The following is a 55952-nucleotide window of genomic DNA, read 5'->3' on the forward strand; positions in this document are numbered from 1 at the left end:
CCTGACACGGAATTGGAAGCCACCCTGGCAGGCATGTGCTTTGGCCAAATTCCTGCCTATCTGGCTGAGCCCCATCTGCGGTCAGGCAAGCTGGTTTCTGTTTTGGCTGATCTCGCTCCAGCGCCATGGGATCTGTTCATATACCGCCCGCAGCTGGGCCCTGTATCGAAGCGGGTGCGATTGGTGTACGACCATCTTAAGCAGGCTTTCTCAAACCCCGAGCTATTTCCCCAAGGCCTGGGGACATAGCGATGCATACCTGCCAGCCAATCGTCCGCTATTGGCCAATTCTGTTGAAAAAGTAGCGACCTCCCCATGCCGTTGGCAAAATTGCTCTGTCAGCGAGCGTGGGGGCGAACAGCATGATGGGGCAGCTGGCCAAGGTCGAGTTCATCGACGAAAACATCGACCACCCGTACCGGGTTGGTGTCCGCCACATAGTCAGGCTCTCGGGAAGCAGTGCGCTTTGGCCTCGATGCTCTCCCTGGATAAAACGCTTCATTGGCATCCTCCAGCTGATTTGAATCCATCAAATCACAGCAAGGTCGATGCCAACGTTTTTACCCAGCCTGGGCCGGAAGTGGTCGATCCAAGGCTGGACACTGGTTCATCTTGACCGAACGCACCAATGTCCATAACACCGTCACTTGAGTTCTAGGATCCGTTCCTCGCCTAGGCGTGGCACAGTTCGAAGAAAACTGCGCCACATACGCAGCCAGAACTGGCGCAGTTCATGAAACTGCGCCAAGTCATCAACCCCCCGCAAACGTTGCGATACTGCTGGCTCGAAATCAAAAGACCATAGCTACTCAAACAGTCGATTCCACTCTCGGTTCACCAGTGATCGACAGATAACTGGTGAACCTCCGAAGCACCGATGCGAGACCGTCTTCATTTGTGTCTCTGCCACGTATGAAATCTCTTCTCCGTCCTGATTGAGAAGTACGCCCCCAGCACCTTTTAGCAATGCATGCCCTGCTACCACGTCATGCGCGGAAACCTGGACAAGTGACACGCCCGCAACCCCATCACCTGCAGCTACACGAGCTAACTGGTAGGCAATGCTTGGCATCGCGACAAATCTACCCGGAGCACACAATTCAGAATTTAGCTCTGGCTTCATCCTGGCAGCAGTACTGACCATTACTCGACTGCCTGAACTCCACTCCTGTTTTGACAGATTCGCGTCAACCGGCTCGCCATTACGCAACACTGATGGCATACCCTTAGCCCAAGCGATGCAGTCAGCAGGGCGCCCCTCCAGTACAGGCGCATACACAACACCGAGAACAGGCTGAGCATTTTCAAGAAGTCCTACCGAAATGGCAGAGCCCTTGAATCCCTTCAGAAAGTCAGCAGTCCCGTCGTTAGGATCCACCACCCAGCAGAGCGGGGCACCGGTCAACGAATGCCCTGTTTCCTCGCCCCAGAAATCTCCATCCAACAGATCCAGCAGGCAAGGCCGCAATAGAGCCTCGATTTCTACATCAACATCCGCTTTATCACCCGCTCCGCGAGGCCCCTCAGGACGCTGCCACTCTGCGACTAGAAGCTCGCCTGCCCTAGTGACCACCTGGGTGACCCTAGAGAGCAGCGATGAATAATCCATGTGTTTTCTCCAGCGCTCATCCAGCCTTAAGAACCAGCATGCAGCCGCAGCTCAACGCGGAGTCTTCGGCACAATGCCGACCTGCATGCCAAAGGGATTAAACACGCTGTTCAGAGTCTGAACCGTCGGGTTGCTCTCATCCAGTTCCAGCTGTCGCAAGGCGCGCAATGACAACTTGCACATCTGTGCAAATCTGGCCTGCTGCAAGCCAGTCACCTCCTTACGCAGACGCCGCACTGCTTCTCCAATCGTGATCTCGCCGCTAGCCAACTGCTGCTGCAGCTCATTCAAAATGCGATTTCGCTCAAGAATGTCCATTTAGACCAACCCCCACTGAAGCATCCGCTGCTGGAGATTTCTAAGGGCTATACGAGGGTGACTCATGGTTGAATCAGGAAGTCCTTGTGCACTCAGCAGGTCAGGTAGCGCGAGAAGGTCCTGAGCTGCCAACCGCAATCGCTGGTACAGCTCATCGGCATTAACCCACCCCGCGACCTCATTACAGGCCCTTCTCCAGTTAACCTCTCCAGCAAGCTCGATGTGCTTTGGCCACTTCGTCGTACGCGTAACCCCCTCTTCGTCCATGACCATCGGCGCTAGGTCGTAGATTGGCGCCAACCGAACCCCCTGCTCGCAGCGGAGAATCGCGGTGTTGCGTCCGTGATTATCTGAATTACCGAGAATCTGGTTCAGCAGATCACGCCGCATGTATTCAAACACCAGATCTCCGACCTGCTGCTCCTGTCCAACAGCTCGCCATAGTTCGACCAGATTCCCCAGCACGTGCGTGTGCAGCATGTAGCTACCCGCCTCGGTTACACCACATAGCGAGTACATGGACTCAACGGCAGTTCGGCTAACACCTGCGGGGCTAATCTCCCGATCAAAGCGATGCATCCAGAGACTGGGCTTATTGCCCTCCTCCAATGCCAGCCCTTCAGCTGCAACCGTATCCATTCCGAGCTGTTGGACAGCACGATAGAAGCAGTACTCGCTGCGCAGGATGTCCTGATCGGTCTGACCGGCTTTGTTACGCGCGAACTTCACAAACCAGTGCTGGGCTGCGTCTGCATCTGGCAACACGGCATCTGGATGCAGGGCGCCCTGTCGATCTTCAGTCAGCAACAGCTTGGGGGCCTCACCGCCAGCACCTGTCGCCCCGCCAATCGCTGCGCCCTGTTCATACGCGTACTCCAGGAATCGTGAGTCCCGACTAATAACCTCATCGCGCGTAAAACCGAGCACAGGGCTGCCCGCAATCGCCTCGACGGACTCCTTGATACGCAGATTTCCAATTGGTGCTGGTGTGCAACGCCCAAGGAGGTAGAGATCTAGATTGAGACCTTCGGGCCGCTCTCCCCCCAAACGTTTCAGTAGAAAGCGCCTCGCTGCACCTGATGGCAGGATGTCGAAGATAAACGCTGGAGCCTTCTTATCTCGCCAGGAGTCCCAGCCGAGAGGGTAAGCTGCACTGACAGCCACATTCAGCCGACTGCCGACAGACTCCAGGGAGTCAACCAGATAGCCCTGCTGATAGCCATAAGCGCAAGCCCCCTCCAGCCCTTCTTCGGGCTGCTCGAAGCGGAGCTCCATGGCATTGCGCCACTGGCCATCCGTATAAATCTGCAGAGTAAGATTATGCATACCAGTCACCGGTATTTTAATGCCCAAACATTAGACCTACACGCAAAAAAAGGCAATTTAATGCCTAAAATCTTTCCTTAACTATAAAATAAGGCATTAAAGTGCCTAAATTTACGAAATCAGCTCCAGCTTCGAAGTACGCTGCTGTATTCAACTCCCCAGCAAGGATTTGAACCCGCACCCAGCCATATTGCTCAACCGGCAATGCTTGCACTGAGTCTATTTGGATGCACTCTTGACGGAAGGCTCAAGGCTTCTATACTGCTGAGCACTGAGTGAAATCCTACAAATCAGTTTTCTTGGGCCAAGCACCCGAAATGCTGATTTGAGCTGGGTGTTTGTGTCTTTGGACTCAAATCCCCCCGACTCCACCAAATAAACCCCTGATTTTCCTAGATAAAGTCAGGGGTTTTTCTTTGGGTGTCGAAAAGGTGTCGAGTTTAAGCCTGCTGGAGAAGATCGGTTTCGAGGTCTGAAAAATTGCTGATTTTCACTGAGCCATCAGGGAAACGAGCAATGACCTCCAACTGACCGCCCATGGCTTCGATGTGGCTGCGCAGGGTGGAAATGTACATATCAGTACGCCTTTCCATTTTGGCAATGGATGGCTGCTGTACATGCAGCACCTCGGCCAGCACCTTCTGAGAAAGGCCACGCGCTTGGCGCAGTTCATTCAGCGGCATTTCAGCAAGCAGCTCCTGGGCCTTGGCCTCTACCCTGGCTTGGGACTCGGGCGCCATCTTTGCGCGTAGCTCTGCAAATTTCTTAGCCATCTATCAAGCCCTCCTTCCGAAGCTGTTCCAGATGTTCGTCATACAGACGATCAGACAGCGGAACGTTGATTTCATACCAACGACCATCACCAGTCTTGTCGCCACCGATCAGCAAAATGGCCGATCGCCTGGGATCAAAAGCGTATAGGGTTCTGTATGGCCGACCTTCGTGCTGAGTCCTCAGCTCCCGCATATGGCCATGACGTGAACCATTGATTCCGCTGCTATGCGGAAACCCAAGTGCTGGGCCTCGCTCTTCTAGGAGTCAGACTGAGACAGCAACAGACTCTTGCTCATCAGCAGATAAGCTTTCCCACCAGTCACCGAACTCGTCGGTATATTCGACATCCCAAGTCATGAATAAAATATAGCCTCAAAGGAATATTCTATCAACGGAATATTTTAGTCATAGCGACGAAAGCGGTCCGAAGCGTAATGCATCCTGCAGGTGATCCGGAGTCAAATGCGCATAGCGCATGGTCATAGCCAAACTGGAGTGACCCAGGATCTTTTGCAGGGTCAGGATGTTGCCGCCGTTCTGGATGAAGTGGCTTGCGAAGGTGTGTCGCAGCGAGTGAGCCGCCTGCCCTTTCGGTAGCTGGATCGACGCCTTGGCCAGTGCACGGCGGAACGAGGTAATAGCCACGTTTGGCTGGCCATGCTGTTTCCAGTGCTGGCGGATCTTGGCTTCCAGCTCGGCAGTAACCGGCACAGAACGCACCTTTCCGCTCTTGGTTCCGCTGAACGTGATCACGCCATTACGAAGCCCGGTCGGCTTGAGCTTTTCGGCTTCTGACCATCGAGCGCCGGTAGCCAGACAAATAAGCGTGATGATCTCAACGTGTGGGTTGTCGCAGCGATTGAGGGTGACCTTTATCCGTCGTCAGCACCACACGGAAACAGGTGCCGCCCGCCGGCAGGTTGCTCACGGTGATACCCCAGCCTTGCCGAGTGCAGATTCGTTTGACCAGCGACAGCCCCAAGCCCAAGCCCTCGCCACGGGTCTGGGTGCCGCGGACAAAGGGCTGGAAGATGCTTTCATGCTGCTCAAGCGGAATCCCCGAGCCGCTGTCCTCCACACGCAACCCCGCTGGTTCGAGCACCAGGCGCACGAAGCCCTGCTCGGTGTAGTGCAAGGCATTGCGCAGCAGGTTGCTAACCACCGTGCTGAGCAGGGTCGGGTTGTACAGCTCAGCATCCGCGCCTTCGTTGATGAACTGGAAATCCAGCCCCTTGTCCCTGAGCAGCGGCCCCCAGCGGTTGGCTTGCTCGCTGGCGATACTCACCAGGCTACTGCTGGGGGGCGGTGCACCGGCGTTGGCTTTATCACGCGCCAGTTGCAGGAAGGTCTGCACCAGCTCACGCATTTCTTCGCTGGCGCGGCTAATGCGTTGCAATTGATCGCGCTCACGTGGCCCCAGCGAGCTTTCGGCCAGCAGCTCGCAGGAACTGGCGATCACCATTAGCGGGGTGCGCAGTTCATGGCTGACATCGCTGGTAAACAACCGCTCGCGCTCCAGGGACTGGCGCAGCTGGCCCAGGGTGCTGTCGAAGGCATCTGCCAGTTGCCCCACTTCATCATCTGGATACTCCGGAGCCAGGGCCGGCGCCAAAGGGTTTAGCTGGTCACGATGGCGCACCTGACGGGCCAGGCGGGTGATCGGTTCCATGACCTTGCGCGCCATGATCACACCCAGCGCCCAAGCGGCGATCACCGTCAGCAGAAAGCCCGCCAGCACCACATCGAACAGGGCCTGTTCACGCGCCTCGAACTCTTCCTGCTGTTGCACCAGCATATAGGTACGGCCGTTGAGCTCATGGGTGTAGACATACAGCGCCTGGTCGCCTTCCATGACCTCGTTGAAGCCCAACGACAGCCCGGCAAACTGCTCGGGAATGGCATAGTCGGCCAGGTCGGAGGCGAAGAAGCGCGTCGCCGAGTCCAGTCTGGGCGGGCGGCCCTGGCTGATGTCGGCATGCAGCACTTCGTTCAGCTCACGGCTCAGCTCCTGCGACACCAGGTGCTCTTCAATAAAGTGCACCACCGCCACGATGCTCAGGGAGAACAACCCGCTGACCAGGGTAGTCATCAGCACGAAGGCGATCAGAATGCGCCGCGCAAAGGGTTGTTTAGAGGCCATTGTCTGGCTCCGCCAGGCGGTAACCGACGCCATGCTGGGTACGCAGCAACGCCGTGGCGAATGGTTTGTCGAGCACCTGGCGCAGTTGGTGGATATGGCTACGCAGGCTATCGCTGTCCGGGCAGTCATCGCCCCACAGCGCCTCTTCAAGCACTTCACGACGCACCACGGCCGGGCTTCTCTGCATCAGCACCGCCAATAGCTTGAGCGCCAGCGGATTGAGTTTGAGCGCCTGACCGGCGCGACTGACATGCAGGGTGTCGAGGTCATAGAGCAGGTCGGCGACCTTCAACTGACGTTTGCGGCTGCCCTGACTGCGCCGCAGGATGGCCTCGATGCGCGCCACCAGCTCGGACAGGGCAAAGGGCTTGATCAGGTAATCATCGGCGCCCACCTGCAGCCCCTGGAGACGGTCGTCCAGCGCATCGCGGGCAGTCAGCATAAGGATCGGCACTTCGTTGTGGCCGTCTTCACGCAGGCGTTGGCAGACCTGATAGCCGTCCATGCCGGGCAGCATGATATCGAGCACGATCAGGTCGTAGTGGCCGGTGGTCGCCAGGTGCAAGCCGCTCAGTCCGTCCTGCGCGCAGTCGACGGTAAAACCCTTGAGTTGCAGGTAGTCCAGCACATTGGCGAGGATGTCACGGTTGTCTTCGATGACCAGAATTCGCATCGTTGGCTCTCTATTTCGAGGTTTAACGCTTTTTTCACAACGCGTTGACGCGCGCCTCACAGGCCCGCTCACAGACTGCGGCACGTTCATCCAACAAGGATCATACGATGCCTCAGCTCTATTTCGCCCAGTTGCGTTACCTGTCCATCATTGTGCTCGCGTGGCTGCTGGTGTTCTTCCTGACCCGCAGCGTATTGCTGGCCAGCCACCTGGCCGATGCCCACGGCAACCTGCTGCAACTGAGCGCGGTGTATACCATCGGCCTGGTCTACGACCTGTGCTTTCTACTCTATGCCACTTTGCCCCTGGCGCTGTACCTGTTCCTCTGCCCGCACAGGCTCTGGCGGCAACGCTGGCACCAGCGCCTGCTGCTGGCCCTGGTGGCGTTCAGCCTGTTTGTCATGCTGTTCACGGCTGTGGCCGAATGGCTGTTCTGGGACGAATTCGGCGTGCGTTTCAACTTCATTGCCGTGGATTACCTGGTGTACTCGGAGGAAGTGCTCAACAACATCCTTGAGTCTTATCCGATCTACCCGCTACTGGCCCTGCTCGCCCTACTGGCAACCGCCGCCAGCATTGCCCTGCGCAAACCGGTGCAGGCCGCACTGGATGCCCCCCTGCTGGCCCCATCGCGGGCCTTTGCCAGCCTGGCACTGATAGTGCTGCTGGCAGGGCTGAGCAGCCTGACCATCGGCCAGGATGCGCCACGCGGCATGGGCGGCAACACTTACCAGCGCGAGCTGGCCAGCAATGGCCCGTTCCAGTTCTTCGCCGCCTTTCGCAACAATGAACTGGACTACCAGCAGTTCTACAGCACCCTGCCCGCTGACCGCGTCGCCAGCCTGCTGCGCGATGAAGTGCGCGAGCCTAACGCGCGCTTTATCGGCAACGACCCGCAGGATATTCGCCGACTGATCGACAACCCAGGCCCGGCCCGAAAGATGAACGTGGTACTGGTGGCCATCGAGAGCCTGAGCGCCAAATACCTTGGCAGCTTCGGCGACACCCGCGGGCTGACCCCCAACCTCGATGCGTTGCGCCAACACAGCCTGGCCTTCAGCAACTTCTACGCCACCGGTACGCGAACTGACCGAGGCCTGGAGGCCATCACCCTGTCGATCCCACCCACACCGGGGCGCTCCATCGTCAAACGGATTGGCCGCGAAAGCGGCTACGCCAGCCTCGGCCAGCAGTTCAGTGCGCTCGGTTATGACAGCGTGTTTCTCTACGGTGGGCGCGGGTACTTCGACAACATGAACGCCTTCTTCGGCGGCAACGGCTACCGGATTGTCGACCAGAGCAGCGTGGCCGAAGCGGACATGACCTTCCAGAACGCCTGGGGCATGTCCGACGAAGACCTCTACAAGCAAACGCTCAAGGTAGCCGACAGCGACCATGCCGCCGGCAAACCGTTCTTCCTGCAACTGATGACCACCTCCAACCACCGCCCCTACACCTACCCGAATGGGCGCATCGACATCCCCTCAGGCGAGGGCCGCGAGGGCGCGGTGAAATACACCGACTACGCCATTGGCCAGTTTCTCAAACAGGCCCAGGACAGGCCCTGGTTCAAACAGACTGTGTTCGTCTTCGTTGCCGACCACACCGCAGGCAGTGCCGGCCAGGAAGACCTACCCGTGGCCAACTACCACATTCCGCTGTTCATCTACGCCCCGGCCCTGCTCGAAGCGCAAACCTTCAGCGCCGTGGCCAGCCAGATTGATCTGGCCCCCACCCTGCTGGGCTTGCTCAACATTGATTACAGCTCGACCTTTTTCGGCCGCAACCTGCTGCGCAGCGACCGCGCGCCTGGCCGCGCCCTGATCGGCAACTACCAGCACCTAGGCCTGTTCGATGGGCAGAACCTGGCCATCCTCAGCCCCCGCCAGGGCATGCGTCGCCACGACGATGCTCTGGGCATCAGCCGCGAGTCCACGAGCAACCGCGCAGACCCGCTGCTACAACGCGACATTGCCTATTACCAGGGCGCCAGCCATGCCTTTGAGCAACACCTGATCACCTGGCAACCGACCATCTCCCCTGCCGAACAGTTCAGCAAACGTTAAGCCTGGCCGCGCACAGTAGCGACCAACAGAGGAGTGCCGTCATGGCTCACAGCCACACCCGCTATTTTGATTTTCGCCTCGCCCTGGGAATTCCCCTGGCCCTGATGGCGCTGCTTTTACTGATCGACCCCAGCGGCCTGGACTTCGCCCTGGCGCAGCTGTTCTACGAACCCGGCCAGGGGTTTGTCGGCCGTCACAGTTTCTGGCTGGAAGACATCCTGCATGACCGCGCCAAACAGGCGGTAATCGCTCTTGGAGTTCTGGCCATCGGCGGCTTTCTACTCAGCCTGCTGCCCAGGTGGCAGGCTTGGCGGCGACCGCTGGGCTACCTGGTGCTGGCCCTGGCATTGTCGACCGGCATCGTCACACCACTAAAGAAACTCACCGGCATGCATTGCCCATGGAGCCTGAGCGAGTTCGGCGGCACGCAAACCTTTAGCCCGCTGCTCGGTGAGCGAGCACCTACCGACAAGCCGGGGCGCTGCTGGCCAGGTGGCCATGCCGCGTCCGGCTTTTCCCTGTTCGCGCTGTTCTTCGTGCTGCGCGACCGCCGCCCACGGCTGGCACGCTTTGCCCTGGGGTTCGCATTGGGGCTGGGCACGCTGCTTTCCGCAGGACGGATGATGCAGGGCGCGCATTTTCTCTCGCACAACCTGTGGACACTGCTGCTCGACTGGCTGATCTGCACCCTCTGCTACCGCTGGCTGCTCTATCGCCCACAGCCCGCGACTGCGGCGCTGACCATCAACCACCGCCTGCACGAGGGCCAAACCTGATGCGTACCCTGCTGAGCAGCCTGCTCCTGTTGCTGTTGCTGGCCACGCCACCGGCCTGGAGCAACAGTGTCCCCCATACGCGGCCAGTTGCCTGGGCAACACCACTGGACGCACGCCTGAACCTCTATCGCATGGATCAGGGGCTTTACCGCAGCGCCCTGCCACAGGCCGGCGATCAGCCGCTGTTGCAGCAGCTGGGCGTGAAGACCGTGATCAACTTCTACCAACGCAGCGATGCGCAGTGGCTGAACGCTCCCGGTATCCGCCAGGTGCATCTGCCGCTGCGCACCGACCGCATTGATGATGCCGACGTGCTCGCCGTCCTGCGCAGCATCCGTCAGGCCCAGGCCTACGGCCCGGTGCTGATTCACTGCAAGCACGGACAGCACCGCACCGGCCTGATTGCCGCGCTGTACCGCGTGGTCTACCAGGGCTGGAGCAAACCTCAGGCCCTGGCGGAAATGCGCGGCGGCGGTTTTGGCGGCGAGGAGCGCCTGGCCGATGCCGAAGCCTACCTACAGGACGTCGACATCAACGCCCTGCACAGCGCCCTGGCCAGCGGGGCCTGCAGCACCAGCCCCTGGGCACTGTGCAGCATCAGCAGCTGGCTGAATCATCAACTGGCCTGGAGGTGAACCATGCCACACGTGCCCACTCGCAGCCGTAAAGGCCTGTATTGGCTGCTGGCCGGGCTGGTTGCCAGCCAACTGCTGGGCTGCCAGAGCACCCGCGAACAACTCACGGCAGCAGGCTACCCGGCACCGTTTATCGACGGTTTCGAAGCCGGATGCAGCAGCGGTCGGCAAGCGGCCGGTGCCCTGCAACCCTTTCGCAAGGATGTACCGCGCTATCTGCAGCAGCCCGACTACGCCACCGGTTGGGACGATGGTTTCCGCCAGTGCCAGGCCAGCCTGGAAAGCGACCTGCAACGCCGCTGGCATGAACAGGACGCAGACGATGACGCCTGGCGCAACTCGGTCGATCAGGCCATGGCCAAGGCACTGCGTGCCAAATGAACACGCTGGTTCTGTGATAGATGCAGGCCGTGCGCAACGTCACCCGCCAGGTACTCAAAGAGCAGGGGTAAATCAGGGGCCGATACGGCGGGAAAAGACGGTGGCCGATGTGGCACAGAGCAGGCCACTCAATTCCGCACCCGCCGGGTAGGCAGGTGCAGTGCATCGAAATGCCAGAGAGGAAGAAACCCATGTACCGGGCGGATAACCCACCGTTGCCGGCTGTACAAGGGCGCTGCAGAGCAGAATCAGAGACCTGGAACGGTCTCCGAGGGTGGCGGTAAGCCGGTGTTGCCAACTGCCCCAACGGGCGAACCAGTCAGGGCAGGATGCTCGTAAAACCTGTTAACCGATGGTCATCAGGCTGGCGTTGCCGCCCGCTGCGGCGGTGTTGATGCTCAGGGCGTGTTCGATCAGCAGGCGCTCCAGCGGAATGTCCGTCTCACCTTTATGCAGACCATGCACACCGATGATTGCGCCAGGACGCTGAGCCGCCAATTGACAGACTTCGCGCAGCTGATCGGAGTCACCGTGATGCAGGATGGCGTCGAACACCGTTTCGCTCTCGCTCCACTGACTGAGCACGCTGATGCGTTGCTGCACGGCTTTAGGCAGTGCGGCAAACAGCTCGCGGGTCAGTTCGCTTTCCTGCCACAGCACCTGGCAACCTACGGCCAGAGCCGCTGCCAGTTGCACCAGCAGGTCGCTGCGCTCATCCGCCAGGCACAGCACGTGCTCACGTGGCAGCAAGCTGTAGCTGTTGCGCTCGCCAGTCGGGCCATTGAGCATCTGCACGGTGCCGCTCTGTGCCAGTTCAACATACTGAGCGCTCAGCGCAGACAGGCTCGGCTCATGCTTGGCCGCCCACTCTTTCAGCGCCTGAATCACCTTGGCCTGCTCGGCCGGGCGCTGGATTTCGCCATCTTCCTGCCGCAGCTGCTTGGCCACTGCGTCCTGCGGACGGGTTGCCAGCAGGCGGTACATATACAGCGGGCCACCGGCTTTCGGGCCAGTACCCGAGAGGCCTTCGCCGCCAAACGGCTGCACGCCGACCACCGCGCCCACCATGTTGCGGTTCACATACAGGTTGCCGACCTTGGCGGTATTGACCACCTGGGCGATGGTTTCATCGATGCGCGTGTGCACACCGAGGGTCAGGCCATAGCCGCTGTCGTTGATCTGCTGCAGCAACTTGCCGAGGTCGGCACGCTGATAACGCACCACGTGCAGCACTGGGCCGAAGATTTCGCGCTGCAGCTCGTCGAAGCTGTCCAGCTCAATCAGCGTCGGCAGCACAAAGGTACCGCGTTTGATGTCGTCACCCACAGCACGGGCGCTCTGGAACACCTTGCGACCTTTCTCGCGCATCTTCTCGATGTGCTGGTCGATATTGTCCTTGGCCTCACTGTCGATCACCGGGCCGATATCGGTGCTCAGGCGTTCCGGGTTGCCCAGGCTGTATTCCGCCATGGCGCCCTTGAGCATATTGATTACCCGATCGGCCACATCTTCCTGCACACACAGCACGCGCAGAGCCGAGCAGCGCTGACCGGCGCTGTCGAAGGCCGAAGCCACCACATCAATTACCACCTGCTCGGTGAGCGCCGAAGAGTCGACGATCATGCTGTTGAGGCCGCCGGTTTCGGCGATCAACGGGATAGTCCGGCCCTGAGCATCCAGGCGACCAGCCAGGTTACGCTGGATGATCCCAGCCACTTCAGTGGAGCCGGTAAACATCACCCCACGCACTCGCTCGTTGCCGATCAGGCCGGCACCGACCGTTTCGCCACCACCCGGCAACAGTTGCACGGCACCGCCCGGCACGCCGGCGTCGAGGAGGATGCGTACAGCCTGGGCGGCGATCAGCGGCGTCTGCTCGGCCGGCTTGGCCAGCACGGTGTTACCGGCAGCCAGGGCAGCAGCCACCTGACCGCTGAAGATCGCCAGTGGGAAGTTCCACGGGCTGATGCATACCACCGGGCCCAGTGGGCGGTGGCTGTCATTGCTGAAGTGATTGCGCGCCTGGGCCGCGTAGTAGCGCAGGAAGTCCACGGCCTCACGCACTTCGGCGATGGCGTTGGCAAAGGTCTTGCCGGATTCGCGCACCAGCAGGCCCATCAGTTGCTGGGTTTCCGCTTCCATCTGGTCGGCGGCGCGGTCCAGCACAGCGGCGCGTTCAGCCGGCAGAGTCGACTGCCAGATCTGCCCGCTGGACACGGCGCAGAGCACAGCATTGCGCACATCCTGCTCGTTGGCCTCGTACACATGACCAACGATGTCGCGGTGATCGGCCGGGTTGCGCACCGGCTGTGCTTCGCCCAGCTCAGGGGCGTCGCAACCGAGCAGCGGCATGGCTTTGTAAACCGTATTGGTGCTGCTCAGCAGCGCCGAGGACAGCGAACCCAGACGGTGTTCGTTGGCCAGGTCGATGCCTTCTGAATTCAGACGCGCATCGCCATAAAGAGCACGCGGCAGAGCGATACGCGGGTGTGGCAGGCCAAGGCCGCCTTCCTGCGTGGCCATCTGCTCGACCTGCTGTACCGGGTCGAGCACCAGCTCCTTGATCGAAATGCTGTGGTCGGCGATGCGGTTGACGAACGAGGTGTTCGCGCCGTTTTCCAGCAGGCGACGTACCAGGTAAGCCAGCAGGGTTTCATGGCTGCCCACCGGTGCGTAGATACGGCACGGGCGGTTCAGCTTGCCATCGGCGACCTTGCCCACCACCTGCTCGTACAGCGGCTCACCCATGCCATGCAGGCACTGGAACTCGTACTGACCGGGGTAGTAATTCTGCCCGGCCAGTTGATAGATGGCCGACAGCGAGTGGGCGTTGTGGGTGGCGAACTGCGGGTAGATGGCTTCCGGCACGGCCAGCAGCTTGCGCGCACAGGCGATGTAGGAAATGTCGGTGTACGGCTTGCGGGTATAGACCGGGTAGCCTTCCAGACCTTCGACCTGGGCGCGCTTGATCTCGCTGTCCCAGTACGCGCCTTTTACCAGGCGGATCATCAGGCGGTGACGGCTGCGCTTGGCCAGGTCGATAACGTAGTCGATCACGTACGGGCAGCGCTTCTGGTAGGCCTGAATCACAAAGCCGATACCGTTCCAGCCGGTCAGCGCCGGGTCGAAGCACAGACGCTCGAGCAGATCGAGGGAGATTTCCAGACGGTCGGCTTCTTCGGCGTCGATGTTCAGGCCGATGTCGTACTGCTTGGCCAGCTTGGTCAAGCCCAGCAGGATCGGGTACAGCTCGTCCATCACCCGGTCGTACTGGGCGCGGCTGTAACGTGGGTGCAGGGCGGAGAGCTTAATTGAAATGCCCGGACCTTCGTAGATGCCACGGCCGTGCGAGGCCTTGCCGATGGCATGGATGGCCTGCTCGTAGGACGCCAGGTAGCGCTTGGCGTCTTCATCGGTCAGCGCGGCTTCACCGAGCATGTCGTAGGAATAGCGGAAGCCTTTGCTTTCCATGTTGGTGGCGTTGGCCAGGGCTTCGGCGATGGTTTCGCCGGTGACGAACTGTTCACCCATCAGGCGCATGGACATATCCACGCCCTTGCGGATCAGCGGCTCGCCGCCCTTGCCGATAATGCGGTTGAGCGAAGTCACCAGGCCGGCTTCGTTGTGCGTGGCCACCAGCTTGCCGGTGATCAGCAGGCCCCAGGAGGCGGCGTTGACGAACATCGACGGGCTGTTACCGAGGTGCTGGCTCCAGTTGCCGTTGCTGATCTTGTCGCGGATCAGCGCATCACGGGTGGCTTTGTCCGGAATGCGCAGCAGCGCTTCGGCCAGACACATCAGCGCCACGCCTTCCTGCGAGGACAGCGAGAATTCCTGCAACAGGCCCTGCACCAGGCCCTGACGGCCACCGGCGTTTTTCTGGTTGCGCAGCTTCTCGGCGATGCTCATGGCCAGCCTGTTGCTCGCCTCGGCCATGTCCTTGGGCAGACGCGCCTGCTCCAGCAGCATCGGCACCGCTTCGGTTTCCGGACGGCGATAAGCGCCGGTAATCGCCGCACGCAGCACCGATTGCGGGAGGATGCTTTCAGCAAAATCGAGAAACACCTGCAGGCCTTGCTCAGTCAGGTTTTCCAGCACTTCTTCGCCGGCCACCGCAGCCAGGCCGGAGTGCTCGGCCGGGGTCAGACCACCCTCGATCTGCTCCAGGTAATTGAAGATCGCCTGTTTGATCAACCAGTGCGGCGTGCGGTCAATCGACTGCGCAGCCTGCTTGAGGCGATCACGGGTTGCATCATCGAGCTTAACGCCAAGGGTAGTGGTGGCCATTGGTTTGTCCTGTTATGAGCTGGAGCACGGCAAAAATCGCCGGGAGCAATGTTGACCTCACCCGCCATGGCCCTAAAAGGTGGCGATGACCGCGAGCGGGGCACAAAAAACTGGCGAGAGATTAAACCCCCAGAGGCGAAAGGTGCAACTAGGTGCAACCAAACAAAAGCCCACCTTGAGCACCCCACCAGCCACCCCATAACTCCATCTCTCTGCGGCAACCCTCAAGCCTGGCGCTGCCCGCAGGGAAAACCCGAACTACCGAGGTAAAACGGCTGTTTTAAAAAAGCCCGCACCTTCCGACGATAGGTACAACTCACATACACAATATGGTTGCACCCGATTACTCAACCCGCCTATTTGAGCAAAGCACAACCACCCGCATTGCGCACAACAGCCGACGGAGTGCGCGCCAGCCACCGGCGCGCCTGGCGGTACAACCCAGGCGATGGAGTGAATAGCCGAGCAGGCCTGTCTCAGGCTAAGCTCAATGCGGGAATCATCAGGAGATGGCCATGACCGCCAAGGAAGCGCAATTGACTGAATTGCTCAGTCTGTCGACCCGCACCCTTACGCATTTGAGCGCGGCCATCACGGCCATGTCGTTCGAGTTGCTGAATACCCAGGACAGCGCCGTACACGCCACCGCCCACAAGATGATCGAGCGCATGCTGGCCATCAACACCGAACTGGATCGGCAGTGGCAGCTGGTCGGCGAATTGGTCGGCACTCCGACCGAACCCGGCAACAGCCTGGAGCAAGTGGTTCTGCAGAGCCTGGAGCCGGTCAGCGACGAACACTGACCCGCCGCCAGGCCAGCCCCATGTTGCGCACCACTGCCATTATCCTCGGCACTGACCAGCTCAACATCTTCCGGCCCCCAGCTAACCCAGTTCTTCGAAACAGCGAAAAGCCTTATATAATATGTGGCATTTACTCATCGACCCACCAAGGATACGCCGTGAGCACTCTTCCACCCTGCCCTGAATGCAACTCCGAATACACCTACGAAGACGGCGAGCAGTTAGTCTGCCCGGAGTGCGCCCACGAGTGGTCCGCCACGAGCCCTGGCGACGAAACTAACAATGATGCGCGGGTGATCAAGGACTCGGTAGGCAATGTTCTACAGGATGGTGACACCATCACCGTAATCAAGGATCTGAAAGTCAAAGGCTCGTCCCTAGTGGTCAAGGTTGGCACGAAGGTCAAGGGCATCCGCCTATGCGATGGCGACCATGACATCGATTGCAAGATCGATGGTATCGGCGCAATGAAGCTAAAGTCAGAGTTCGTGCGCAAGGTCTGAACCAGTCTGCGCAAAGGCTAGCCCCCAGCCTGTACCGGGGCGTTGATTGGAATAAAAACGCCCCGGAGCAGCCTGCTCCGGGGGCACAAAAAATCAGTACGACTAGGCAGAGCACGGCAAGGTCTGCCGATACTGCTTGCTTCCAGGCTTGTTACCACCACAGAAACGAGACTACTGCTGCGCAGCGGAACATTGCTGCTCCTGCACTGGACAGAAGCCTCAGCAGCCGCCAGCGAAATCGCTTTATTACCGCCCTCAGATTAAACACCATGCGGCTGAACCTGCCTGCCAGTTCAACGCACCGCCAGCGGAAAACTGCGCCGCCAACGTCGCACGTGCCGCACAATTGGCTAGCATCAATAGCGAGCACTGCGCTCGCTGAAGCCCCTGGAGGACGCCATGCGTATTGTTGCGCTGTGTCTGTTGCTGCTGCCCTGGGCGCTACAGGCCGAGGACTGGAAGGTGGTGGGCGATGAGCAGTTTGCTCCCTACAGCTTTGTCACCGTCGAAGATGATCAGCCGCGCGGACTGGATGTCGAGCTGGTGGAAGCGGTGCTGCAGGAAGCCAAAATCCCCTACAACCTGCGGCTGTACCCCTGGGAGCGGGTCAAGCGCATGCTCGACCGCAATGAAGTGGCGATGGCCTTCCAGTTTGCCGGTACCCCCGAGCGCATGCAGCAATACGAACTGGTCGGACCGATCCGCACCGGTTCCACGGTATTTATGACCACCGGCAAAACGGCCATCCGCGACTGGCAGCACCTGGATGACCTGCTGCCCTACGTGCTTGGTCAGGTACGTGGCTACGCCTACCAATCGGACTTCGACAAGGCCGAGCTGCGCCGTGATACCAGCGCGCAGAACCCACGCCAGCTGGTGTCGATGCTGCTGGCCGGACGGATCGATATCATCGTCGGTGATCGCGCACAGCTGATGTATTTCGTCCGCGAACAGCGTGCCGAACAGGACGTACGCATCCTGCAACGGCCGCTAGTGGAAATGCCACGCTATGTGGCCTTTGCCAAAGGTGATCGCGCCCGTGCCGAGCAGTTCGCAGCAGCCCTTGAGCGTTTGCGCCAGGCTGGTAGCCTGGATGCCATCTATAAACGCTGGCACTGACCCTGACTCCGGAGCCTCCATGCCCATACCCTGCCTCTGCTCGCCACCACCTTGCTGCTCAGCGCCTGCGGCCTGGGTGAAACCGCCGCCACCGCCAGCCTGCAAGCCGAACAGGCGGCGCAACTGCAACAGCAGACCGAGCAACTCAAGCAGCAGATCGAAGCAGCCAACGCGCAGAACAACAAACGCCTGGAAGAAGGATACTGACGCGCGCAACGGGTGAGTGGCGAACGCCGTTTCGGCGCAGGTTCTGGTGCTATTGCACCGGCAGGAAGTTCATAAACAGCAGGCTCTGGGCATAACTCACCCCCATACGCCGGTAACGCTCGTCGAGCACATCGGTGAGCAGGTCCAGACGCGCGACGATCTTGCCGAACTCCACGGCATAGCTGAGGTTGTGTCCATCCGCGGAAATCTCATTGGACAGCAGCCACGGCTTGCCCTCGGCATCAGTGCGCCGGGCCAGCATCCAACTGGCCTTCTCCATATTGCGCGCGGCGTTATGTACGAACTGTGGGTCCAGCGTGTCACTCAGGTAGTACTCGGTGCGGCCGCCATGGGCAGTGATCAGCATGCTGGCCAGTGAATAGATAAACGCGCCAACCCGATCCCCCTGGTACTCGGCGCTCAGGGCATAACTCAGCGCGGCAATATCGGTGCGCCCACCCAGCTGCGGCAGCGGCTGATCCAGCTCAATGGCGCGGTGCACTGCACGCTTGGCTGCCTCGGCGTCAGGCAAGCCGGTCTTGCGCCATTCACGCGGGTTACGCAGGTACAGTTTGTCCATCAAACGATAGAGGCTGTTGAGGTTATTGCGCATGCCCAGGGTGGCCATGCGGTCGGCGTGGCTCTGGAAGAATTCGGTGGGTTTGATCGGGCTGCTGTTGCTGATGATGCTCTGATGATCCTGCCGCGAAGCACAGCCGCCCAGCGCCAGCAGCGTGACCATGGCCAGCCCGACCACAGCGCCGTAGCGCCGCGACAGGGCCATGCTCGGCATGCCGTGGGCGCATTGTTCCAGCCTGGGTAAACGCTGCACAGTACTCATCAGTGGAGGTCATCCGCTGCGGTGTGATGGGGGTAACGCTAGCAACAAAATCCAGATTGGCCAGTTTTTCTGCCCAAAGGCATGACTTGCAGCACAATCAAGCACCTAGCGATACAAGCTCAGGTTGTGTCCGAACAGACCACCGTCACCGCAAAAAGTTGAGCAACACCCCCCGAACACCCGACGAACACCCCGTTGCAGAGCGGTTTTAACGGTATGATCCGCAGCTTTTTGCCGCCGAGAAGCCCATGCCGCACCTGCTTGTCCTGTTTTGTCTGCTGTTCGCCCTGCCCGCCTTCGCCGAAGCCCCAAAAACCTTCAACGCCGCCAAGAAAATCGCCTGGCAGATCTATGCCGCGCGCCCCACCACCTTCTATTGCCAGTGCCACTACAGCGGCAACCGCGTCGACCTCGACAGCTGCGGCTACCACCCGCGCAAACAGCTGCGCCGCGCCCAGCGCGTGGAATGGGAACACGTGGTGCCGGCCTGGGTCATCGGCCACCAGCGTCAGTGCTGGCAACAAGGCGGCCGCAAAAACTGCGCGCGCAACGATGCACGCTTCAAGGCCGCCGAAGCCGACCTGCACAACCTGGTGCCGAGCATCGGCGAAGTGAATGGCGACCGTTCCAACTACGCCCTCGGCATGCTCAGCAACACACCCACGCAATACGGAAGCTGCCCGATGGTGGTCAACTTCAAAGCCAAGACCGCCATGCCGCCGCAACAGGCCCGTGGCGCAGCGGCGCGTATCTACCTGTACATGGCCGAACGCTACCAACTACGCCTGTCCACACTCGACCGCCGCACTTACGAAGCCTGGCACCGCCAATACCCGGTCAGCGAATGGGAGCGCTGGCGCAACCAGCAGGTTGGCTGCGTGATGGGCCACAGCAACCCCTATGTCGGCCCTATCGACCTGGGCCAGTGCCGCTCGCTGCAACGCGCTTCTGGCGAACACAGCAAGCGCGGCTGAATACCGTTCGGCGCTTTTACACAGCCTTTACATTGGCCGCTGCAATGCCGAGCCCCGCGCAGTGTCGAAACAGGCAGCCGGGAAAGACCGGTTTGCAGAGGAGTTTCCATCATGCTGTCGCGTATCCCCCTTATCACAGGCCTGGTGACCAGCCTTGCGCTGCTTGGCCAGGCTCCGGCACAGGCCTCCAACCGCGACGCGGCCATTGCCGGCGCGGTGGTGGGGGCGGTGATTGGCGGTGTCATCATGAGCCAGAGCCGCCCGGTGCAGGTGTATGAACCGCCACCACCGGCGTACTACCCACCACCGCCAGTCGCCTACTACCCGCCACCCGCGGTGTACTACGAGCCGCGCCCGGTCTACTACACCCCCGGCCCGGTGTATTACGTCCCCGAACCACCCCGCCGCCACCGCTGGCACGGCCACCAACACCGCCGCCACCACGACGGCTATGGTCGCCGCTGGTAATAAAAAAGCCCCGCCAGAGCCAAGGCGTTGGCTTAATCTGTTGATGCAGATCTCCAACACCTTGATCTGAAAGCCAAAAAACAGAAATCCCCAGCAGAAAATGTTTTCTCTGGGGATTTTTGTTTCTAGCCCTGATGCAACCTGGCCCTCGGTGAATCCTTCAACAGATTTCCCCAACGGCTAGCGCCAGAGCGGGGCTTTTTTATGGGCGCAGGGTAAAGGTCAAAGCACATTGCCATCACTGCACATTGTCATTAGCCTGTGCGCCGCCCAGGGACGGGCGATAGCAGATGGTCGTTCCTTGCGTATTAACCCGCTGTATCGACAAGGATTCGCCATGAAAAAGATTGCCTACCTGCTGGCCCTGACCCTGCTCGCCACCCTGACCGGTTGCACCATCAAGCACCCGATTGCCGAGGACTACCCCGCCTACCTGAGCAACAACACCGGGGATAGCCAACTGCCCAGCGCTAACGGCCCTGCCGCCTATGCCCTGAGCCCGGCCACCAGCAGCCACCATTACGAATTCCGCTCCGCCGTGGTGGGCCATGCCAACCTGTGGATCGTCAACTTCGGCCAGATGCTCGACAACACCCTGCAATCGGCGGACGTACAACAAGCCTTCGGCCGCCTCGAAGCGCGCCAAAGTGGTGATCTGCCGCTGCTGAGCTTCGAGCTGCAGGAATACCGCTTCGCCGACTTCCGCGCCTATATCACCTTGAAGGTGAACGTCAGCGCGAACGAACAGCAGCTGTTCTCCAAAACCTACAAGGTCGAGGGCAAAAGCCAGGGAGGCAAAATGTTCTGGGGCGGCTCCTTCGCCATGAAAAACGCCATCCAGCAATCCACCAAACTGGCCCTGGACGACATCCTGCGCGAGTTTATTCAGGACTATAACCAGCTGAATCTGGCCCAGAAGTAAGCCAGTCGCTCGGGAAACGACCGCAGTGGTGGATGGATACAGCGTCATCCACCCTACTCGCTGACGGCATGGGCTGTAGTGGCTTGGCGTTCAATGACATCCGCCGCAGGTGTATTGCCGCTACTTACTGGTTTCGGCTTTACGCCGAGTCACTTTCTCTTTGCGCGCGCAAAGAGAAAGTATTAACCCGGCAATCAAATACACCAAATCATGCCGCGTAGGCGATACGTGGATGCCGGAAATAAGAACGGATTCTTTGGGGGTGTAATTGCAATCGTCTCATGACCGAGCGAACACGCCCTTCCAGTTCGTCCTGATTACGCGCTGGCAAGCCCGTACGGACCTGATGTTTCAAATCACAATTCAAATACTCGTCAGGATTCAACTCCGGGGCGTATGCCGGCAAGAAGAACAGTTCGATTTGCTCTTTGCGGTCGGCGACCCAGGCGCTCACCTTTTTGCTGTGGTGTACGCGCAGGTTGTCGAGAATCAAGAACACTTTGCGGCCCTGCGCATCGCGAATCAGGCGACCCAGGAAGCGAATCAGCACTGGGGCTGTCAGCGTTTCCCGATACAGCATGAAGCGCAGTTTGCCCCGATTGGTCACAGTGGAAATCATGTTGGTGGAAAAGCGACTGCCGCTGACCTGGCGCACTGGCGTTTCGCCAATAGGGGCGTAGCTGCGGCCAGCCTGGCTGTCACTGCGCATACCGGTTTCGTCGCCCCACTGAATCTCACCATTCTCGGCCTTGGCCCGCTGTGCGATGCGTGGATATTCATTATCCAGCCAGCGCTGAACCACTTCAGGTTTCTGCTGATAAGCCCGATGCAGTGGTCGCTGCGGGGTGTAGCCCCAACGCTTGAGGTATTCACCAACCGTTCGAACCGGCATGAGAAAACCACAGCGCTGGCGGATCAGTTCTCGCACGGCATCACGCGTCCAGAGTGCAAAGCCGAGCTTGAGTTGGTCGGGCATCTTATCGGTCATCAAGGTGCGCACCAGCACTTCCTGGCTGGGGCTCAAACTGCGGCGATCACCCTGGCGCACACCGCGCTGGCCGCCGGCAATGGCAGCCTTTTCGCCTTTGTGTTCTGCGACCTGCGCCCAGTGAGCGATGGTGCGGGGGTGAACACCAACCGCTTCGCCAATAGCCTTGTAGGTGTAACCCTGCTCACGCATGCGCAGGGCCGTGGCGCGCTTTTCACGCTGTTCTTGGGGGCTGAGTTTGCGGGCATCTGTTTTCATGGAGACAGATTATCCGATATGCCCTATTTATTTGCCAGGTTAATAACCAAAGAGAAAGCGCGCCCGGCATCCGGGTTTCGCTGCGCTCAACTCCCCTCGCTCCGGTGCTGTTCCGAGGGTCGTCACAGTGGGCCATCCCTGGCCCATCGTTCCTCGTTTGGCATCCATGCCAAACGCCCCTCTCCACAACACCTCCACTCGGCCTCCTGACGGGATTCGGGGACCGCGTTGTTTGGACGATTTGTGGACGACAGAGCCTAAAAGCCAAAGCAAAAGCATCGCGGCCATGGGCCGCTCCTACGGGTTCGTAGCCTGTAGAGCGGGTGAAACCCGCCATGCTTTTTGCTTTTCAACCAGCGATTTCACAGACGACGCCAAAACGCCCCATCAGAAGGCCGAGTGGAATCGTTGTGGAAGGGGTTGAGCGGCATGGATGCCGCGAGAGCCGCAATGGGCCAGGGATGGCCCTTCGCGGCGGGCCCCTGGAGCAATGATGGAACGAGGGAAGTCAAGCGCAGCGAGACCCGGATGCAAGGGGCAAGACCTTTTGCTTACTTTTGGGGCGTTTGCCAAAAGTAAGCCGCCGTAAGGGCGGAACCGGTAGACCGGACAACACGTATGCAGCGCCTGGTCAATTGGCCGTGGTCGTCGTTTCATCGTTATGTAGGGGCGGGCTTATTGCCGTGGGGATTGGGCGGGTGGTGAGCAGTGAATGGGGATAGCCATTATTGATTGGTATCGCTACGCTCAACCCATCCTACGGGCTCAACGAGGAATGAAATTGGACGCAGACAAATGAGAACAGCGTTAATAGTCTCGATCATAGGTATAGCCGGCGGCTCATACTTACTTGCAGGAGTCCCCCTAACTGAATTCCAAAACAAGTACATTTCAATATTCGGCACACTTGGAACTATTACGGGCTTAGTATATGCAATCGCACAAATAGCTTTAATGAGAAAAGAATCAGAGGTTATTTCTGAAACAGCCAAGGAGACAAAGTCGCAAGTTCTTCTCATTACGTGCATAGCAGATTGGGCGAGAGGAGTTAAAGTCGCACAAGAAGTGCAAATATACTGCCGCAGCGGAAAAAGAGAGATTGCAATTCCGCGAATCCAGGAATTAAAGCAGATATTGCAGGATATTGTTAACGCCGCAAATAGTGAAATCAAAAACACTCACGGCACCAACGCAGCAAATCAAATTATCAGTCTAAATATTATAATTAACGGCTTTGAAAAAGACACTAGAGCAAAAATGAGCGGAGAAGAGGTAGCCCGCGTAAATAACACGCTGGAGGCAACCATCGATCTACTTAACGAAATTCAAAGCATCACAAAGAACAAAGGATAAGATTGTGGACGAAAAAATCAGAAACCTAATTAGTACATTAACTGATAAGACTAGCACTTCAAAAATAAAATGGGAAAGGACTTCAAGAGACAATGAATTCATTTGCAAAACAGGAAGCGGCGCAATAACTGTAGATAGCTATATGGCAGGACATGAATTCAGCGACGAAGAAGAGCATGTAGTAGACATTTGCATCTTGAACGATCAAGGAATTCAGATTGAGCGCATATACTACGACGAAAACAGTCCAAGTGAGTTCAGACTACTCTTATCTCTCCATCAATCCATTTATAGGAAGTATCACAAAATTGATGAAGTCATAGACAACATCATCAGTGAAATCTCCGAACTTTAAGTTTATCTGTGCTCGTCGCTGACAGACCGCGAACCTGAAGGGTGGGGTTGAGCAACGCGATACCCATCAACTCTCAAAAAAAGGCCCATCAATCGATGGGCCTTTTGTTTAAATCACCATTCGGCTCAGACCAACGCCGCCTCGCTGCGACGCTCAAGTTTCTTCACCTGATATTCCCTCGCCGCCTGATGAAACGCCCCCAACAGCGCGTTGTAATCCGCCTTCTCCCAATAGCGATACTCGGGATGCCACTGCACCCCAACAGCAAACGCCTTGGCCCCAATCACACTGACCGCCTCGATCTGCCCATCCTCGGCCACAGCCTCAACCTGCAAGCCCTCGCCCAGGCGATCAACCCCCTGACCATGCAATGAGTTGACCTTGATCTGCCGCTCGCCGAACAGCGAATGCAACACGCCGCCCTCGGTCAGGGCGACGTTGTGCATCGGGCCGTAGGCCACGTCATCCGGTACATCCTTCACTTCACGGTGATCAAGACGACCTTCCACCTCATGCACCTCGCGGTGCAGGGTGCCGCCAAACAGCACGTTCATTTCCTGCATGCCCCGGCAGATGCCGAGGAAGGGAATGCCGCGATCAATACAGGCGCGCAGCAGGCGCAGCACGGTTTCATCACGGGGTTTGTCGGCCAGGCCGAGGCCGGGGTGGTCGTCGCCGTAGAAGCTGGGGTGCACGTTGGAGAGTGAGCCGCCGAACATGATGCCGCTGACGTTATCCAGTACGGTGTCCATGTCCAGATCATTGCCAAAGGCCGGGATCATCAGCGGGAAGGCACCGAAGCCGGTGACGGCGTGAATGTACTTCTCACCGACCAGGTGAAACCAGCCGATATCACGGCTGGTCAGCTGCCAACGGCACAGGGGAAGGCCAATCATGGGTTTATTCATTGCAAGGAGTCCTCTTCATTAGTCATTGAAGTGGGCTGCCCTTGGGAGAGCGGGCTTGCGGGCCAGGAAACCCTGAACCCGCTCACCCAAGGGGTGCCGTAACCTGCGGTCACTGCACCAACGCCGCGCCCGCGCGGCTGGTTTGTTGCGTAAAGCGGTACTGCTCCCCTCGCCCATTTATGGGAGAGGGGCTGGGGGAGAGGGTTGAAAACACCGCAAAGCGGGCAACTGCCCCCTCTCCCTAACCCTCTCCCCAAAGGGGCGAGGGGACTGATCGCATGTACGCGGATGGTCGCGAAAGATCGCCAGCAAGCTGGCTCCTACAGGTCGTCATCCACATCAAAAAAAGGGGGCTGATCCTGCGATCAGCCCCCTGGGTGTTACTTAGCCATTACTCGGGAAGGCGAACTGCGCCGCCTCGTGGCTGGCGCGCTGCGGCCAGCGCTGGGTGATGGCTTTTTTGCGGGTGTAGAAGCGCACACCGTCCGGGCCGTAAGCGTGCAGGTCGCCGAACAGCGAGCGCTTCCAGCCGCCGAAGCTGTGGTAGGCCACCGGCACCGGCAGCGGTACGTTGACGCCGACCATGCCGACTTCGATTTCGTCGCAGAACAGCCGTGCCGCTTCACCGTCGCGGGTGAAGATGCAGGTGCCGTTGCCGTATTCGTGGTCGTTGATCAGCTGCATGGCCGCTTCCAGGCTGCCGACACGAACGATGCACAGCACGGGGCCGAAGATTTCGTCGGTGTAGATGGTCATCTCCGGGGTCACCTTGTCAAACAGGGTGCCGCCGACGAAGAAGCCGTTTTCGTTGCCTGCCACCACCAGGTCGCGACCGTCGACCACCAGGCTTGCGCCCTGGGCCACGCCGGCGTCGATATAGCCTTTGACCTTGTCACGCGCCGCGCCAGTTACCAGCGGGCCCATGTCCAGGCCGCAGGAGGTACCGGCACCGATTTTCAGCGCTTTGATCTGCGGCACGATCTTCTCGACCAGGGCATCGGCGATCTGGTCGCCCACGCACACGGCCACCGAGATGGCCATGCAGCGCTCGCCGCAGGAACCGTAGGCCGCGCCCATCAGTGCGCTGACGGCGTTGTCCAGGTCGGCATCGGGCATCAGCACGGCGTGGTTCTTCGCGCCGCCCAGGGCCTGGACGCGCTTACCGCGCTTGGTGCCTTCGCTGTAGATGTATTCGGCAATTGGCGTGGAGCCGACAAAGCTCAGGGCTTTGACTTCCGGCGCTTCGATCAGCGCATCCACCGCTTCCTTGTCGCCGTGCACCACGTTGAGCACGCCTTTCGGCAGACCAGCCTCGATCAGCAGTTGGGCGATATACAGGGTGGAGCTTGGATCGCGCTCGGACGGCTTGAGGATGAAGCAGTTGCCGCAGACGATGGCCAGCGGGTACATCCACAGCGGCACCATGGCCGGGAAGTTGAACGGGGTGATGCCGGCGACGACGCCGATTGGCTGCAGGTCGCTCCAGGCGTCGATATTCGGGCCGACGTTGCGGCTGTACTCGCCCTTGAGGATTTCCGGGGCAGCGCAGGCGAATTCGACGTTTTCGATACCGCGCTTGAGTTCGCCCACGGCGTCTTCGATGGTCTTGCCGTGCTCTTCGCTGATCAGCTTGGCGATGGTCGCTTCATGTTGCTCCAGCAGTTGCTTGAAACGGAACATCACCTGGGCGCGCTTGGCCGGCGGGGTGTTGCGCCAGGCCGGGAAGGCGCTCTTGGCCGAGTCGATGGCCAGTTGCATGGTGGCGCGGTCGGCCAGGGCAACTTTCTTGGTGGCGGCGCCGGTGGACGGGTTGAACACATCAGCGCTGCGGCCGGTGCCGGCAGTCAGTTCGCCGTGGATCAGGTGGTTAACGATGGTCATGGCAGTTCCTTAATAACGGATCTTGTTTTTGTAGGAGCCAGCTTGCTGGCGATCAGCCTTAAAAGCATCGCCAGCAAGCTGGCTCCTACAGGGAATAGTGTTTGGATTAATCCAGGCTGTTCAGCACATCGCCAACGGCGTTGAACACGGAGTCCAGCTGCTCGGGCGTGGTGTTGAAGGTTGGCCCGAACTGCAGGGTGTCGCCACCGAAGCGCACGTAGAAGCCGGCGTTCCACAGTTTGATGCCGGCCTCGAAGGGGCGAATCACCGGGTCGCCGTCACGCGGGCTGATCTGGATCGCGCCGGCCAGGCCACAGTTGCGGATGTCGATCACGTTCTTGCTGCCTTTGAGGCTGTGCAGCTTGTCTTCAAAGATCGGCGCCAGGGCAGCCGATTGCTCGATCAGGTTGTCGCGCTTGAGCAGTTCCAGGGTCGCCAGGCCGGCGGCGCAGGCAACCGGGTGGCCCGAGTAGGTGTAGCCGTGGCCGAACTCGACCATATGCTCGGGGATCGCCTGGTTCATAAAGGTGTTGTAGATCTCGCTGGAGGCGATCACTGCGCCCAGGGGAATCGCGCCGTTGGTGATCTGCTTGGCGGTGTTCATCAGGTCCGGCACCACGCCGAAGAACTCGGCACCGGTCCACTTGCCCATACGGCCGTAAGCGGTGATCACTTCGTCGAAGATCAGCAGGATGTTGTGCTGGGTGCAGATCTCACGCAGGCGTTGCAGGTAACCGACTGGCGGCACGATCACGCCGGCGGAACCGGACATCGGCTCGACAATCACCGCGGCAATGTTCGAAGCGTCGTGCAGTTCGATCAGTTTCAGTAGTTCGTTGGCCAGCTCCACACCGCCGGTGGCCGCCATGCCCTTGGTGAAGGCCAGGTGCGACTGCAAGGTGTGCGGCAGGTGGTCGGCGTCCATCATCTGGCCGAACATCTTGCGGTTACCGCCAATGCCGCCCAGCGAGGTGCCGGCGATGTTCACGCCGTGGTAGCCACGGGCACGGCCGATAAATTTGGTTTTGCTCGGTTGGCCTTTCAGACGCCAGTAGGCACGGGCCATCTTCACCGAGGTGTCGGCGCACTCGGAGCCGGAGTCGGTGTAGAACACGTGGTCGAGGCCGGCGGGGGTCAGCTCGGTGATTTTCTCGGCCAACTGATAGGACAGCGGGTGGCCGTATTGGAAGCCCGGCGCGTAATCCAGGGTGCCCAGTTGCTTGGCCACGGCTTCCTGAATTTCTTTGCGGTTGTGCCCGGCGCCACAGGTCCACAGGCCGGACAGGCTGTCGAACACGCGGCGGCCCTTGTCGTCGATAAAGTAGTTGCCGTCGGCGCCGACGATCAGACGCGGGTCGCGCTTGAAGTTGCGGTTGGCGGAAAACGGCATCCAGTGCGCATCCAGCTTGAGCTGGCTGGCGAGGGACGGGACTTCGGTCTGCGGCATGTTCATGGTGCGGCCTCGCGGATGGGCGACTGAGCGATGTGAGTACCGTGGGAGGGGCTTTAGCCGCGAGGCTCAACAGCTGTCGCGGCTGAAGCCCCTCCCACAGAGAAAGCGAATCTGTTGCCAGCAAAGGTGCCACGGGCTTAGAGTCAGGAAAACATGACTCTTCATATCTTTAGTTAACCGGTTACTAAACAATGAGCACCCGCCGCCCCGACCCGCTGGCCCAGGTCAGTGACTTTGATATTCGCCTGCTCAAGCTGTTTCGCAGCGTGGTGGAATGCGGTGGTTTCTCCGCCGCCGAAAGCGCCTTAGGGGTTGGCCGCTCGGCAATCAGCCAACAGATGAGCGACCTGGAACAACGCCTCGGCCTGCGTCTGTGCCAGCGCGGCCGCGCCGGCTTTGCCCTGACTGAAGAAGGCCGCGAGGTGTACCAGAGCACCCAGCAGTTGCTGGCGGCGCTGGAGAGTTTTCGCACCGAGGTCAACGGCCTGCACCAGCACCTGCGCGGCGAGCTGAATATCGGCCTGACCGACAACCTGGTGACGGTGCCGCATATGCGCATCACCAACGCCCTGGCACGCCTGAAGGAACGCGGCCCGGACGTGCATATCAACATCCGCATGACGCCGCCCAGCGAGGTCGAGCAAGGCGTGCTCGACGGCCGCCTGCATATCGGCGTGGTGCCGCAGACCGTGGCGTTGTCCGGGCTGGACTACCAGGCGCTGTACGACGAGCGCTCGCTGCTCTACTGCGCAGTCGGCCACCCGTTGTTCTATGTCGATGATCAGCAGCTGGAGGACGCGCGGCTGAACGCTCAGGAGGCCATCGCCCCGACCTTCCGCCTGCCGCCCGAGGTGCAGAGCCACTACCAGGCACTCAACTGCACGGCCAGCGCCTCGGACCGCGAAGGCATGGCTTTCCTGATTCTCACCGGGCGCTATATCGGTTACCTGCCCGACCACTACGCCCAGGCCTGGTTGCAGCAAGGCCGCCTGCGCGTACTCAAACCGGCCAGCCGCTTCTACGACATCAGCCTGGCCTCGGTGACGCGCAAAGGCCGCCGCCCGCACCTGGTGCTGGAGAGCTTTCTGCAAGCCCTGGCTGAAGGTTGAAACGTCGCCCGTAGCCCGGATGCAATCCGCGAGCGGATGTGTGGCAGTTCAGCGCCCCAGATTAGCTCCGGGCTACGCAACCGGCCTGCGGGTTATCACGCGCCGTTTTTCGCACAAAGACAGTGCATTACGCCCGTAAAATGGCGCTTGTAACGCTTTTTCCGCCCCTTACGCTTGTCACCTCGGCGGCGCTGGGGTATCAGTGCAGGCGTCCGAAAACCTGACCCCTGCGGAACCGCCCATGACTGTTGAAGTACTTGCGCACCGAGCCGATCCGAACAACAAACCTGCCGGCCGGATTCGGCAGAAAAACGAAGAGGCGATCATCAAGGCCGCCGAGGAAGAGTTCGCCCGCCACGGCTTCAAAGGCACCAGCATGAACACCATCGCGCAGAACGTTGGCCTGCCCAAGGCCAACCTGCACTACTACTTCAGCAACAAGCTGGGGCTGTATCAGGCGGTGCTGGTGAACATCCTTGAGCTGTGGGACAACACCTTCAACAACCTGACCGTGGACGACGACCCAGCCGAGGCGCTGGCTGCGTATATCCGCGCCAAGATGGAATTCTCCCGCCGTCACCCGAAAGCTTCGCGCATCTATGCCATGGAAGTGATCAGCGGTGGCGAGCACCTTTCACAGATGCTCAATCAGGATTACCAAGCCTGGTTCCGTGGCCGCGCTGCGGTGTTCGCCGCCTGGAGCGCGGCCGGCAAGATGGACCCTGTGGACCCGGTGCACCTGATCTTCCTGCTGTGGAGCAGCACCCAGCATTACGCCGACTTTGCTTCGCAGATCTGCCGCGTCACCGGCCGCTCGCGCCTGGTAAAAGCCGATTACGAAGAAGCCGCCGAACAACTGATCGCCATCATCCTCAAAGGCTGCGGCCTGACTCCGCCTGCCAAAGACGTCTGATGCCCTTCACCCTGCTCGGCCCTTGCGAGTACCGCGAGGAGATTCGCAAAAGCCGCTTTATCACCCTCGCCGCGCCGGTTGCCAGCGCGGCCGAGGCGCTGGCGTTTATCACCGCGCACAGCGATGCCAGCGCCAGCCATAACTGCTGGGCCTGGAAGGTAGGGGCGCAATACCGTTTCAGTGACGACGGCGAACCCGGCGGCACCGCAGGCCGGCCAATCCTCGCTGCCATCGAAGCCCAGGAGATGGACCAGGTGGCGGTGCTGGTAGTCCGCTTTTACGGCGGCATCCAGTTAGGCACCGGTGGCCTGGCACGCGCCTATGGCGGCAGCGCCAATAAGTGTCTGCAAAGTGCCCCGCGCCGCGAGCTGATCGCCCGCGAGTCTTATCACTGCCATTGCCTGTTTGCCGAACTGCCACTGCTCAAGGCGCGCTTGGCAGAACTCGACTGCCTGCTGGAGAACGAAAGCTACGACGCCACCGGAGCCGAATTGCACCTGGCCCTCCCCGCGTCCCGCGCGGCCGAACTGCAACGGCTGCTGGCGGATATCAGCCGTGGACGCATTGCGTTGCAGCCGCTGTAGAGCCAGTCGCGGCTAAAGCCCCTCCCACAAGTAGCGCATCGCCCTACCGATTCGGCGAAATCCTGTCCTAGCGGTTAAACTTTGTCGCGACCCCGCCTGATAACGAGATCTGACCATGTACGACTGGCTCAATGCCCTGCCCAAGGCCGAACTGCACCTGCACATTGAGGGCTCGCTGGAGCCCGAGTTGCTGTTTGCCCTGGCCGAGCGCAACAAGATCAAACTGCCCTGGAATGACGTTGAAGCGCTGCGCAGCGCTTATGCCTTCAACAACCTGCAGGAATTTCTCGACCTGTATTACGCCGGTGCCGATGTACTGCGCACCGAGCAGGACTTTTACGACCTGACCTGGGCCTACCTGCAAAAGTGCAAGGCGCAGAACGTCATCCACACCGAGCCGTTCTTCGACCCGCAGACCCACACCGACCGTGGCATTCCCTTCGAGGTGGTGCTGCGCGGGATCAAGCAGGCGCTGGTCAATGGCGAGAAACAACTGGGCATCAGCCACGGTTTGATCCTGAGCTTTCTGCGCCATCTGTCCGAGGAAGAAGCCTTCAAGACCCTGGAGCAGGCCAGGCCGTTTCGCGATGCGTTTATCGCCGTCGGCCTGGACAGCTCGGAGATGGGCCACCCGCCGCGCAAGTTCCAGCGCGTGTTCGACAAGGCACGCAGCGAGGGTTACCTGACTGTCGCTCACGCGGGCGAGGAAGGCCCGCCCGAATACATCTGGGAAGCCCTGGACCTGTTGAAGATCGAGCGCATCGACCACGGCGTGCGCGCCATCGAAGACGAGCGCCTGATGCAGCGCATCATCGATGAGCAGATCCCGCTGACCGTCTGCCCGCTGTCCAACACCAAGCTCTGCGTGTTCGACGACATGCGCCAGCACAACATCCTGCAGATGCTCGAACGCGGGGTGAAGGTGACGGTGAACTCGGACGACCCGGCCTACTTTGGCGGCTACGTCACTGAGAACTTCGCGGCTCTGTATGACAGCCTGAACATGACCCAGGAACAGGCCAAGCGCCTGGCGCAGAACAGCCTGGATGCACGATTGGTCTGAGGCTGAAAGTCGCCGCTAAAGCGCCTCCCACAGCGCATACACTCTGTGGGAGGGGCTTTAGCCGCGACAGATATAAACCTTAGTGATCCAGCTTGCGCCGCTTGCCGGTGACCATCGACAGCGGCAGGTTTTCTTTCAGGCGGTAGCTTTCAAACAGCGCCGCTGCGATGTGCAGGCCCACCAGGGCCATCAGCCCATCGGCGCAGAATTCATGGATCTGCAACGGCAGATCAGCGCCCCAGAAGTAATCGACCTCCTCCATCAGAAAGCCGGTCACGCCCAGGCCGAGCATCAGCAGCATCATGCCGATCATCACCAGGCCGCCCAGCGGGGAATGCCCCATGCGGTGGTAATCACGCCCGCTGAATAATGCCCGTAGGTGTTCGGCCAGGCGCGCCCGGGTCGGCCAGAAGTCCGCCCAGCGCGCTGCCGGTGTACCGATAAAACCCCACACCAGGCGAATCGCCAACCAGGCCACGGCGTAGTAACCGAACCAGCGGTGCCAGTTCTCGCCCTCTTCGGTGAAGAAGTAATTGGCCAGGAAAGCGCTCGCCAGAGACCAGTGGAACAGCCTGACCAGCGGGTCCCACAGGCGTGTGGTGGCAGTGTTCATCAGCCTTCAACACCGCCTTTGATGGCCTTGCCAGTGACCGGATCGAAGTAGATTTCGACCTTCTTGCCTTCTTTGTTGAAGCCGTAGATTTCGTAGCAGTTGCCGCCGGTCACTTTGAACTTCTTGATCTCGTAGCCCTGGGCTTTTAGGTCAGCCTGGAATTTGTCCTGATCCTGCCACTGCGCCTTGTCGGCGGTGGTGCATTGGGTGGCGGCGAAGGTCAGCGGGCTGGCCAGAACCAGAGACAACAGAAGCAGTTTGCGCATGATGAAGTCCTCGTAATGCAGGGGAAGTTGTGTGTCTGCGAGGACTACTTTCGCGCTTGAACCTTAAGGCTGTATTAGCCCGCACAAATTCATCGCGCGGATGTGGGAGGGGCTTTAGCGCGACTCAAAAAGCTCGCGGCTAAAGCCCTTCCCACAACTGGACACATCAGAAGTCGAAATCGACCTTGGCCCAGAGGGTGCGGCCTGGCTCGTCGATACGGCTTTCGGCCGGGAAGCCGAAACCGGCATCACCGCCCAGGTTGAGGTGCTCGGCGTATTGCTTGTCGAGCAGGTTATCCACCCCGGCGCTGAGCTTGACCTGCTCGCTGACGCGGTAGGCGCCATTGAGCGAGAGCACGCCGAAACCGGCGCTGTCGCCAAAGTCCTGCCCCACCACATTGCCGCGTCCATCTGCGATGCGGCCCTGGCCATCGACCACTCGCCACAGCGCGCCGACGCTCCAGTCATCACGCTGATAGGTCAGGCCCAGGCGTGCTTCCAGCGGCGGCATCTGCGGCAGCGCTTCGCCGTCACTGCTGTTCTTGCCCCAGGCATAGGCCAGGGTGGCATCGGTTTTCCAGTTGCTCGTCAGGTCATACGCCACCCCCAACTCGCCGCCCATGATTCGCGCATCGACGTTGTCGGCCTGGGTGCTCATGCCGCGGTAGTCAAACAGGATGTAGTCACGCACCTGGCCGACATAAGCCGAGGCCCAGGCCTGCAGGGCGTCACCATTGTACTGGATACCGACATCCAGCTGGGTGGTCTTCTCCGGCTGGATGCCGTCGAAGGCATTGTCTGCGCCAGCCGGCCCATTGAGCCCGGCGGAGAACAACTCCCAGTAATCGGGGAAGCGCTGCACATGGCCGATGCCGGCATAGACGGTGGTCGGCGAGCCGGACAGGTCATGCTCGTAGCGCACAAAGCCGCTCGGTAGGGTATCGGCGCGAGTCTCGCCCGCCGTCGGGTTGGGTGTGGTCATGCCCATCATGTTGCTGAAGTTTGGCCGGTAATCCTTGGCCGAGGCGCGATCCAGGCGTGCGCCGGAGATCAGCCGGTCACGCTCGGCCAGACGCCAGGTGGCTTCGGCGAACATGCCGTAGTTGTGCATCAGTGCGTCCTTGTCCCAGGGGAAGCGATCAGCATCGACATAGGGCATGCCCATCATGCCGCCGCCGGAACTGCGCTGGCGGTGTTCGCTGCGCTGCGCATCGACGCCGGTGATCAGCTCGACCTCCTGCCACTGCCAGGTGGCGGCCAGACGCGCGCCCAGGGTGCGGCGATCCACCTGGGCGGCCATCGGACCAGGCATCATGCTGTTTGGATCGGGCATGCGCAGGCGGAAGTTGTCCATGATGTGGTCGGCGTAGTTGTAGTAGACCTTGGCCTCGACCTTATCCAGCACACCGCCGAGGTTGCTGCGCTCCATGCGCAGGCCCAGGCTTTCACGCTGGAACTGGGTACCGTCCATGCCACGGCCACCATAGCGCGCCTCGCCATCGCCACGACCGGCTGTGAGTTCAATCAGCGTATCGGCATCGGGCGTCCAACCCAGGGCCACGTCGCCGTTCCATTTGTCCCAACGCGAGGGGATGGTGTCGCCGTTACCGTTGTCGTAATCGTCCGAGTGCGAGCGGTTACCGGTCACCCGCAGGTAACCCTGCTCGCCGCCCACAGCACCATCCAGAGTCTGGTCGAAACGGCCGTTGGAGCCCGCCAGCACGCTGGCATGCAGACGCGCGCCCAGTTCGCCGAAACGCTCCGGCTCACGCTCAAAGCGCACCACACCGGCCGAGGCACCTGGGCCCCAGATCACCGTTTGCGGGCCTTTGCTCACGGTCAGCCGGTCAAAGGTTTCCGGCGAGATATACGAGCTGGGCGCATCCATCCGGCCCGGGCAGGCTCCGAGCATCTGCCCGCCGTCGGTAAGCAGCAGCAAGCGCGAGCCGAACATGCCGCGCAGCACCGGATCACTGTTGCTGCCGCCGCTGCGAATCGCGGAAAAACCGGGGATGGTCTTTAGGTAATCGGCGGCGTCACTGGCCGGCACCGGCTGGCGCGGGTCCTTGGGGTCGGCCACCACAGTCAGTGGCGAGCTTTGCTGCACAGCGGTGACCACCGAGGGCGGCAATTGCAGCGCTGGCTGCTCCGGGTCGTGTTCAGTGGGTTGCGCGGCATGCGCCTGAGCGGCCAACAGCAAGCCGACGCACAGCGGCGCGAGACGAAAAGGTGCAGCGCTGATCAAAAGCGAACGAGTAGACATAGGTATTCCAGAATCGAGACAAAACCAGGAAATGGCCGATGCCGCTCAACGGCACCAGCACAGGCAACAGGGCAATGGCGATCAGGAATAGGCAGGCGGTGCGCGGCTGCGCGAACCGGGGAAAATGGCCGAGCGGGCAACCCCGCTGCGCACCGGCGCGATATGCCGATCCGCAGTCGCAACGGCTGTCAGGCCTAACGTCGGGCTGGCACAGCCGGTGGCCGGGCTGTTGAGCAACAGAGTGCAATAACCGCACTTGGCCCACAGCGCGTCGTGATCCAGTGGGCTGTCATGGCTACCGGCATGCTCCCCACAAGCCAGTTCCGTCAGCCAGGCCGGTTCGGCAGGCTGACTGAGCTGCGACCCCAACGGCCCGAGACTGAGCAACAGCATGGCCAACAGGGCCAGCCAGCTTGCGCGGTAATGGGCGGTGAAGGAGCGTTCAGGGGGCATCACGACAACTCAATAATTGCGCGCCGAGTATGGGTAATGGCCGGCGCAGAACGGCTGATGCAGATCAATCTGCGTAACGTGCAACCGCCCTGCGGCATCGCCGCAGGACGCTGCTCGACTCAGTGCGCGTGGCCTTCACCGTGGGCCTTTTCAGCTTCAGGCGCATCCTTGTGCACGGCAATGTCCACATCGACCTTGCCGGCCTTCTCGAAGGTAAGGGTCAGCGGGAAGCGCTCGCCGTCCTTGGCCTGCTGTTTCAGGTTGAACAGCATGACGTGGTAGCCCATCGGTTCGAACTTCACCTCGCCACCGGCAGGAATGGCCACGCTCTGTACCTGCTGCATCTTCATCAGGCCATCGGCGTGAATATGCTCGTGCAGCTCGGCCTTGCCTGCCACTGGGGTGCTGACGCTGAGCAGGCGGTCGGCTTCGGCGCCCTTGTTGTGCACCACGAAATAGGCCGCAGCGGTGGGTGCTACGGCCGGCATTTCCCGCGACCAAGGGTGGGCGATGTGCAATTCACCAGCGGTGTATTCGTGGGCACTGGCGAACAGGCTCGGGCTCAGCAGCACGGCGATCAGCAGGGTCTTTTTCAGCAGCATGGTATTCCTCCAAAGGTGGACTGGCTGTCCATAACAAATGTTGTAACGCGAAGCCTTGGCGCGGACCAAGCCCGCGCCGGTTATTCCATTCAGCCGTTGACCAGGCGCTGCTTAGGCAGGCGCGAGAGCAGCAGCCAATCCAACGCCCAGATCAGCAGCAGGGACGCGCCCACCAGCGGGAAGGCCGCGCCGAGCAGGCCCATGATCACAATTGCGGTTTTCCAACGTGGCAGGTCGTGGCGTAGCGGCGGCACGCCGAGCTTGCCGCTCGGCCGGCGTTGCCACCACATGATCAGGCCGCTGATCGCGCTCAGCAGCACCAGCAGGCAGACCGCGAACATCAGCAACTGGTTTACCAGGCCGAACAGCTTGCCCTCATGCAGCATGACCCCGGTTTCCACGGTTTTCGCCACCACGCCGTAATCCTTCCAGCGCACGTCGGCGAGCACTGCACCGCTGTACTGATCAATATGCAGGGTGGCGTCGTTACGGGGGTCGGCGGCGAACAGGGCGATGCTGTAGACCCCGGTTTCACCTTTCGGCAGGGTGATGCTGTAACCCGGCTGTACGCCACGCTCGGCCGCGGTGTCGACCACGTACTGCAGCAGGTTGGCCGGGGCGGCAGGCGTCTCGGCAGTGGCATGGCCGTTATGCGCGGCATGTGGATCGGAGGCCGGCAGCGGCGTGGTTTCCACGGCCCAGGCCACGGTCTGCTGGCTGCTGGTGTTGAGGCTGCCGGTGAGCTTGCCGGACTGCGGCACGTCGTCCCACATCGCGGCCGGGAAGTGGTTCCAGGCGCCGGCAAACTGTGCCCCCCAGAAGCCGGTCCAGGTCATGCCAGTGAGCAGCATAAACAGCAACAGCAGCGAGCCCCAGAACCCGGTGACCGCATGCAAGTCACGCCACAGCAAACGCCCACGGGCACTCAGCCTTGGCCACAGCACGCCCGCACCGGAACGCCCGCGCGGCCACCACAGGTACAGGCCGGAGACCACCAGCACGATGCCCCAGCCGGCGGCCAGTTCGATCAACCGATCGCCCAAGGTGCCGACCATCAGATCACCATGCAGCTGACGGGCGATGGCCTGCAGATTGAGCTGCGCATCCTGGCTGCCGAGAATCCTGGCGCTGTAGGGGTCAACAAACACATTAAGGCTCTGGCCCTCAGCCTCCAGCACAAACTGCGCACTGCGCTCGGCGTTCAGCGGCGGCAGGTACTGGCTGATGCTCGCCTGCGGATACGCCTGGCGCACCAACGCCAACTGCTGATCCGCCGAGATCGCCTGCTCGGCAGGCGTGACCTGCAGCAGCTCGGCATACATCAGCTGGTCAAGTTGTGGCTTGAACAGGTAGATGATGCCGGTGACCGAGAGCAGGATCAGAAACGGAATCACAAACAGCCCGGCATAGAAATGCCAGCGCCAGGCCAGGTTGTAGAACGAGACTTTATTCATCCCCAGCTCCTCGCAGGCTCATCAACGAGGTGCGCCGGCCGCTGTTCAGCGGTGTTTGCAGGCATTGTTGCGCACGGCGAAAAACGCCTGCACGGACAGATGTATAACCCATGGACTTCCCCAATTTCGGTTTATCGGGTGCCACCTGGACAAGGCCTCAGGCACCGATAAGCGCAATTTTTATCTGCGTTCAGGTAATGCACGCTGGCCATGACGTGGCCACGAGAACAACTCAAACCAGAGCAGGGGATGCGCGGGGATTGGCCGAGGGCCAGAGGTAGCGAACAGGTCGCGGGGTGAAGAAGAACGTCAGCAGGGGCGCGCGACTGGGGGCCAACAGGCCCAGCAGGCCGAAGAACGCCGCCAGGATAATCGCGCTGAAGGTGGAACTCAGGGAACAGCCGGAACCGGTGGCAGGATTGGGTGCCACCACACCGGAGCCTTCCAGATCCGCGCCGGCACCGAAGTTGCCCTCAAAGGAGCAGTACTGGCTGCTCAAGCCGCTGAGCTGCAGGCCGGCCATCTGCCCGTGACCGATACTGCAGGCGAACGCACTGAACAGAACGCTGAAATACAGCATCCAGGCCAGCAGGCGACGGTCAGTACGGGTCATTTTCATGGGGCGCGACTCTAGCATTGCTCCGGGGCGCATATAACAAAGCGGCACTGCGATGGATTGCCGCAGCGCGCTGGCGGCAATCTTAGCAGACCGTTGGAAAATGTTGGCGAGGACGCCGAGACAAGGCAAAAACAAGCGAGGAAGCGGAATGTACGAGCTGTACCTGAGCATTCCGAGTCTGTTTTTAACGCAGTATCGGCGACGTAGGTAGTTTTCCAACGGTCTGCTAGTTCGGCCAGGGTGCTTGCGCCAACAACTCCGCGCAGCGTGCTTGTACGAACTCACGCAGCAAGAGCACCGGTTTGCTCAGTTGTGCGCGATGCGCGCAGATCAGGTTGAGCGGTGTCGGCTCACCGCGCAGCTCAGGTAGCAGCACCTGGAGCCGTCCGGCACCTACATCACCGGCCACATCCAGCCAGGATTTGTAGACCAGCCCGGCACCGCTGACCGCCCAGCGCCGCACCACGTCGGCATCGTCACTGACCCGGTCGCCCTTGACGCTGATGCCCTGCTCGCGCTTGCCATCGCTGAAGCGCCAGCGGTCATGCAGCCGCCCGCCGAGCATATAGAGCAGGCAGTTGTGCTCGATCAGTTCATCGACCGTTTGCGGCGTTCCGTGCTTATGCAGGTAGTGCGGTGCGGCGCACAGCACGCGGCGGTTGGACGCGGCCACTGGCAAGGCGACCAGGCTGGAGTCCTCTGGTGCGCCGTAGCGCAGGGCAATATCCACTGGCTCGCGAAACAGATCGGCCACGCGATCGCCCAGCAGCAGACGCAGCTGCACGTGCGGATGCGCCTGCTGAAATTCATCCAGCCAGGGCAGCAAGGTATTGCGGCCGAAATCCGAAGGGGCAGACAGCTGCAACGGCCCGCTGATACCGACTTTGCTGCCGGCCAGTTGCTGCCGGCCATCATCCAGACTCTGCAAGGCCAGGCGCGCATGGCCGAGAAACAGCTCGCCCTCGGGTGTCAGGCGCAGGCTGCGGGTGGAGCGGCTGAACAGCCGTGCTTCCAGTTGCTGCTCCAGGCGTTTGAGCGCGGCGCTGGCCACCGCCGGGGAAATATCCAGACGCCGCGCGGCCGCCGACAGATTGCCCAGGTCAGCGGTGGTGACAAACAACTGCAGGTCATCAAAACGCAGCATGGCGACTCATTTTCAAAAAAGTATTGAAAGAGACTCTAGTAGCCGCCGGTTTTTCTCGTCAATCAAATAACCGAGCATGTGCAGCACTTGAACCGGAGTCCACCATGACCACGCCATTGACCTTGATTGCCACCCTCACCGCGCGCCCCGGCCATGCCGAGGCGGTTGAAGTCGGTCTGCGCCAGCTGGTGCCGCCCAGCCAGGCCGAAGCCGGTTGCCTGCAATACAACCTGCATCGCCATCAGGAGCACCCCAACCGATTCATCATGGTTGAGCAATGGCAGGACGCCGCCGCTCTCAGCGCACACCAGCAGACCGCCCACTTTCTGCACTTCGGCGAAACCTGCGGCAACTTGCTGGAACAGGTCGATCATCAACTGATGCAACGCATTGTCTAAGGAGCACTTCATGAAAGCTGTCGCCTATTACCACTCCCTGCCCGCCGACCACGCCGACGCCCTGCAGGATGTTGACCTGCCGACTCCAACCCCCGGTCCGCGCGATCTGCTGGTCGAGGTCAAGGCCATTTCAGTCAACCCGGTGGATACCAAAATCCGCCGTAACGTCGCCCCAACCGACGGCGACGCCAAGGTGCTGGGCTGGGATGCCAGCGGTATCGTCAAAGCGGTGGGCAGCGAAGTCAGCCTGTTCCAGCCGGGCGACCGGGTGTATTACGCCGGGGCGATCAACCGTGCCGGGGCCAACAGCGAACTGCACGTGGTGGATGAGCGCATCGTCGGGCATATGCCCAACAGCCTGCCATTTGCCGAAGCCGCCGCCCTGCCGCTGACCGCGATCACCGCCTGGGAACTGCTCTTCGAGCGCCTGCAGATCACCCAGGGCAACGCCGATCAGGGCCAGAGCCTGCTGATCGTCGGCGCTGCCGGTGGCGTCGGTTCGGTGCTGGTGCAGCTGGCCCGTCAACTGACCGGTCTGACCGTGATCGGCACCGCCTCCCGTCCGGAAACCCAAGCCTGGGTTCGCGAACTGGGCGCGCACCATGTGATCGACCATCGTCAGCCACTGAGTGAAGAGCTGAAACGCATCGGTATCAATCAGGTGACTCACGTCGCCAGCCTGACCCAGACCGATCAGCACTTCGCTCAACTGGTTGAAGCCCTGGCACCGCAAGGCCGTCTGGCATTGATCGATGACCCGGAGCAGCCACTGGACATCATGCAGCTCAAGCGCAAAAGCCTGTCGCTGCACTGGGAGCTGATGTTTACCCGCTCGCTGTTCGAGACCGCCGACATGATCGAGCAGCATCACCTGCTCAATCGGGTGGCCGAACTGGTGGATGCCGGCACCCTGCGCACGACCCTGGGTGAGCATTTCGGCAGCATCAATGCCGCCAACCTGCGCCGCGCCCATGCCCTGTTGGAGAGCGGTACAGCCAAGGGCAAGATCGTTCTCGAGGGGTTCTAGCCTCGCCGTAATGACGGCGGTTCAGCAGGCTGCTTTTTCACAGCCCGACCTGCATTAGACCAAGGGCCAGCTAGACTCACAGCAGCGCCTGCTGCAGTGTGCTGGCCCCATTCTCCTCGATCTATTTAGCCATTGGCGGTAAGGGATGCGACCCGATCTTCAAGGCTCACTGCGCCTGGCCGGCGTATATACCCTGTTCAGTTCGCTGTGGATCTTCGGCAGCGATTACCTGCTGTATGCGCTGATCAGAAACGAAACGTTGCTGACTGAACTACAAACCGTCAAAGGTCTTGTGTTTGTGCTGCTCAGTACCGGGCTGATTTTTTTCGTCAGCTACCGTGACCGCCAGGCGCAGAGCCAGTTGCTGGCCGAACTCACACACAGCAGCCAGTTACTCAAGCAGGCCCAGCGCAATGCCGCGCTCGGCAGCTGGGAATACCGCGACGGCTTTCACTGGAGCCCGGAGGCCCTGAGCCTGCTCGGGCGCAGCGCAGATGATGCGCAGGGCAGCCTGGAGCAACTGCTGAGCTGGCTGCATCCAGCCGACCGTGCCGCTGCCCAGCGTGCCATGCAGGCCCTGTTACAAGAGCAAATCAGCCTGAGTGTCAGCGCCCGCCTATTGCAGCCCAATCAGCCACAGAGCACCTGGCTGATGCTGCGCGGTGAGTTCGACAGCAGCGGCAAGATCCTCGGCACCCTGCAGAACATCAGCACGCAAAAACGCGATGAAAGCGCCCTGCGTGAGAGTGAACAGCGCTTTCGCCAACTGTTCGAACAGACCCCGCGTATTGCCGTGCAGGGCTACGACCGCGAACGCCGGGTGATTTACTGGAACCAGGCCAGCACCCAGCTCTATGGCTATGCCGTGCACGAGGTCATGGGGCGCCGCCTGGAAGAGTTGATTGTGCCGCCCCAGTCGCGCAGCAAGGTCGTCAGCAACATCACCCTGTGGCAACTCGGCGGGCCGCCCATTGCGGCGGCGGAAATCCAGCTACAGCACAAGGACGGCAGCCTGGTCTGGGTCTATTCCAGTCACCTGATGCTGCGCAACAGTCTCGATCAGCTGGAGCTTTACTGCGTCGATATCGACCTGACCGAACAGAAGAAGACGGACAGCGAATTGCAGGTCAGCGAAAGTCGTTACCGCTCCCTGGTGGAGCACCTGGGCGATGCGATTTTCATCACCAACAACGCCGACCAGCTGAGTTTCCTCAACCCGGCCTGGGAGCAGATCAGCGGCTATGCGCTGCATGAAAGCCTCGGTAGCCCGCTGCAACGCTTTATGCCAGAGCTGGGTCAGGTGCCGCTGAACCAGCAGTTACAGGCGCTACGCAAGGGTGAGCTGGACAACCTGCGCCTGGAGTGTCAGCTGCTGACGCGTGGCGGTCAGGTGCGCCGGGTCGAGTTGCAGCTCAACTTCAGCCCGCTGGAACAGGGCCTGCACGGCAGCCTGCGCGATGTGCATGAACGCCACCAGGCGCAACAACTGCAACAGGCGCGCAACGCCGTACTCGATGAGCTGCTGGGGCTGCATCCGCTGCACAGCATCCTGGCCGGCATCACCCGCCGCCTGGAAAGCCTGCAACCGCAGATGCGCGTCTCCATCATGCTGCTCGACGAGCATCAGCGCCTGCATATCGGTGCCGCGCCGAGCCTGCCGGAAGCCTATAGCCAGGCCATCGACGGCATCCCGGCAGAGCTGGAAGTCGGCTCCTGCGGGCATGCTGCCAGCAGTGGCGAGTTGGTGATTGCCGAAGACCTCAGCCAACACCCCTACTGGAAAGATTACCGGGCTCACGCCCTGGCTTCGGGGCTGCGGGCCTGCTGGTCGCTACCGTTCAAGGATGACAACGGCCAGGTGCTGGGCACCTTTGGCATCTACTACCCGCAACCGACGCGCCCTAGCGCTGCCGACATTGCCCTGGTCACAGAATTCACCCGCCTGGCCGGCCTGGCCGTGCAGTTCAGCGCCACCACGGTGAGCTGATCAGACCAACGGCGCGGCAGCCGTCATTGAATTGTTACAGGTCAATGAAAGTTCATAGTGAGCGACTAGACTGCCTTCTCTTGCAGAGGAGATTGGCTATGGACGTCATGATCAAACCGGTAAAAACCGCCGCAGGTAGTGGCTGGCAGGTCTGCCTGGGCAAGCAGAGCGTCACCTTCCGCAGTGAAAGCGAGGCCCGCCAGTTTGTCAGCACCTTGCAGGCACGCCTCAACGCTCCGCATGTGTTGCCCACCCTACGCCAGCGCGCAGCCGGCTAGCGCTGGGTGGCGGCTTCGGCCCAACGGGTGAACAGCGAGAAGCCCACCACCAGCAGGCCACAGCTGAAAATCACCACCGCAACCGGCCAGGCCGTGCCGTCATGCAGGACACCGACCATGGCCGCAGCGCTGGCCGCGATGACGAACTGCAAGCTGCCCAGCAGCGCCGAAGCGCTGCCCGCATGGCTGCCCTGCCCGGCCATGGCGCAGGCCGATGCATTGGGCAGCAGAATCCCCAGGCAGGCAATGCAGCCAAACAGCGGAATCAGTAACGGCCACAAGGCCTGCGGCTTGGCCAACGCCACCAGCAGCAGAGCCAGGCCGCAGGCCAGGTAGAACCACACGGTCTTGCCCAGCCAGTACGCCGGCCCGTGCCGCGCTACCAGCCAGGCATTGAGTTGCGCCACCAGAATAAAGCCCAGGGCATTGCTGCCGAACAGCCAGCCATAGTGCTCGGCGGGAACGCCATACAACTCAATAAATACAAAGGGTGAGCCGGCGATGTAGGCAAACATACCGGCAATCGCGCAGCCGCCTGTCAGGGCGTAACCGAGAAACGGCAGGTCGGCGAGCAGCCGTTTGTACTCGCCCAATGCGCCGCGCAAGGGTGCGGGCGGTGCATCCTTGGCCAGGGTTTCCGGCAGCCACTTGGCCACCGCCAGCAGGCAGATAAAGCTGAACAGCGTCAGGCTGATAAAAATCGACGGCCAGCCCAGCGTACTGAGCAGCAGCCCACCACCCAGCGGCGCAAGAATCGGCGCCAGGCCCATCACCAGCATCAGTTGGGAAAACACCTTGGCTGAGCGGATCGGGTCACACAGATCACGTACCACGGCCCGCGAAATCACCATCCCGGCACAGCCACCCAGCGCCTGGACAAAGCGCGCTGCAATCAACCACTCCAGGCTTGGTGCCAAGGCGCAGGCCAAGGACGCCAGGCTGAACAGCAAAACCCCGACCAGCAGCGGTTTACGCCGACCAAAGCGATCAGCCAGCGGACCGTACGCCAGTTGGCCGATGGCTAGACCGACAAAGTAGGCCGCCAGCGACAGCTGCACATGCTCGACATCCGTGGCAAACACCCGCGCCAGGGTCGGAAAGCTCGGCAGGTAGAAATCGATCGCCAACGGCGCAAAGGCGCTCAGGGCGCCGAGGATCAACAGAATTCGTAAAGGCATGGGTATCCAGATAAGTCAGAACAGCAGAGCCATAGGTGCCCGTGCATGCACGCGGGGATTCACAGCTGGTCGCGCGAGCCCGACAGCTGGTCGGGGCTCGCGCTGCACGCCCATCGAAGGGCAGAGGTCAAACCGCGCTGTCGGCCTGCTTGCGGCCTTTGCCAAGCTTGGCCGCCAACGACTCCACCAGCAGGTAGAACATCGGAATCATGAAGATCGCCAGGAAGGTCGCCGCCAGCATGCCGCCGATCACCCCAGTACCAATCGAGTGACGGCTGGCCGAACCGGCACCGGAGCTGATCGCCAACGGCACAACCCCCAGGATAAAGGCCAGCGAGGTCATGATGATCGGCCGGAAGCGCAGGCGCGCCGCCTCCAATGCCGACTCGAAGATGCCCATGCCTTGTTGACGGCAGAGCACGGCGAACTCGACGATCAGAATGGCGTTCTTCGCCGCCAGACCGATCAGGGTAACCAGACCGACCTGGAAGTACAGGTCGTTCTCGATGCCGCGCAGCCACACCGCGAGAATCGCCCCGAACACCGCAAACGGCACGGCGGTGACCACCGCCAACGGCAGGGTCCAGCGCTCGTACTGCGCCGCCAGGATCAGGAACACCATGATCAGGCCGAAGATAAAGGCACTGCTACCCGAACCCTGGGTGGCAATTTCCTGGAAGGCTGAGCCGGTCCAGCCGATGCTGTAATCACTGCCCAGCACTTCGTTTGCCACTTCCTGAATCGCACTCAGGGCCTGACCCGAACTGTAGCCAGGCGCCGGGCCACCGAGGATTTTCGCCGCCGGGTAGACGTTGAAGCGGGCATAAGTGTCCGGCCCGAGGATGCGCTCGACCTTGACCAGGCTGGCCAGCGACACCAGTTCACCGCTGGCGGCACGCACATAAACCTGAGACAGATCCTCCGGTTTGCTACGGAACTCCGCTTCGGCCTGCAGGCTGACTTGGAAAGTACGGCCATACAGGCTGAAATCGTTGACGTAGTAACTGCCGAAGGTGGCCTGCATGGCGGTGAACACATCGTTCACCGGCACGCCAAGGGCACGCGCCTTGGTGCGGTCCAGGTTGATAAAGTACTGCGGCACGTTGGCGCTGAAGGTGCTCTGCACCCCCGCCAGCTCCGGACGTTTCGCGGCGGCGGCGAGGAAGGCCTGAACTTTGCTCGCCAACTGCGCCGTGGTGCCGCCACTGCGGTCCTGAATAAAGCCCTCAAAACCACCCGTGGTGCTCATGCCAGTGATCGGCGGTGGGTTGAAGCTGAGTACCACGCCATCCTTCTGCGCAGCGCCCATGCCCATGAACTGGCCAGTGAGGTTGCGCGCATCCAGCTCGGGGGTGGTGCGCTCGCTCCAGTCTTTCAGCGGCACGAACGACACCCCGGCATTGCTGCGGGTACCGAAGGTCAGCACGTCGAAACCGGCAAAGGTCACCACATCCTGCACCGCCGGATGCTTCATCAGTTGCTGGGTCACGTCACCGGTCAGCTTCTCGGTGCGAGTCAGCGAGGCCGCAGGCGGCAGGAAGTAGGCATTGATCACATAGCCCTGGTCTTCACTGGGCACCAGGGAGCTAGGCACGCGGTTGAACAGCAGCACCATCACCGCAATCATCGCGCCGAACAGCAGCAGACCGACCGCTGAACGCTTGAGGAAGAAGCGCACGCCGGCGGTGTAGCCGCTGGTGAATTTATCGAAAACCCGGTTGAAGGCACGGAACGGCGCCGCCGGCTCGTGGTGCCCAGGTTTGAGCAGCAAAGCGCAGAGCGCCGGGCTCAAGGTCAGGGCGACAATGCCGGAGATCACCACCGACACGGCAATGGTGATGGCGAACTGTTTATACATCTCCCCGGCCAGGCCGCCGAGGAAGCCCACGGGCACGAACACCGCGCAGAGCACCAGGACGATGGCGATGATCGGCCCGGTGACTTCTTCCATGGCCTTGATGGTCGCCTCACGCGGGCCGATCTTGTCGGTGGCCATGACCCGCTCGACGTTCTCGATCACCACAATTGCATCGTCCACCACGATGCCGATGGCCAGCACCATGCCGAACAGGGTCAGCAGATTGATCGAAAAACCGAGCATGTACATCCCGGCGAAGGTGCCGACCAGCGAAACCGGAATGGCCAGCACCGGAATCAGCGTGGCGCGCCAGTTCTGCAGGAAGATAAACACCACCAGCACCACCAGCACCAGGGCTTCGAAGAAGGTGTGGATCACCTCGGTGATCGATACCTGGACGAATTTGGTGGTGTCATACGGCACCTTGTAAGTCATTCCGCTGGGGAAGTTCTTCGACAACCGCTCCAGGGTCTTGCTCACGGCCGCTGCGGTATCCAGAGCATTCGCGCCGGGCTGCAGATACACGCCGAAGGCCGCGTTCTGCTGACCGTTGAGCGAGGTCATCAGCGAGTAGTCCTGCGCCCCCAGTTCGATTCGCGCGACGTCCTTGAGCAACAGGCTGGCACCGGTTTCATCGGTACGCAGAATGACGTTTTCGAACTCTTTCGGGTCGGTGAAACGGCCCTGAGTGGTGACCGTGTAGGTGAAGTCCTGCTCCTGCTTGAGCGGCTGCTGGCCAAAGCTGCCGGCGGCAAACTGCGAGTTCTGCTCACGGATCGAGCTGACCACATCGCTGGGCGTCAGGTTGTACTGCGCCAGCTTGTCCGGGCGCAGCCAGATGCGCATGGAATAGTCTTTTGAACCGAACTGGCTGACATCACCCACGCCTGGCAGGCGCTTGAGCTCGTCGATCACGTTGATCAGCGCGTAGTTGCTGATGTACACAGGGTCACGCGAGCCATCCGGCGAGTACAGGGTGACCACCTGAAGAATGTCCGAGGACTTCTTCTGCACCTTGACGCCCTGCCGACGCACTTCTTCCGGCAGTTTGGCCAGGGCAGCCTGCACCCGGTTATTGACGTCGATGGTGGCCTGGTCGGGGTCACGCCCCACCTCGAAGTACACCGACAGGCTCATCACGTTGCCGCCGGAGTTGGACTGCTGGTAGATCATCCCTTCCACGCCGTTGATCGACTGCTCCAACGGCGCGGCTACGGTTTCGGCAATCACCTGGGCGCTGGCACCGGCATAGCTGGCGCTGACCGACACCTGTGGTGGCAGAATCTGTGGGTACTGGGCGATCGGCAGCGTGCGCATGGCCATCAGGCCCGCCAGCACGATGATGATCGAGATGACCGCGGCAAAGACCGGGCGGTCGATAAAGAAGCGTGAGATCACCTGAGGCGCTCCTTAGGATTGGCTGGCGGCTGGGGCGGCAACTTTGACCGGCGTGTCCGGGCGCACTTTGGGCAGGCCCTCGACGATCACCCGATCACCGGCACTGATTCCGGAAACAATCACCCAGCGGCCCTTGGCAGTGTGCCCGGTGGTGACCTGACGCATGCGCGCCACGCCGCCCTCATCCACCACGTAGACGAAGGTACCACCCGGCCCCTGAGCAATTGCGCGCTCCGGCAGGGTCATGGCGTTGGGAATGCTCAGGCCCTTGACCTGCACACGCACAAACTGGCCCGGCAGCAACTTCTGATCCGGGTTAGGCACCACGGCGCGGGCACTCACGGTGCCGGTGCCACGGTCGACCAGGCTGTCGGTGAAATCGACCTTGCCTTCCAGCGGGTAGACGCTGCCGTCACCGAGCTTGATCTGCACGCTCATCTTGCCGTCTTCCGGCAGTACCAGGCTGCCGTTTTGCAGGCCACTGCGCACGCTTTCCACATCGGAATCCGGGGCGGCAAAGTTGACGTAGATCGGGTCCAGCTGGGTGATGTTGCTCAGCAGACTGGCATTGGGGTCACCAGCCACCACCAGGCTGCCTTCGGACACGGTTTCCTTGCTGGTGATTCCGGAGATCGGCGCCTTCACCGTGGTGTAGTCGAGGTCGATCTGCTTGGACTGCACCTCGGCCTCGGCCGCCTGGATATTCGCTTTGCTCTGCTCGAAGTTGGAGACGGCGTTGTCCAGCTCGCTCTCGCTGGCAAAGCCCTTCTTCTGCAGCTCACGGATACGCTTGAGATCGCGCTCGGTCTGCCGGTAGCGCGCCTGCTCCTGCGCCAGCGCGCCCTTGGCCCGGCTCAACGCCGCCTGGTAGGTGCGCGAGTCGATGCGGAACATCACCTGGCCCTTCTTGACCTGGCTGCCTTCCAGGTAGGTGCGCTCCTGCAGGATGCCGCTGACCTGAGCGCGCACCTGCACCTCACGGAAGCCCGCCGTACGCGCGGAATACTCCAGTTCCAGCGGTAGCGACTCCGCCTTGACGGTTTCCACCACCACCTCAGGGGCCGGCGGAGCATCGGCAGCATGCAGCGGGGAAGCCAAAACAGCGAGCAACAGGGAACCGGCAGCGACCGGCAGATGGCGGGCAAAAAGCATGAATGTCTCCGAGAACACGCAAGGCGCAACATGTGAGACCGGCAATGCTAGTTACATACACAAGTGTTTGTAAATAGAACAATGCCCCTAAATTCATTACACTTCGGCCTTGAGCCTAGCCAGAAATCCGCCTGCTGCCATGCGCCGAACCAAAGAAGACGCCGAGAAAACCCGCATCGCCATCCTTGAGGCCGCCGAAACCCTGTTTCTGGAAAAAGGCGTGGCGCATACCAGCCTGGAGCACATTGCCCGGCAAGCGGGGGTGACGCGCGGTGCGGTGTATTGGCACTTCGCCAACAAGGCCCATTTGTTCAACGCCATGCTCAATCAGGTGCGCCTGCCCCCCGAGCAACTGGCCGAACGCATGCACGGTTGCGCCGAGCACGACCCGCTGCTGACCCTGCGTGAACTGTGCATTGATGCCATTGCCAACCTGGTGCACAACCCGCAGAAACGGCGAATCTTCACCATCCTACTGCGCCGCTGTGAGTTCACCGAGGAGTTGCGCGAGGCCGAAGAACGCCACGAGGCCTTTATCAACCTGTTTATCGAGCTGTGCGAGCAGCAGTTCGACAGCCCGCAGGTTAGGCCGCGCCTGCAAGCAGGTATCAGCCCGCGCCTGGCTGCACGGGCTGTGCATGCACTGCTGGTCGGGCTGTTCCACGACTGGCTGCGCGATCCCAACCTGTTCGACCCGCTCAGCGACACCGCACCGATGGTCGATGCCTGCTTTCGCGGGCTCATTCGCGACTGGCCAGCCCAGCCCCGGCAGACTCAGGCCAAGCCAGCCCCGTAACCCGCCTCGGCAATTGCGACGATCAACTCATCGCTGGACAGGCTGCTAGTGACCCGCACCTCGCCACCCTGCAGTTTCACCGTCACCTTAGCCGCCGCATCACGGGCCAGCACAGCCTCGGTCACTGTCTTGACGCAATGTTGGCAAGTCATGCCTTCGACCCGAAATGTATGAACGCTTGCTGCTTGCATCGTTTGTCACCTGCCTGATCTGGAATAGGCGCACAGTGTCTTCCTTGCCAACGGGGGAAGGTCAAGCCATAAAAATCGACTGGTGCATGAGCGCAATGACCGACGAATGCATTGGCACTTGACCTTACCAAGGTGGCAAGGTTGATCCTGTCGGGAAATGCTCTGGAGGATCGCGCATGTCCAACCTCACCCACTTCGATCTGCCAATTACCGGCATGACCTGCGCCAGCTGCGCCGGGCGGGTCGAACGCGCCCTGGCCAAGGTGGCCGAGGTCACCCAAGTCAGCGTCAACCTGGCCAGTGAACAGGCCCGAGTCGAAGCCCCTAGCGGCAGCCTGCAACTGCTGGTCAATGCTGTCAGCGCCGCCGGTTATGCCGTGCCCAGCGAGCGCCTGGAGCTGGCCCTGGGCGGCATGACCTGCGCCAGTTGCGCCGGACGTATCGAACGCGCCCTGGCGCAACAGCCAGGCGTGCTATCGGTCAGCGTCAACCTGGCCAGCGAGCGGGCGCAGTTGCAGGTGCTGCGTGGCAGTGACCCACAGGCCCTGCTACAGGCGGTCAGCAGCGCCGGTTACAGCGCCAGCCTGATCAGCGAAACAACTCAGGCAGCGCCAGCAGCCAATCAGCAGCTGCAACGCGAACGCTGGGCCTTGTTGCTGGCCATCGTGCTGACCGTGCCACTGGTGATTCCCATGTTCGTCGAACCCTTCGGCCTGCACTGGATGCTGCCGGCCTGGCTGCAATTCGCCTTGGCCACACCGGTGCAACTTATCTTCGGCGCGCGCTTCTACCGCGCAGCCTGGAGCGCCCTGCGTGCCCGCGCGGGGAATATGGATCAGTTGGTGGCCATCGGCACCAGCGCCGCGTATGGCCTGAGCCTGTATCAGTGGGCAGTGAGCCCAGCCGGCAGCATGCCGCACCTGTATTTCGAAGCGTCGGCGGTGATCATCAGCCTGATCCTGCTTGGCAAATACCTGGAAAGCCGCGCCAAGCGCCAGACCAGCAGCGCCATCCGCGCCTTGCAAGCGCTGCGCCCGGAGCGCGCCCTGCGCCTACAAGGCGGCATCGAACAATGGGTGGCGCTGGCTGAGCTGCAGCTGGGCGACACCATCGTGGTCAAGCCCGGTGAGCGCTTCCCGGTCGATGGCCTGGTTCGCGAAGGCCAAAGTCATGCCGACGAAGCGCTGATCAGCGGCGAAAGCCTGCCGCAGCCCAAACAACCAGGTGATCGCGTCACCGCCGGAGCCATCAACGGCGAAGGTCGCCTGCTGGTGGAAACCACGGCCCTCGGTGCGGAAACCGTGCTGTCGCGGATTATTCGCCTGGTCGAAGATGCCCAGGCAGCGAAGGCGCCGATCCAGAAGCTGGTGGATAAAGTCAGTCAGGTCTTCGTGCCCAGCGTGCTGCTGATCGCCTTGGCCACCTTACTCGGCTGGCTGCTACTTGGCGCAGGGATGGAAACCGCGCTGCTCAACGCCGTGGCCGTGCTGGTGATTGCCTGCCCCTGCGCGCTTGGTCTGGCCACGCCTACGGCGATCATGGCCGGCACCGGCGTGGCGGCGCGCCACGGCATTCTGATCAAGGACGCAGAAGCCCTGGAAATCGCTCATTCGGTCACCCTGGTGGCCTTCGATAAAACCGGCACCCTGACCGCCGGCAGCCCGCGCATCGCCCATCTGCGCGCGGTCGATGGCGACACAACCCGACTGCTGCAGCTGGCCGGTGCCCTGCAACGCGGCAGCGAACACCCACTGGCCAAGGCCGTAATGGATCAGTGCACAGAACAACAGCTGAGCCTCGCCGACATCAGCGACAGCAAGGCGCTGGCCGGCCGCAGCATCGCCGGTCAGATCGGCGAGCGGCAACTGGCTCTGGGCAACAAGCGCTTACTGGAAGAGCACGTCCTGCACCACGATGAACTGGCCGCCGACGCCCTGGCCTGGGAAGCCGAAGGCCGCACCCTGTCCTGGCTACTGGAATTGGCGCCGCAACCGCGCGTGCTCGGTCTATTCGCCTTTGGTGACACGCTCAAGCCGGGGGCCGCTGCCGCCATTGCCGCGCTGAACGCCCAAGGCATCGCCAGCCACCTGATCAGCGGCGACAACCCTGGCAGCGTCAAAGCGGTAGCGGGTGCCTTGGGCATCACAGAGGCACATGCCGAAGTACTGCCGGCGGACAAGGCCGCGATTATCAGCGAGCTGAAAAAACACGCGGTGGTGGCCATGGTCGGCGATGGCATCAACGATGCACCGGCTCTAGCTGCCGCCGATGTCGGCATCGCCATGGGCAGCGGCACTGATGTGGCCATGCACGCCGCCGGCATCACCCTGATGCGCGGCGACCCGCGCCTGGTGGCCGACGCGCTGGATATCAGCCGACGCACCTACAACAAGATCCGCCAGAACCTGTTCTGGGCCTTCGCCTATAACCTGGTCGGCATTCCCCTGGCCGCCGCCGGCCTGCTTAACCCGATGCTCGCCGGCGCGGCCATGGCGCTGTCCAGTGTCAGCGTGGTGAGCAATGCGCTGCTGCTGAAAACCTGGAAACCACCACAACACAAATAACTCGTAGGAGCGGGCCATGCCCGCGAAACACTATCGCGGGCATGGCCCGCTCCTGCGTCAGCACGTGGAGAACCTGATGAATATCGGCCAAGCCGCCAAGCAAACCGGCCTGAGCGCCAAGATGATTCGCTACTACGAAAGCATCGACCTGCTGCCCGCCGCCGGGCGCAGCGAAAGCGGCTACCGCCAGTACAGCCCGCAGGACCTGCACCGTCTGGCGTTTATCAAGCGCTCACGTGACCTGGGCTTTTCCCTGGCCGAAGTCAGCCAGTTGCTGGCCCTGTGGCAGGATCGTCAACGCGCCAGCGCCGATGTGAAGGCCCTGGCCGCCGCACACATCGCCGAGTTGGAGCAGAAGATCAACGAACTCAGCAGCCTGCGCGACACCCTCAAGGAATTGATGGACAGCTGCCAGGGCAACGACCGCCCGGACTGCCCGATCCTCAGGGATCTGGAGTCCGGTTGCTGTCATTAAGTAACCAAACGTCATCCACCCTGCACCTGCGGTTGTCAGGCGGTGCGCACAGCGCACCCTACAACAGCTGCTGCAACGCCCGGCAATCCACGGCGAAATGATCGGCCAGCTCCGGCCAGGGGTTTTCCGCCAGGTTGACCAACACGCTGCGCGCACCCGCGGCACGAGCGCATTCCAGGTCAAAGCGGTAATCGCCAACCATCACCAGCTCGCTCGGTGCGACCTGCCAGGTGCGGGCGAAATGCAGCAGGCCGCCCGGATCGGGCTTGGGCGGCGCTTCGTCACGGCCAATCACGTCCGGCACGGCAAAGCAGTCATCCAGACCGATGGCGCGCAGGGTCAGCAGCGCCAGTTCATGGGCATTGCGGGTGAGGATGCCCAGCTGGCAGCCACGCCCGTGCAACTCACGCACCAGCTCAATCGCCCCAGGTGCCGGCTCGGCGGCCAGCGCCAGTTCGCGCTCGTGCTCCAGCAACCAGGCATGTTTGGCGGCCGCCACCGCCTCCGGTAGCCCGGCCAGATGGCCGAGAATGTCGTCTTCCAGCGGAATATCCAGCGCCCGTTTGATCGCCTCGAAATCGTGCACCGCCAGGGTCAGGGTGCCGTCCATATCGAACACCCAATGGCGAGCCGCGCTCAGGCTCACTTCCAGTCCTCACGCACGCGGGTAAGCCCTTCCTGGGCGACCGAGGCGACCAGCTGGCCCTGGCGGTTGAAGATGCTGCCACGGGAAAAACCACGGGCGTTGCCGGCCCAGGGACTGTCCATGCTGTACAGCAGCCAGTCGTCCATGCGCAGGTTGCCGTGGAACCACAGCGAGTGGTCGAGGCTGGCGACCTGCATAAACTTCTGCCACACCGACACGCCATGCGGCAGCATCGAGGTGGTCAGCAGGTTGAAGTCACTGGCGTAGGCCAGCAGCAACTTGTGCAGCTGTGGTTCATCCGGCAGCTCGCCCGCCGCGCGGAACCACACGTGCTTGGCTGGTTCGCTAGGCTTTGGTGCGAACGGGTTGCTCAGGGTGACCGGGCGAATCTCGATTGGTTTGTCGCTTACCGCGCGCTCCCGCATGCGCTCCGGCAAGGCATCCACCACCAGGCGTGCCAGCTCGGTTTCCGATTTCAGCCCCTCTGGGCCCGGCACGTCCGGCATGCTGTTCTGGTGATGAAAACCCTCTTCATCGAACTGAAACGACGCGCTGCAGGTAAAGATCGGCTTGCCCTTCTGGATCGCCGTCACTCTCCGCGTGCTGAAACTGCCGCCGTCGCGTACGCGCTCAACCTGATACACCACCGGCAACGTGGCATCGCCGGGACGCAGGAAGTAGCCGTGCATGGAATGCACGTGGCGCGCGGCCTCGACCGTCTGGCTGGCCGCCGACACACATTGGCCGAGCACCTGGCCGCCATACAACTGGCGAAAGCCCAGGTCCTGGCTGACGCCGCGAAACAGATTCTCTTCGATGGTTTCCAGGGTCAGCAGGGCGACCAACTCATTCAACACCTGACTCATGCATGCTCTCCTGTTAACGCATCTGGCTGTGTAGGGCACCTCTAAAAACTACCTGCGTTGCCATCGCCGACGTTTTTAGAGGTGCCCTGTATGGGGTAGTGCGGGCGAGATGGTAAAGACTTCGCCGAAGTTTGTCGGCCCGACTGAAAGATGGATGTGGACAATAATGGCAGCATTCTAGCCAATCGAGCGCCGGGCTTGAGCGCAAGCAGAGCCTGCCGCCATACTTCGGCTACCTCCACCCGAGCCCACCACCATGCGCCTGCCGCTGGTCTACCACGACGATTACAGCCCGCCCTTCCCGGCCAACCACCGCTTCCCCATGGAGAAGTTCCGCCTGCTGCGCGATCACCTGGTGGACAGTGGCCTGAGCACCGATGCCGAACTGCTGCGCCCCGAGCTGTGCCCTATCGACGTGCTCGCCCTGACTCACTGCCCGGCCTATATCCAGCGTTTTGCCAGCGGCGAACTGGCGTATGAAGAGCAGCGCCGCCTCGGCCTGCCCTGGAGCGCTGCCCTGGCCCAGCGCACCATTCGGGCGGTGGGCGGTTCGCTGCTGGCCGCTGAGCAGGCGCTGCAACACGGCCTGGCCTGTCACCTGGCCGGCGGTACTCACCACGCGCATTACGATCACCCGGCTGGCTTCTGCATCTTCAATGACCTGGCGGTGATCAGCCAGTACCTGCTGGCCAGCGGCAAGGCCCAGCGTGTTTTGATCTTCGACTGCGACGTGCACCAGGGCGACGGCACCGCGCGCCTGCTGGAAAACACCCCGGAGGCGATCACCGTATCGCTGCACTGCGAGAAGAATTACCCGGCGCGCAAAGCCGCCAGCGACTGGGACATTCCCCTGCCCAACGGCATGGGCGATGACGACTACCTCAAGGTGGTCACCGACAGCCTCAACTACCTGCTGCCGCTGTACCAACCGGATATCGTGCTCTACGACGCCGGCGTCGATGTGCACCAGCACGATGCCCTCGGTTATCTCAACCTGACGGACGCGGGCATCGCAGCCCGTGATGAAGCTGTACTCAACCACTGCCTGAGCCGTGACATTCCGGTGGTCGGCCTGATCGGCGGCGGCTACGACAAGGACCGCATGGCCCTGGCCCGCCGCCACGGCATCCTGCATCACAGTGCGGCCAAGGTCTGGCAAACGCGCGGACTGGGATAAAACCAGCACACGCGCTGTCACATCGCGCATCTCCACGACTCAGGAATCTCACACGCATGTACGCAAAACTCAGCCCTCTGCCGACCCTACTCGCCGCACTGACATTCGGCACAGCCGCACATGCTGACAACACCGTGCAGTCACGGGTGGACGAAACCATTCGCCCGCTGATGGCGGAACACGCTATCGCCGGTATGGCCGTGGCGATCACCCACAACGGCCAGGCGTACTATTTCAACTATGGTGTGGCGCGCCTGGACGACCAGCAGCCGGTAAACAGCGATACCCTGTTTGAAATCGGCTCGCTGAGCAAACCGCTCACCGCCACCCTCGCCGCCCTGGCCCAGGCTACCGGCAAGCTGACCCTCAACGACAGCGCCGGCCAGCACTGGCCCGAGCTGCAAGGCAGCAAACTGGAGCACGCCAGCCTGCTCAACCTCGGCACCTACACCGCCGGCGGCCTGCCATTGCAGTTCCCTGACAGCGTGACCGACCCAGCCAACATGCTCGCCTACTACCGCCAGTGGCAGCCTGAATACGCAGCGGGTACACACCGACGCTATTCCAACCCCAGCATTGGTTTGCTCGGCTACCTCACCGCACGCAGCATGGGCCAGCCGTTCCCCATGCTGATGGAGGGCACGCTGTTCCCCGCCCTCGGCATGTCGCACAGCTATATCCGGGTGCCGACGGCACAGATGCCGCGCTATGCCTACGGCTACAGCAAGGACAATCAACCGCTGCGCGTGACACCGGGGATGCTCGACGCCGAGGCCTATGGGGTGAAAACCACGGCCAAGGACATGCTGCGCTTTGTCCAGGCCAACCTGAGCCCGGCCGGCCTCAATAAAGATTTGCAG

At 61.2% G+C, this 55952-nt stretch carries 54 protein-coding genes and 2 pseudogenes (2 of these 56 only partly in view); 27 read left to right on the forward strand and 29 right to left on the reverse strand.

Annotated features, from left to right (window positions below; all coding sequences use genetic code 11):
• Window positions 1-249 carry the 3' end of a LysR family transcriptional regulator gene (locus ACSQ17_RS05380; protein ID WP_436067890.1) on the forward strand. Its footprint begins 666 nt before the window's first position, so only the last 249 of its 915 coding nucleotides appear in the window; its start codon lies off the left edge, out of view; it ends in the stop codon at window positions 247-249.
• Window positions 250-350: 101 nt separating this feature from the next.
• Here the strand turns inward: ACSQ17_RS05380 and ACSQ17_RS05385 are convergent.
• The 9 genes and pseudogenes from ACSQ17_RS05385 to ACSQ17_RS05425 all read right to left on the reverse strand — a co-directional run.
• Window positions 351-502: pseudogene (locus ACSQ17_RS05385) on the reverse strand (IS5/IS1182 family transposase); the annotation flags it as partial.
• 303 nt (window positions 503-805) lie between these two features.
• Window positions 806-1609 carry an inositol monophosphatase family protein gene (locus tag ACSQ17_RS05390; RefSeq protein ID WP_436067891.1) on the reverse strand — a complete coding sequence of 268 codons (804 nt, stop codon included), beginning with the start codon at window positions 1607-1609 and terminating at the stop codon, window positions 806-808.
• A 51-nt stretch (window positions 1610-1660) separates the two neighbouring features.
• Window positions 1661-1927 (reverse strand): helix-turn-helix domain-containing protein, encoded by a 267-nt coding sequence (locus ACSQ17_RS05395; RefSeq protein ID WP_233686571.1) that lies wholly within the window; start codon window positions 1925-1927, stop codon window positions 1661-1663.
• Window positions 1928-3253: a type II toxin-antitoxin system HipA family toxin gene (locus ACSQ17_RS05400; RefSeq protein WP_436067892.1), complete on the reverse strand. Its 1326-nt coding sequence runs from the start codon at window positions 3251-3253 to the stop codon at window positions 1928-1930.
• Between the two features lie 440 nt (window positions 3254-3693).
• Window positions 3694-4026 (reverse strand): XRE family transcriptional regulator, encoded by a 333-nt coding sequence (locus ACSQ17_RS05405; protein ID WP_436067893.1) that lies wholly within the window; start codon window positions 4024-4026, stop codon window positions 3694-3696.
• A pseudogene (locus tag ACSQ17_RS05410) lies at window positions 4019-4384 on the reverse strand (type II toxin-antitoxin system RelE/ParE family toxin). Before ACSQ17_RS05410 ends, ACSQ17_RS05405 begins: the two are co-directional and overlap by 8 nt.
• 48 nt (window positions 4385-4432) lie before the next feature.
• Window positions 4433-4738 carry a tyrosine-type recombinase/integrase gene (locus tag ACSQ17_RS05415; protein WP_436067894.1) on the reverse strand — a complete coding sequence of 102 codons (306 nt, stop codon included), beginning with the start codon at window positions 4736-4738 and terminating at the stop codon, window positions 4433-4435.
• 124 nt (window positions 4739-4862) lie between these two features.
• Entirely contained in the window at window positions 4863-6167 is a 1305-nt protein-coding gene (locus ACSQ17_RS05420; protein ID WP_436067895.1) for a sensor histidine kinase, read from the reverse strand.
• Complete coding sequence (locus ACSQ17_RS05425; RefSeq protein ID WP_436067896.1) at window positions 6157-6840, reverse strand: response regulator transcription factor; 684 nt, start codon at window positions 6838-6840, stop codon at window positions 6157-6159. The genes ACSQ17_RS05420 and ACSQ17_RS05425 overlap by 11 nt, the downstream gene beginning before the upstream one ends.
• A gap of 107 nt (window positions 6841-6947) precedes the next feature.
• Between ACSQ17_RS05425 and ACSQ17_RS05430 the strand changes: the two genes are divergently transcribed.
• The 4 genes from ACSQ17_RS05430 to ACSQ17_RS05445 are packed head-to-tail and all read left to right on the forward strand — an operon-like array spanning window position 6948 to window position 10698.
• The gene (locus ACSQ17_RS05430; protein ID WP_436067897.1) at window positions 6948-8906 is read left to right on the forward strand and encodes an LTA synthase family protein; all 1959 of its coding nucleotides are present in this window, start codon (window positions 6948-6950) and stop codon (window positions 8904-8906) included.
• Between the two features lie 41 nt (window positions 8907-8947).
• On the forward strand, window positions 8948-9682 hold the full coding sequence (locus ACSQ17_RS05435) for a phosphatase PAP2 family protein (RefSeq protein WP_436067898.1): 735 nt from the start codon (window positions 8948-8950) through the stop codon (window positions 9680-9682).
• Window positions 9682-10317 carry a phosphatase domain-containing protein gene (locus tag ACSQ17_RS05440; protein WP_436067899.1) on the forward strand — a complete coding sequence of 212 codons (636 nt, stop codon included), beginning with the start codon at window positions 9682-9684 and terminating at the stop codon, window positions 10315-10317. The genes ACSQ17_RS05435 and ACSQ17_RS05440 overlap by 1 nt, the downstream gene beginning before the upstream one ends.
• Window positions 10318-10320: 3 nt before the next feature.
• Window positions 10321-10698 carry a hypothetical protein gene (locus ACSQ17_RS05445; protein ID WP_436067900.1) on the forward strand — a complete coding sequence of 126 codons (378 nt, stop codon included), beginning with the start codon at window positions 10321-10323 and terminating at the stop codon, window positions 10696-10698.
• 345 nt (window positions 10699-11043) lie between these two features.
• Here ACSQ17_RS05445 and putA read toward each other — a convergent pair whose 3' ends face one another.
• On the reverse strand, window positions 11044-14985 hold the full coding sequence (putA, locus tag ACSQ17_RS05450; RefSeq protein ID WP_436067901.1) for a trifunctional transcriptional regulator/proline dehydrogenase/L-glutamate gamma-semialdehyde dehydrogenase: 3942 nt from the start codon (window positions 14983-14985) through the stop codon (window positions 11044-11046).
• Between the two features lie 515 nt (window positions 14986-15500).
• Between putA and ACSQ17_RS05455 the strand changes: the two genes are divergently transcribed.
• The 4 genes from ACSQ17_RS05455 (at window position 15501) to ACSQ17_RS05470 (ending at window position 17617) form a co-directional block, all read left to right on the forward strand.
• Window positions 15501-15788, forward strand: coding sequence for a hypothetical protein (locus ACSQ17_RS05455; protein ID WP_233685816.1), 288 nt, complete (start codon window positions 15501-15503; stop codon window positions 15786-15788).
• A gap of 158 nt (window positions 15789-15946) precedes the next feature.
• Entirely contained in the window at window positions 15947-16291 is a 345-nt protein-coding gene (locus tag ACSQ17_RS05460; RefSeq protein ID WP_233685817.1) for a zinc ribbon domain-containing protein YjdM, read from the forward strand.
• A gap of 399 nt (window positions 16292-16690) precedes the next feature.
• Window positions 16691-17410, forward strand: a complete 720-nt coding sequence (locus ACSQ17_RS05465; RefSeq protein WP_436067902.1) for a substrate-binding periplasmic protein — start codon at window positions 16691-16693, stop codon at window positions 17408-17410.
• 51 nt (window positions 17411-17461) lie between these two features.
• The gene (locus ACSQ17_RS05470) at window positions 17462-17617 is read left to right on the forward strand and encodes a hypothetical protein (RefSeq protein WP_436067903.1); all 156 of its coding nucleotides are present in this window, start codon (window positions 17462-17464) and stop codon (window positions 17615-17617) included.
• Window positions 17618-17666: 49 nt separating this feature from the next.
• Here the strand turns inward: ACSQ17_RS05470 and ACSQ17_RS05475 are convergent, their stop codons facing one another.
• Entirely contained in the window at window positions 17667-18410 is a 744-nt protein-coding gene (locus ACSQ17_RS05475) for a hypothetical protein (protein ID WP_436070432.1), read from the reverse strand.
• A 296-nt stretch (window positions 18411-18706) separates the two neighbouring features.
• On the opposite strand from ACSQ17_RS05475, the gene ACSQ17_RS05480 reads away from it, so the two are divergent.
• The 3 genes from ACSQ17_RS05480 to ACSQ17_RS05490 all read left to right on the forward strand — a co-directional run bounded on the left by ACSQ17_RS05480 (window position 18707) and on the right by ACSQ17_RS05490 (window position 20822).
• Window positions 18707-19432: an endonuclease gene (locus ACSQ17_RS05480; protein ID WP_436067904.1), complete on the forward strand. Its 726-nt coding sequence runs from the start codon at window positions 18707-18709 to the stop codon at window positions 19430-19432.
• A 111-nt stretch (window positions 19433-19543) separates the two neighbouring features.
• Window positions 19544-19900 carry a hypothetical protein gene (locus ACSQ17_RS05485; protein ID WP_436067905.1) on the forward strand — a complete coding sequence of 119 codons (357 nt, stop codon included), beginning with the start codon at window positions 19544-19546 and terminating at the stop codon, window positions 19898-19900.
• Between the two features lie 337 nt (window positions 19901-20237).
• Window positions 20238-20822 (forward strand): hypothetical protein, encoded by a 585-nt coding sequence (locus ACSQ17_RS05490; RefSeq protein ID WP_436067906.1) that lies wholly within the window; start codon window positions 20238-20240, stop codon window positions 20820-20822.
• Between the two features lie 208 nt (window positions 20823-21030).
• Here ACSQ17_RS05490 and ACSQ17_RS05495 read toward each other — a convergent pair whose 3' ends face one another.
• Window positions 21031-22068 (reverse strand): IS630 family transposase, encoded by a 1038-nt coding sequence (locus tag ACSQ17_RS05495; protein ID WP_126624845.1) that lies wholly within the window; start codon window positions 22066-22068, stop codon window positions 21031-21033.
• A 795-nt stretch (window positions 22069-22863) separates the two neighbouring features.
• On the opposite strand from ACSQ17_RS05495, the gene ACSQ17_RS05500 reads away from it, so the two are divergent.
• A complete protein-coding gene (locus ACSQ17_RS05500) occupies window positions 22864-23421 on the forward strand; it encodes a hypothetical protein (protein ID WP_436067907.1) in 558 nt (185 codons plus the stop codon).
• Window positions 23422-23425: 4 nt separating this feature from the next.
• Window positions 23426-23776, forward strand: a complete 351-nt coding sequence (locus ACSQ17_RS05505; protein WP_436067908.1) for a hypothetical protein — start codon at window positions 23426-23428, stop codon at window positions 23774-23776.
• Between the two features lie 125 nt (window positions 23777-23901).
• Here ACSQ17_RS05505 and ACSQ17_RS05510 read toward each other — a convergent pair whose 3' ends face one another.
• The 3 genes from ACSQ17_RS05510 to ACSQ17_RS05520 all read right to left on the reverse strand — a co-directional run bounded on the left by ACSQ17_RS05510 (window position 23902) and on the right by ACSQ17_RS05520 (window position 28018).
• Window positions 23902-24672: a gamma-glutamyl-gamma-aminobutyrate hydrolase family protein gene (locus ACSQ17_RS05510; RefSeq protein ID WP_436067909.1), complete on the reverse strand. Its 771-nt coding sequence runs from the start codon at window positions 24670-24672 to the stop codon at window positions 23902-23904.
• 396 nt (window positions 24673-25068) lie between these two features.
• Window positions 25069-26565, reverse strand: coding sequence for a CoA-acylating methylmalonate-semialdehyde dehydrogenase (locus ACSQ17_RS05515; protein WP_436067910.1), 1497 nt, complete (start codon window positions 26563-26565; stop codon window positions 25069-25071).
• Window positions 26566-26671: 106 nt separating this feature from the next.
• Entirely contained in the window at window positions 26672-28018 is a 1347-nt protein-coding gene (locus tag ACSQ17_RS05520; RefSeq protein ID WP_436067911.1) for an aspartate aminotransferase family protein, read from the reverse strand.
• A 191-nt stretch (window positions 28019-28209) separates the two neighbouring features.
• Here ACSQ17_RS05520 and ACSQ17_RS05525 point away from each other — a divergent pair, with 191 nt between their 5' ends.
• The 4 genes from ACSQ17_RS05525 (at window position 28210) to ACSQ17_RS05540 (ending at window position 31687) form a co-directional block, all read left to right on the forward strand.
• Entirely contained in the window at window positions 28210-29127 is a 918-nt protein-coding gene (locus ACSQ17_RS05525) for a LysR family transcriptional regulator (RefSeq protein WP_436067912.1), read from the forward strand.
• A 241-nt stretch (window positions 29128-29368) separates the two neighbouring features.
• Entirely contained in the window at window positions 29369-30040 is a 672-nt protein-coding gene (locus ACSQ17_RS05530; RefSeq protein WP_436067913.1) for a TetR/AcrR family transcriptional regulator, read from the forward strand.
• On the forward strand, window positions 30040-30624 hold the full coding sequence (locus ACSQ17_RS05535; RefSeq protein WP_436067914.1) for an IMPACT family protein: 585 nt from the start codon (window positions 30040-30042) through the stop codon (window positions 30622-30624). The genes ACSQ17_RS05530 and ACSQ17_RS05535 overlap by 1 nt, the downstream gene beginning before the upstream one ends.
• 115 nt (window positions 30625-30739) lie before the next feature.
• Complete coding sequence (locus ACSQ17_RS05540) at window positions 30740-31687, forward strand: adenosine deaminase (RefSeq protein WP_436067915.1); 948 nt, start codon at window positions 30740-30742, stop codon at window positions 31685-31687.
• 79 nt (window positions 31688-31766) lie between these two features.
• Here ACSQ17_RS05540 and ACSQ17_RS05545 read toward each other — a convergent pair whose 3' ends face one another.
• The 8 genes from ACSQ17_RS05545 to ACSQ17_RS05580 all read right to left on the reverse strand — a co-directional run bounded on the left by ACSQ17_RS05545 (window position 31767) and on the right by ACSQ17_RS05580 (window position 39101).
• On the reverse strand, window positions 31767-32300 hold the full coding sequence (locus ACSQ17_RS05545; RefSeq protein WP_233685833.1) for a cytochrome b/b6 domain-containing protein: 534 nt from the start codon (window positions 32298-32300) through the stop codon (window positions 31767-31769).
• Window positions 32300-32566, reverse strand: a complete 267-nt coding sequence (locus tag ACSQ17_RS05550; protein WP_233685834.1) for a PepSY domain-containing protein — start codon at window positions 32564-32566, stop codon at window positions 32300-32302. The genes ACSQ17_RS05545 and ACSQ17_RS05550 overlap by 1 nt, the downstream gene beginning before the upstream one ends.
• 166 nt (window positions 32567-32732) lie before the next feature.
• Window positions 32733-34829 carry a TonB-dependent copper receptor gene (locus ACSQ17_RS05555; RefSeq protein WP_436067916.1) on the reverse strand — a complete coding sequence of 699 codons (2097 nt, stop codon included), beginning with the start codon at window positions 34827-34829 and terminating at the stop codon, window positions 32733-32735.
• Between the two features lie 81 nt (window positions 34830-34910).
• Window positions 34911-35282 carry a DUF2946 domain-containing protein gene (locus ACSQ17_RS05560; protein WP_436067917.1) on the reverse strand — a complete coding sequence of 124 codons (372 nt, stop codon included), beginning with the start codon at window positions 35280-35282 and terminating at the stop codon, window positions 34911-34913.
• A 119-nt stretch (window positions 35283-35401) separates the two neighbouring features.
• The gene (locus ACSQ17_RS05565; RefSeq protein WP_436067918.1) at window positions 35402-35884 is read right to left on the reverse strand and encodes a copper chaperone PCu(A)C; all 483 of its coding nucleotides are present in this window, start codon (window positions 35882-35884) and stop codon (window positions 35402-35404) included.
• A gap of 89 nt (window positions 35885-35973) precedes the next feature.
• Window positions 35974-37338, reverse strand: a complete 1365-nt coding sequence (locus tag ACSQ17_RS05570; protein ID WP_436067919.1) for a PepSY-associated TM helix domain-containing protein — start codon at window positions 37336-37338, stop codon at window positions 35974-35976.
• Between the two features lie 232 nt (window positions 37339-37570).
• Complete coding sequence (locus tag ACSQ17_RS05575; RefSeq protein ID WP_436067920.1) at window positions 37571-37957, reverse strand: DUF2946 domain-containing protein; 387 nt, start codon at window positions 37955-37957, stop codon at window positions 37571-37573.
• 226 nt (window positions 37958-38183) lie between these two features.
• Complete coding sequence (locus ACSQ17_RS05580; RefSeq protein WP_436067921.1) at window positions 38184-39101, reverse strand: LysR family transcriptional regulator; 918 nt, start codon at window positions 39099-39101, stop codon at window positions 38184-38186.
• Between the two features lie 104 nt (window positions 39102-39205).
• On the opposite strand from ACSQ17_RS05580, the gene ACSQ17_RS05585 reads away from it, so the two are divergent.
• From ACSQ17_RS05585 to ACSQ17_RS05600, 4 genes are all read left to right on the forward strand, one after another.
• Window positions 39206-39499 (forward strand): putative quinol monooxygenase, encoded by a 294-nt coding sequence (locus ACSQ17_RS05585; protein WP_436067922.1) that lies wholly within the window; start codon window positions 39206-39208, stop codon window positions 39497-39499.
• A 10-nt stretch (window positions 39500-39509) separates the two neighbouring features.
• On the forward strand, window positions 39510-40526 hold the full coding sequence (locus tag ACSQ17_RS05590) for a zinc-binding alcohol dehydrogenase family protein (RefSeq protein WP_436067923.1): 1017 nt from the start codon (window positions 39510-39512) through the stop codon (window positions 40524-40526).
• A 145-nt stretch (window positions 40527-40671) separates the two neighbouring features.
• Window positions 40672-42513 (forward strand): PAS domain S-box protein, encoded by a 1842-nt coding sequence (locus ACSQ17_RS05595; protein WP_436067924.1) that lies wholly within the window; start codon window positions 40672-40674, stop codon window positions 42511-42513.
• A 98-nt stretch (window positions 42514-42611) separates the two neighbouring features.
• On the forward strand, window positions 42612-42791 hold the full coding sequence (locus ACSQ17_RS05600) for a hypothetical protein (RefSeq protein WP_436067925.1): 180 nt from the start codon (window positions 42612-42614) through the stop codon (window positions 42789-42791).
• On the opposite strand, the gene ACSQ17_RS05605 is transcribed toward ACSQ17_RS05600, so the two are convergent.
• The 3 genes from ACSQ17_RS05605 to ACSQ17_RS05615 form a co-directional block, all read right to left on the reverse strand.
• Complete coding sequence (locus ACSQ17_RS05605) at window positions 42788-43969, reverse strand: multidrug effflux MFS transporter (protein WP_436067926.1); 1182 nt, start codon at window positions 43967-43969, stop codon at window positions 42788-42790. The genes ACSQ17_RS05600 and ACSQ17_RS05605 overlap by 4 nt on opposite strands.
• Before the next feature lie 127 nt (window positions 43970-44096).
• Window positions 44097-47225, reverse strand: a complete 3129-nt coding sequence (locus ACSQ17_RS05610; protein WP_436067927.1) for an efflux RND transporter permease subunit — start codon at window positions 47223-47225, stop codon at window positions 44097-44099.
• Between the two features lie 12 nt (window positions 47226-47237).
• A complete protein-coding gene (locus tag ACSQ17_RS05615; protein ID WP_257777669.1) occupies window positions 47238-48377 on the reverse strand; it encodes an efflux RND transporter periplasmic adaptor subunit in 1140 nt (379 codons plus the stop codon).
• A gap of 139 nt (window positions 48378-48516) precedes the next feature.
• On the opposite strand from ACSQ17_RS05615, the gene ACSQ17_RS05620 reads away from it, so the two are divergent.
• On the forward strand, window positions 48517-49173 hold the full coding sequence (locus tag ACSQ17_RS05620; RefSeq protein ID WP_436067928.1) for a TetR family transcriptional regulator: 657 nt from the start codon (window positions 48517-48519) through the stop codon (window positions 49171-49173).
• On the opposite strand, the gene ACSQ17_RS05625 is transcribed toward ACSQ17_RS05620, so the two are convergent.
• Window positions 49152-49325, reverse strand: a complete 174-nt coding sequence (locus tag ACSQ17_RS05625; protein ID WP_233685848.1) for a heavy-metal-associated domain-containing protein — start codon at window positions 49323-49325, stop codon at window positions 49152-49154. The two genes, ACSQ17_RS05620 and ACSQ17_RS05625, sit on opposite strands and share 22 nt — an antisense overlap.
• A gap of 215 nt (window positions 49326-49540) precedes the next feature.
• On the opposite strand from ACSQ17_RS05625, the gene ACSQ17_RS05630 reads away from it, so the two are divergent.
• A complete protein-coding gene (locus ACSQ17_RS05630) occupies window positions 49541-51928 on the forward strand; it encodes a heavy metal translocating P-type ATPase (RefSeq protein WP_436067929.1) in 2388 nt (795 codons plus the stop codon).
• 76 nt (window positions 51929-52004) lie between these two features.
• Entirely contained in the window at window positions 52005-52403 is a 399-nt protein-coding gene (gene cueR, locus ACSQ17_RS05635; RefSeq protein ID WP_436070433.1) for a Cu(I)-responsive transcriptional regulator, read from the forward strand.
• Between the two features lie 58 nt (window positions 52404-52461).
• Here cueR and ACSQ17_RS05640 read toward each other — a convergent pair whose 3' ends face one another.
• Together ACSQ17_RS05640 and tesB are read right to left on the reverse strand one after the other, a co-directional pair.
• Window positions 52462-53049, reverse strand: coding sequence for an HAD family hydrolase (locus tag ACSQ17_RS05640; RefSeq protein WP_436067930.1), 588 nt, complete (start codon window positions 53047-53049; stop codon window positions 52462-52464).
• Complete coding sequence (gene tesB, locus ACSQ17_RS05645) at window positions 53046-53915, reverse strand: acyl-CoA thioesterase II (protein WP_233685852.1); 870 nt, start codon at window positions 53913-53915, stop codon at window positions 53046-53048. The genes ACSQ17_RS05640 and tesB overlap by 4 nt, the downstream gene beginning before the upstream one ends.
• Window positions 53916-54171: 256 nt before the next feature.
• Here tesB and ACSQ17_RS05650 point away from each other — a divergent pair, with 256 nt between their 5' ends.
• Both ACSQ17_RS05650 and ampC read left to right on the forward strand, forming a co-directional pair.
• Window positions 54172-55092, forward strand: a complete 921-nt coding sequence (locus tag ACSQ17_RS05650; RefSeq protein WP_436067931.1) for a histone deacetylase family protein — start codon at window positions 54172-54174, stop codon at window positions 55090-55092.
• A 56-nt stretch (window positions 55093-55148) separates the two neighbouring features.
• Window positions 55149-55952, forward strand: the 5' portion of a protein-coding gene (ampC, locus tag ACSQ17_RS05655; protein WP_436067932.1) for a class C beta-lactamase. Its footprint extends 357 nt past the window's final position; 804 of the gene's 1161 nt are visible here — the first part of the coding sequence; the start codon lies at window positions 55149-55151; the stop codon falls past the right edge of the window.

Origin of the sequence: Pseudomonas sp. LjRoot71, assembly GCF_964253255.1 — a bacterium.
GTDB lineage: Bacteria > Pseudomonadota > Gammaproteobacteria > Pseudomonadales > Pseudomonadaceae > Aquipseudomonas.

What these genes read in the sequence shown, in the direction of transcription:
- ACSQ17_RS05405 (WP_436067893.1), bottom strand. Translation starts at nt 4,026, where the DNA reads ATGGCTAAGAAATTTGCAGAGCTACGCGCAAAGATGGCGCCCGAGTCC.
- ACSQ17_RS05445 (WP_436067900.1), top strand. Translation starts at nt 10,321, where the DNA reads ATGCCACACGTGCCCACTCGCAGCCGTAAAGGCCTGTATTGGCTGCTG.
- ACSQ17_RS05400 (WP_436067892.1), bottom strand. Translation starts at nt 3,253, where the DNA reads ATGCATAATCTTACTCTGCAGATTTATACGGATGGCCAGTGGCGCAAT.
- ACSQ17_RS05595 (WP_436067924.1), top strand. Translation starts at nt 40,672, where the DNA reads ATGCGACCCGATCTTCAAGGCTCACTGCGCCTGGCCGGCGTATATACC.
- ACSQ17_RS05440 (WP_436067899.1), top strand. Translation starts at nt 9,682, where the DNA reads ATGCGTACCCTGCTGAGCAGCCTGCTCCTGTTGCTGTTGCTGGCCACG.
- ACSQ17_RS05570 (WP_436067919.1), bottom strand. Translation starts at nt 37,338, where the DNA reads ATGAATAAAGTCTCGTTCTACAACCTGGCCTGGCGCTGGCATTTCTAT.
- ACSQ17_RS05540 (WP_436067915.1), top strand. Translation starts at nt 30,740, where the DNA reads ATGTACGACTGGCTCAATGCCCTGCCCAAGGCCGAACTGCACCTGCAC.
- ACSQ17_RS05545 (WP_233685833.1), bottom strand. Translation starts at nt 32,300, where the DNA reads ATGAACACTGCCACCACACGCCTGTGGGACCCGCTGGTCAGGCTGTTC.
- ACSQ17_RS05515 (WP_436067910.1), bottom strand. Translation starts at nt 26,565, where the DNA reads ATGACCATCGTTAACCACCTGATCCACGGCGAACTGACTGCCGGCACC.
- ACSQ17_RS05435 (WP_436067898.1), top strand. Translation starts at nt 8,948, where the DNA reads ATGGCTCACAGCCACACCCGCTATTTTGATTTTCGCCTCGCCCTGGGA.
- ACSQ17_RS05495 (WP_126624845.1), bottom strand. Translation starts at nt 22,068, where the DNA reads ATGAAAACAGATGCCCGCAAACTCAGCCCCCAAGAACAGCGTGAAAAG.
- ACSQ17_RS05525 (WP_436067912.1), top strand. Translation starts at nt 28,210, where the DNA reads ATGAGCACCCGCCGCCCCGACCCGCTGGCCCAGGTCAGTGACTTTGAT.
- ACSQ17_RS05575 (WP_436067920.1), bottom strand. Translation starts at nt 37,957, where the DNA reads ATGAAAATGACCCGTACTGACCGTCGCCTGCTGGCCTGGATGCTGTAT.
- ACSQ17_RS05650 (WP_436067931.1), top strand. Translation starts at nt 54,172, where the DNA reads ATGCGCCTGCCGCTGGTCTACCACGACGATTACAGCCCGCCCTTCCCG.
- ACSQ17_RS05475 (WP_436070432.1), bottom strand. Translation starts at nt 18,410, where the DNA reads ATGCCGAGCATGGCCCTGTCGCGGCGCTACGGCGCTGTGGTCGGGCTG.
- ACSQ17_RS05500 (WP_436067907.1), top strand. Translation starts at nt 22,864, where the DNA reads ATGAGAACAGCGTTAATAGTCTCGATCATAGGTATAGCCGGCGGCTCA.
- ACSQ17_RS05585 (WP_436067922.1), top strand. Translation starts at nt 39,206, where the DNA reads ATGACCACGCCATTGACCTTGATTGCCACCCTCACCGCGCGCCCCGGC.
- ACSQ17_RS05480 (WP_436067904.1), top strand. Translation starts at nt 18,707, where the DNA reads ATGCCGCACCTGCTTGTCCTGTTTTGTCTGCTGTTCGCCCTGCCCGCC.
- putA (WP_436067901.1), bottom strand. Translation starts at nt 14,985, where the DNA reads ATGGCCACCACTACCCTTGGCGTTAAGCTCGATGATGCAACCCGTGAT.
- ACSQ17_RS05555 (WP_436067916.1), bottom strand. Translation starts at nt 34,829, where the DNA reads ATGTCTACTCGTTCGCTTTTGATCAGCGCTGCACCTTTTCGTCTCGCG.
- ACSQ17_RS05485 (WP_436067905.1), top strand. Translation starts at nt 19,544, where the DNA reads ATGCTGTCGCGTATCCCCCTTATCACAGGCCTGGTGACCAGCCTTGCG.
- ACSQ17_RS05530 (WP_436067913.1), top strand. Translation starts at nt 29,369, where the DNA reads ATGACTGTTGAAGTACTTGCGCACCGAGCCGATCCGAACAACAAACCT.
- ACSQ17_RS05565 (WP_436067918.1), bottom strand. Translation starts at nt 35,884, where the DNA reads ATGCTGCTGAAAAAGACCCTGCTGATCGCCGTGCTGCTGAGCCCGAGC.
- ACSQ17_RS05490 (WP_436067906.1), top strand. Translation starts at nt 20,238, where the DNA reads ATGAAAAAGATTGCCTACCTGCTGGCCCTGACCCTGCTCGCCACCCTG.
- ACSQ17_RS05510 (WP_436067909.1), bottom strand. Translation starts at nt 24,672, where the DNA reads ATGATTGGCCTTCCCCTGTGCCGTTGGCAGCTGACCAGCCGTGATATC.
- ACSQ17_RS05620 (WP_436067928.1), top strand. Translation starts at nt 48,517, where the DNA reads ATGCGCCGAACCAAAGAAGACGCCGAGAAAACCCGCATCGCCATCCTT.
- ACSQ17_RS05520 (WP_436067911.1), bottom strand. Translation starts at nt 28,018, where the DNA reads ATGAACATGCCGCAGACCGAAGTCCCGTCCCTCGCCAGCCAGCTCAAG.
- ACSQ17_RS05455 (WP_233685816.1), top strand. Translation starts at nt 15,501, where the DNA reads ATGACCGCCAAGGAAGCGCAATTGACTGAATTGCTCAGTCTGTCGACC.
- ACSQ17_RS05630 (WP_436067929.1), top strand. Translation starts at nt 49,541, where the DNA reads ATGTCCAACCTCACCCACTTCGATCTGCCAATTACCGGCATGACCTGC.
- ACSQ17_RS05625 (WP_233685848.1), bottom strand. Translation starts at nt 49,325, where the DNA reads ATGACTTGCCAACATTGCGTCAAGACAGTGACCGAGGCTGTGCTGGCC.
- ACSQ17_RS05395 (WP_233686571.1), bottom strand. Translation starts at nt 1,927, where the DNA reads ATGGACATTCTTGAGCGAAATCGCATTTTGAATGAGCTGCAGCAGCAG.
- tesB (WP_233685852.1), bottom strand. Translation starts at nt 53,915, where the DNA reads ATGAGTCAGGTGTTGAATGAGTTGGTCGCCCTGCTGACCCTGGAAACC.
- ACSQ17_RS05390 (WP_436067891.1), bottom strand. Translation starts at nt 1,609, where the DNA reads ATGGATTATTCATCGCTGCTCTCTAGGGTCACCCAGGTGGTCACTAGG.
- ACSQ17_RS05605 (WP_436067926.1), bottom strand. Translation starts at nt 43,969, where the DNA reads ATGCCTTTACGAATTCTGTTGATCCTCGGCGCCCTGAGCGCCTTTGCG.
- ACSQ17_RS05430 (WP_436067897.1), top strand. Translation starts at nt 6,948, where the DNA reads ATGCCTCAGCTCTATTTCGCCCAGTTGCGTTACCTGTCCATCATTGTG.
- ACSQ17_RS05535 (WP_436067914.1), top strand. Translation starts at nt 30,040, where the DNA reads ATGCCCTTCACCCTGCTCGGCCCTTGCGAGTACCGCGAGGAGATTCGC.
- ACSQ17_RS05600 (WP_436067925.1), top strand. Translation starts at nt 42,612, where the DNA reads ATGGACGTCATGATCAAACCGGTAAAAACCGCCGCAGGTAGTGGCTGG.
- cueR (WP_436070433.1), top strand. Translation starts at nt 52,005, where the DNA reads ATGAATATCGGCCAAGCCGCCAAGCAAACCGGCCTGAGCGCCAAGATG.
- ACSQ17_RS05580 (WP_436067921.1), bottom strand. Translation starts at nt 39,101, where the DNA reads ATGCTGCGTTTTGATGACCTGCAGTTGTTTGTCACCACCGCTGACCTG.
- ACSQ17_RS05590 (WP_436067923.1), top strand. Translation starts at nt 39,510, where the DNA reads ATGAAAGCTGTCGCCTATTACCACTCCCTGCCCGCCGACCACGCCGAC.
- ACSQ17_RS05465 (WP_436067902.1), top strand. Translation starts at nt 16,691, where the DNA reads ATGCGTATTGTTGCGCTGTGTCTGTTGCTGCTGCCCTGGGCGCTACAG.
- ACSQ17_RS05560 (WP_436067917.1), bottom strand. Translation starts at nt 35,282, where the DNA reads ATGCCCCCTGAACGCTCCTTCACCGCCCATTACCGCGCAAGCTGGCTG.
- ACSQ17_RS05420 (WP_436067895.1), bottom strand. Translation starts at nt 6,167, where the DNA reads ATGGCCTCTAAACAACCCTTTGCGCGGCGCATTCTGATCGCCTTCGTG.
- ACSQ17_RS05550 (WP_233685834.1), bottom strand. Translation starts at nt 32,566, where the DNA reads ATGCGCAAACTGCTTCTGTTGTCTCTGGTTCTGGCCAGCCCGCTGACC.
- ACSQ17_RS05615 (WP_257777669.1), bottom strand. Translation starts at nt 48,377, where the DNA reads ATGCTTTTTGCCCGCCATCTGCCGGTCGCTGCCGGTTCCCTGTTGCTC.
- ACSQ17_RS05425 (WP_436067896.1), bottom strand. Translation starts at nt 6,840, where the DNA reads ATGCGAATTCTGGTCATCGAAGACAACCGTGACATCCTCGCCAATGTG.